Below are 57,671 nucleotides of genomic sequence, written 5' to 3' on the forward strand. Positions count from 1 at the left end.
GAAAAGGCGGCTGATGGCGGCCTCTACCTCTTTCTTGCCACCGTTCCCACCGGTCATTGCATCAATCCGTCCCGCGAATTCAGCCGCACGAGCCGAGAGGTTTTCGCCGATGTAATAAAGGATCTGCGCGCGCAGGTGCGCGGTGGCTTTGGTCCAACCCGTGGCGCCCGTTGCCGCCTCAACCGCGTTGCGAATGTCTTTGCGGTTGGCGATACCCACATGGCCCAAAAGCGCGCCTTTGGGTGACCAGATGGCTTGGGAATATCCGCTGTCGGGCCGGGCTTGTTTGCCGCCCACATAGAATTTTGCGGTACGATCCAGCGCATCCACTTTGGCGTCTTTCGGGGCCACCACAGGCGCGATAGGTTTCAACGTTTTGGATTTTCCGCGCGGTTTGGTGTAGGCCATCAGCCCCTCCCATCCGCCTTCGCGCCCAAAGCCGCTTTCGCGCACGCCACCAAAGCCTGCGGCCGCGTCAAACATATTGGTGCCATTGACCCACACCACACCCGCCACCAGTTTTGGTGCGATGTCCAAAGCGAGGTTCACGTTTTCGGTCCAGAGCGTTGCCGCCAGCCCGTAGCGGGTGTTGTTGGCAACCTCAATCGCCTCAGCCGGGGTGCGGAAGGTGGTGGCGACCAGCACCGGGCCAAAGATTTCTTCCTGCATCAAGGTGGCCGCAGGCGACATATTGGTGATCAGGGTCGGCGGGTAATAACAGCCGTTTTCGGGCATGGCGCAGGGGGCGTGATAGACCACGCCATCATGGCGTCCGGCCTCGACCATTTTGGTCACGGTCGCAAGCTGTGAAGGGTCGATGACCGCACCCACGTCGATGCTTTTGTCCATCGGGTCGCCGATGCGCAAATGGCTCATGCGGGTTTTCAGCTTGGCATAGAATCTGTCCGCGATGCCCTCTTGCACCAACAGGCGCGAGCCTGCGCAACAGACCTGGCCTTGGTTGAACCAGATCGCGTCGACCAAGCCTTCGATTGCTGAATCGATGTCGGCGTCGTCAAAGACGATGTAGGGGGATTTCCCGCCCAGCTCGAGCGTCAGGGATTTGCCGGAGCCCGCAGTCGCGCGGCGAATGAGGCGCCCCACTTCGGTTGATCCGGTAAAGGCGATCTTGTCGATGTCTTCGTGGTTCACAATGGCTTCGCCCACGCGCCCGTCGCCGGTCACGATGTTCACGACACCTTTGGGCAGGCCAGCCTCGTTGCAGATCTGCGCAAAGGCCAGCGCGGTAAGGGATGTGAATTCGGCGGGTTTCAAAACCACCGTATTGCCCATCGCAATCGCAGGGGCAATTTTCCACGCAAGCATCAAAAGCGGAAAGTTCCATGGGATGATCTGACCACAAACGCCAAGGGCTTCGCGGTCCGGCAATTCGGCGTCCTGCAGCTGCGCCATACCCGCGTGGTAATAGAAGTGGCGGGCAACAAGGGGGATGTCGATGTCGCGGCTTTCGCGGATCGGCTTGCCGTTGTCCATGGTTTCCAGAACCGCAAACAAGCGCGCGTGTTTTTGCACCAATCGCGCCAGAGCATAAAGGTATTGTGCCCGTTTGTGGCCGGGCAGGGCGGCCCATTTGGGTTGGGCTTTGCGGGCGGCTGTGACCGCGCGCTCCACGTCATCGGGGCTGGCTTGGGTGACTTGCGCAAGCTCGGTCCCATGGGCGGGATTGTTGGTGGCGAATGTGTCACCCGCTTTGGTCATTTTCCCGTCGATATACAGACCAAAGGGGGCGTTTGCGGCGATCCATGATTGCGCCTCAGTGGCGCTTTCTGGGGCGAGACCATAATCCATGGTTTCAAAAATCTCTTTAATCGTCATGGCTTATCCAATCGGGTGGCGATAGCCGGCGGAATAGTGGCCGGTCAGATGGTGTTCAAGTTGGCGTTCGATGTCGCCCAACAGGGACGAGGCGCCAAAGCGGAAGAGATGCGGGGAAAGCCAGTCGTTGCCCAGCTCTTCTTTGATCAATGCCAGATAGGTGATCGCGTCTTTTGCTTTGGAAAACCCGCCCGCAGGCTTGTAACCCACGCGGTATCCGGTGCGATCGAAATAGTCGCGAATGGCGCGGATCATCACCAAAGACACGGGCAGGGTGGCGTTCACGCTTTCTTTCCCGGTGGAGGTTTTGATGAAATCAGCCCCCGCCATCATGCACACAAGGGATGCGCGCGCGACATTGCGCAAGCTGCCCAATTCGCCGGTGGCAAGGATCGCTTTGACATGGGCATCACCGCAGGCATCGCGAAAGGTGCGCATTTCGTCATAAAGCGCCTGCCAATTGCCGGTCAGAACGTGACGGCGGGAAATCACGATGTCGATCTCGGTCGCACCGGCTTTCACGCTTTCGCGAATCTCTTCCACGCGCAGGTGAAAAGGCGACAGGCCCGCCGGAAACCCGGTGGAGACAGCCGCGATGGGCAGGGTCACGCCAAGCTGATCCATTGTGGCGCGCGCAGGTTCGATCATCTCGTGATACACGCAGACGGCGCCCGTGGTCAGCCCGGTCATTCCCAGCTGATCCAACAGGTCAGGACGCACCGGTTGTGCGGCCTTGGCCACCAATCGACGCACGCGCCCGGCGGTGTCATCGCCCGACAGGGTTGTCAGGTCTATCATACTGATTGCCTTGAGTAACCAGGCGGCCTGATGTGCTTTTTTGACCGAGCGGCGCCCGGGCAAGCTGGCACAACGACGTTCAATGGCGGAGGTGTTGGCTTGGACGCTGCGCACCCAATCCATATCCAACTCCATTCCCGGGTTGCGAGCTTCGGCGATTTGGGGCAGCTGATGAGCCGGCGCCTGACCCTGGGGCGTATGTTGCCCTTGTTTGTTGTCACTAAGCACGGTTGATCCCTTTGCGTGATCTGTCTGTGTGGTTCTTCGGGGTGTTCGGGCGCAAGAATGGCCGAAAACCCCAAGGATGTAAGGGTGCCACGGGGCGGCGCGATTGGCAAGATTTACCGTTTGGTAAAAGACGGCACGCAAGGTTTCGGCGTTATGACGGTAACTTTCGTGATTCTGTTGTGGTTCATGCTGTATCTCGCGCGAAGTGCCTGTGCATTTCAGCGGAGCGCCTATCTCACGGTAATTGGTTGTTTCGGGTCACAATGTGCGCATAGGATGCTCCATCCGTGTGCATCATTGGGGCAGAGGCCCGCATGGTTCGGAAAGGGACAGGATCCCGTTTTGACCCGGCTTTACCCGGCGCGCGCATTAAAAATGATATGGGAGAACATAAATGACATTCACGATCAAAGCTGCCCTGCTGAGCTCAGCATTTGCGCTGGCCAGCCCGGCCCTGGCCGCTGGCACCCACCCGGTGACCGGCGAAAAGCTGGCCGACGACCAGACCTTCACCTACCGCGTTCTGGACGAGCACACATCGGTTGACCCGCAAATCGTAGAAGACGTGTCTGGTTCTGAGATCGTGCGTGACCTTTTTGAAGGCCTGTACAATCAAGACAAAGACGGCAATTTGGTGCCGGGCGTGGCCACGGGCTATACCACCAATGACGACAAAACCGTTTACACATTCACCCTGCGTGACAATGCAAAATGGTCCGATGGCAAACCTGTGACCGCTGGCGATTTTGTATACGCCTGGCAGCGTCTGGCCGATCCGGCGACCGCGTCTGAGTACCAGTGGTACATGGAAGTGATGAACATCAAGAACGCAAGCGCGGTGATGTCAGGTGACGCGCCTGTGACCGACCTTGGCGTAAAAGCGATCGACGACCACACGCTTGAGGTGACACTGGAAGGCTCGCTGCCATATTTCGCGAAAACCACCACGCACACTTCGACCTTCCCGACCCCGAAATGGGCGATTGATGCGTATGGTGCGGATTGGATTAAACCCGAAAATATCGTTGTGAACGGCGCGTATAAGCTGACCGAACATGTGGCCAACGAACGTCTGGTGCGCGAACGCAACGAGATGTATTGGAACAATGACAACACCATCATCGACAAAGTTGTGTCGCTGGTGATCAACGATGAAAACGTGGCGCTGACCCGTTATCAGGCTGGCGAACTTGACCGGACTGAAATTCCGGCGGGTCAGTATCCAGCGTTGAAAGCGTCAAACCCGGACGAAGCCACCGCGTTCCCGCGTTTGTGCTCGTATTATTACACCATCAACGTGTCGGACAATGCGCCTGAGTTTTTGAAAGACGTTCGCGTGCGTCAGGCGTTGTCATACGCCATTGACCGCGACATCATTACGGAAAAAGTGCTGCAGGGTGGCCAAACGCCTGCCTACACCTTTACCCCAGGCGCGACCGCTGGCTTTGAAGTTCCATCGGTGGATTACGCCACCTGGACCCAGGACGAGCGGAACGCCAAAGCGGTTGATCTGATGGCTGAGGCTGGTTACGACAAGTCGAACCCGCTTGAGCTGAGCCTGATCTACAACACGTCCGAGGCGCACAAAAAAGTCGCTATCGCCGTGTCGCAGATGTGGAAACAGAACCTTGGCGTGAAAGTATCGCTTGAAAACCAAGAGTGGAAAACTTTCCTGAACACCCGCGGCGAGCAGAACTATGAAATCGCGCGTGCGGGCTGGTGTGGTGACTATAACGAGGCGTCGACCTTCCTTGATCTGGTTCAATCCGGTTCGGGTTATAACGATGCAAAATACAACAACGCGATGGTTGATGAGCTTCTGGCTGATGCGAAAACCATGGATGATCCGCAAGCCAACTATACAAAGGTTGAGGAAATCATCGCGGCCGATATGCCATTGATCCCAATCTACCACTATGCGGGTAGCTTCATGATCAAATCTAATTTGATTGGCAGCTGGCCGGTGAAAAACGTGGAACAGAACTGGTACTCAAAAGACCTCTATAAGGTTGCTGAGTAATCTCTGACCGAAAGGGGGCATCGCGGTTGCGGTGCCCCATTTTTTGCGGCAGACGCTTGTTTACTGGGCTTGAACCCCTTTCAAGAATCTGACACATGCGCTGGATCCAGTGAGGCAACTGGAGACACGCTCGCACCAATTGGGTGCAAAATACCGCAAATTTCTGGTGGGCAGGACGGGCAAATCGCCCGGTCTCGTTCACATTTGGGAACAGTTTTGGCGGCGCTTGACATTGGTCAAAGTAAAACGCGCGGCCCTGTTACATGGGGACAGGATGTTTAACTTCATCTTAAGACGGGTCGCTGTTGCGATCCCAACACTGATCATTCTGCTGATCGCCAGCTTCTGGTTGATGCAGTCCGCACCGGGTGGCCCGTTCACCTCTGAACGCCCCCTTCCGGCGCAGGTGCTTGCCAATATCGAGGCCAAATATGGCCTGGATCAACCCACATATGTGCAGCTTTGGAACTATGTCGTCGGCATCGTGACCGAATTCGACTTTGGGCCAAGCTATAAATACAAAGACCGCTCGGTGAATGACATCATCGCGCAGGGCTTTCCGGTTACATTGACCTATGGGGTCATCTCGTTTGTTCTGGCGATTGTCGTCGGCGGGGTTTTGGGCATGGCCGCGGCCATTCGCCAAAACAGCTGGCTTGATTATTTCGCCGTGGGCATCACCATCGGCGCGCAGGTTCTGCCGAACTTTGTGATGGCGCCAATCTTGATCCTGATCTTCACGCTATGGCTGGGCTGGTTGCCGGGCGGCGGCTGGAATGGCGGCGAATGGCAGCATTTGATTATGCCAGTGATCGCGTTGTCCACATCCTACATGGCCTCGATTGCGCGCCTGACGCGCTCGTCCATGCTAGAGGTGCTGCGGTCAAACTTTATCCGCACCGCGCGCGCCAAGGGCCTGCCGGACCGCACAATCATTTACCGTCACGCGCTAAAACCAGCGCTGTTGCCGGTGATTTCCTATCTTGGACCAGCCTTTGTGGGCATGGTGACCGGATCGTTCATTATTGACGCGATCTTTGGCACCGGCGGCATTGGCTATTTCTATGTAAACTCGGCCTTTAACCGTGACTATGCGGTGATGATGGGGCTGACCATTCTTCTGGGCTCCATGACAATTATGTTCAATATGGTGGTTGATATCCTCTACGCGTGGATCGACCCCAAGATCCGGTTGTGAGGGTGAGATTATGACAGACAAGCTCGCTCAACCCTTTAGCCAAGCCAAAACCGCCGAAATGGCAGAAAATATGGCCGCCGACGACGTTCAGGGCCGTTCGCCCTGGACCGATGCGCGCCGCCGGTTTATGCGCAACAAAGCGGCCATGACCTCGGTTCTGGTGCTTTCACTGGTGCTTATTTTCTCGCTGTTTGGCGAAACAATCAGCCAGTTTGATAATGAAACCATCGACTGGGACATCCTTGGCAGCGTCAAGGAATTGGGACGCCCGTCGATTGAAAATGGCCACTTCTTTGGCTTTGATGAAAACGGCCGCGACCTTTACAACCGCGTTGTCCAAGGCTCGCGGATCTCGTTGGCGGTGGGCATCGTTGGCGCCTTTGTCGCGGTGATTGTTGGCACCATTTATGGGGCCACCGCAGGCTTTATCGGCGGACGTGTCGACAGCATCATGATGCGCCTCGTCGATATCTTTATGTCGATCCCTTACATGTTTGTGCTGATCCTGCTGCTGGTTGTGGCGGGTCGCTCGATCACCATGATCTTTATCGGCATCGGCCTGACCGCATGGCTGGATATGAGCCGGATTGTGCGCGGTCAAACCCTGTCGATTAAAAACCGAGAGTACGTGGAGGCGGCCGTGGCCATTGGTGTGCCAACATGGCAGATCATTTTCCGACACATCGTACCCAACCTTCTGGGCGTTGTGGTGGTTTATGCGACCCTTTTGGTGCCGCAGATGATCCTGACCGAAAGCTTCATCTCGTTCCTTGGCCTTGGTGTGCAAGAGCCACTGACCTCTTGGGGGGCTTTGATCTCGGAAGGTGTGAAAAGCATGAACTACGGCACGCTGTGGCACCTCGGGTTTCCGCTGTCTTTCTTCATCATCACAATCTTCTGTTTCTTCTTCATCGGCGACGGGTTGCGCGACGCGCTCGATCCAAAAGACCGCTAGGGGGTATGCAAAATGGCACTACTTGAAGTCCGTGACCTGAGCGTCAAATTCGACACCCCTGATGGCACCGTAACGGCGGTGGATGGGATCAGCTTTGACCTTAACGCAGGGGAAACCCTTGGCGTTGTTGGGGAAAGTGGATCGGGGAAATCCCAAACCGTGTTCGCCATGATGGGCCTTTTGGCGCAGAATGGGAATGCGACCGGGTCGGTAAAACTGGATGGTCAGGAAATCCTGAACCTTCCGCTGACCCAGCTGAACAAGATCCGCGCAGAGAAAATTGCGATGATCTTTCAGGATCCGATGACCTGTTTAAACCCTTACCTGAAGGTGTCTGATCAGATGGCCGAGGTGCTGACGCACCACCACGGTCTGTCCAAATCCGACGCCGTCAAACGATCTGTTGATCTGCTCGATGCGGTCCGCATTCCCGAGGCGAAAAAGCGCATCAATATGTACCCGCACGAATTTTCGGGCGGCATGCGTCAGCGCGTGATGATCGCGATGTCGCTGTTGTGCAAACCGGACGTGCTGATCGCGGATGAGCCGACAACCGCGCTTGATGTGACGGTGCAGGCCCAGATCATGGACCTGATGTCGGACCTGCAAAAAGAGTTCAACATGGCGATTGTTCTGATCACCCACGACCTTGGGGTTGTGGCGGGATCCTGCAAGGAAACGCTGGTGATGTATGGCGGGCAGCAGATGGAATATGGCACCACTGAGGGCCTGTTTGAAATGCCGACCCATCCCTACACGATGGGTCTGTTAAAGGCGGTGCCGCGGCTGGATGTGGAAAGCGCAAAGCTTGCCACAATCCCAGGCAGCCCGCCCAATATGATGAACATGCCCAAAGGGTGCCCGTTCGCGCCGCGTTGTGATTTTGCCGACGCGACCTGTTTTGAACGTCGCCCCACTTTGGACGGGGTTGCGGGGCGTAAAGTGCGCCGCCGCGCCTGTCTGAAATCACTGGAGGAGCTGGCATGAACGACCAATCGAAAATCGCCGCACCGCTCTTGTCTGTGCGTGACCTGAAGGTCTGGTTTGGCATTAAGCCCGATGGCGCGATGCCGTGGACGCCAAATGACACGCTTAAGGCTGTCGACGGCGTTGATTTTGACCTGATGCCCGGCGAAACCCTTGGTATCGTTGGGGAAAGTGGTTGCGGCAAGTCTACGCTGGCCCGTGCGATCATGCGTATGGTGCCCGCTGAGGCCGGCACCGTGATGTGGTTGGGGGATGACCTTCTGACCCTGTCAAAGCGCGAGATGAACGTGCACCGCAAAGAGATGCAGATGATCTTTCAGGATCCTTTGGCGTCCCTGAACCCGCGCATGACCATTGGTCAGATCGTGGCGGAACCGCTGAAAACGCATTTCCCGGATCTGTCTGGGTCCGAGGTGAAAGCCCGCGTGCGTGAGGTGCTGGATCGTGTGGGGATCTTGCCCAATATGATCAACCGCTATCCGCATGAGTTTTCGGGCGGTCAATGTCAGCGCATCGGTATTGCGCGCGCCTTGGTGGTGAAACCCAAGATGATCATCTGTGACGAACCCGTGTCGGCGCTTGACGTGTCCATTCAGGCGCAGGTGATTAACCTTTTGATGGAACTGCAGGAAGAAATGGGGCTGAGCCTTATTTTCATCGCGCATGACCTGTCGGTGGTGAAACACATCTCGACCCGCGTGATGGTGCTTTACTTAGGCAATGTGATGGAGATCAGCGAGTCTGATCAGCTTTATCGCGCGCCGGGGCACCCTTATACCGAGGCGTTGATTTCGGCGGTTCCGATCCCGGACCCCAAGGCGGAAGCGTCAAAAGAGGTGATGATATTGGATGCGGATCTTCCGTCGCCACTGAGCCCCCCGTCGGGCTGTGTGTTTCGCACCCGGTGCCCCCATGCCAAAGAGATCTGCGCGCAGGAAAAACCTCTGCTGACAGATCGCGGGAATGGGCAACAGGTGGCCTGCCATTTGCGGTAAATGGAGTGTTGAAAACAAAAAGCCCTTGCCTTTGCGAGGGCTTTTTTATGTGCAGAGGTCGAGCAGGTTTTTTGCCTCCGGCGGGGATATTTTTGGAAAGAGGAAAAGGCGCGGAGCCTTTGGCGCGCGCGGGCTGCCCCTTTTATGTAGCGGTGGCAGGAAATCCAATCTCGTCCAAAACCTCAATCACCTGTTCAGCCTCTAGCCCCGCTACGGTCAGCAGACGATTGTTCATGTCAAAGGCGAGCTCAACGGTGCCATCCTTGGCCATCAACGCATCGGTGATTGACGCTTTGCAATGGCCGCAGCTCATGTCGGGTACGATATAAGTCGTCATCTCAAGATCCTTTGTTTTCCAACTCATGTCGCGACAGTATTGCGCTGTTCAGGCGCGGGCAAGTTCCCTTTGGTTGCGCGGATCGTGCTTGACCTTTTGTCGCAGCGAGCCGTCCAAAGCGCCTGTGGTCTGGGGGGGAACCCGATCTTGCGCGGCGAACGTGGGGCCGCCGCGCACCTGTGGGCAAAATTTGCGCTTTGTCCACGGGTGCGCGCAATTTGTTGATGGATATCAATGTAAAATCGCCTCAAATATCTATGTATCAAGCGAATGTATAACGGTCAGCGGGCGTAGTTTGCCCCGACATAGGAGAGAGCCATGGATGCCCATCCGCTCAACACCCTTTTTAATCCGAAATCAGTGGCGGTGTTTGGTGCCAGTGTGACCAGCAATTCGGTGGGCGCGCTGACCTATGCCAATCTGCTGTCGGGGGGCTATAAGGGCGCGATTTACCCGGTGAACCCCAAACATAAGGGGCTGGGCGAGGTGGCCTGTTTTGCCAAAGCCGCTGACCTGCCTGAAGGGGTAGAGCTGGCCGTGATTGCAACGCCTGCCCGCACGGTGCCCGCGATCTTGCGTGATCTCGGCGAGGTGGGGGTGAAAAACGCCATTGTCCTGTCCGCGGGCTTTGGCGAAGGCGCTGCGAAAGGCAAAACGCTGGAGGCTGAAATTGTCGCCACTGCGCGCCGTCACGGTATTCGGTTTCTGGGGCCAAATTGTGTTGGGTTGACGCGGCCCTGGCTGGGGTTGAACGCGTCCTTTTTGCGCACAGAGGCCCCCAAGGGGCGCTTGGCGTTTGTCTCACAATCCGGCGCGCTTTTGTCGGCGATTGCCGATTGGGCCGGCCCGCATCATTCGGGGTTTTCCGCCATGGTCAGCCTTGGCAACTCCTGCAATATCGATTTTGGTGACGTGGTCGAGTTTCTTGCGATGGATCCAAAAACCGATGCAATCCTGTTGTATGTCGAAGGGGTGCGTGATGCGCCGGGGTTTTTGTCGGCGCTCAAACATGCCGCGCGGATGAAGCCGGTGATTGTGATGAAATCGGGCCGTCACGCCGCCAGCGCCGAGGCCGCCCATACCCACACCGGCGCGTTGATCGGGTCAGATGCGGTGTTTGACGCGGCCATTGAACGGGTGGGTGCTGTGCGCGCGGACACTTTGGGGCAGCTTTTTGCCGCGGCTGAAATCCTTGCCACCACGAAAAAAGCCAGCGGAAAACGCCTGTGTATTGTGACCAATGGCGGTGGCGCTGGGGTCCTGGCGGCGGATCGCGCGGTGGATTTGGGGCTGGAATTGCCCCCCCTGTCTGACAAAACGAAAGCGATCCTCGACCAGATTTTGCCGCCGTACTGGAGCCACGCAAACCCTGTTGATATCCTCGGGGATGCGAGCCCAGACACCTATGGTGCGGTGGTGAAAGCGGCGGTGGATGACCCTGACAATGACGGTGTTCTGGTGATGCTGACACCCCAAGCGATGACCGATGCGACCGCTGCGGCGCGTGCCGTCATCGACGCCCTTCCCAAGCGGCGTAAGAAACCTGTTCTTGCGTGTTGGATGGGCGAAGGCTCGGTGTCCGAGGCGCGGAATTTACTGAGCGAAAACGGTGTTCCGGATTTTCAAACGCCTGAACGTGCGGTCGAAGGGTTCAGCTATCTCGCAAAACATCACCGCAATCGTAAGCTTGCGCTGGAAATGCCCCGTGCGTTGGCCCCCGAAGCGCAGCCCGATTATGATGGTGCCCGGATGATCATCGCGGGCGCACTGTCGGAGGGGCGCAAAATGCTAACAGACATGGAAAGCAAAGCGCTTTTGCGCGCGTTCCATGTGCCGGTGAACATGACGATCGAGGCGCGCGATCCGCGCGAGGCGTTGGTTGCCGCCGAAACCCTTGGCTTTCCGATCGCGATGAAGATTAACTCGCCTGAGGTTGTGCATAAAACCGATGTGGGCGGCGTCAAGATCAACATCGCCCATGCTGCCAGCGTGCAGCGCGCCTTTCATGAAATCACGTCAAATGCCCGTAAAGCCCTGCCAGACGCCAAGATTTTGGGCGTGACGGTTGAACCGATGGCCAAGATTGCCCAAGCGCGCGAGTTGGTGGTGGGTGCCAGCCGCGATCCGGTCTTTGGCCCAACCGTTTTATTTGGTGCGGGCGGCACGATGGTTGAGGTGATGCGCGACAGTGCGGTCGCCCTTCCGCCGCTGAACGCGGTCTTGGCCGAACGGCTGATCCGCCGCACACGGGTGGCCAAAGCCCTGGAAAAGTTCCGCGATTACGCCCCGGCGGACCGCGCAGCCATTGTTGACGTATTAAAGCGTGTTTCCAAAATTGTAAGTGAATTGCCCGAGGTTTTATCCCTTGATATCAACCCCTTGTTGGCCGGCCCCAAAGGCGTGGTGGCAGTGGATGCCCGCATCGAAATTGCCCGTCCCCCGGCCGGTGATGGGGCGTATGACCATATGGCGATCCATCCTTACCCAAGGCATTTGGTGCGCCAAACCTATCTGTCGGATGGCACCCCGCTGTTGATCCGGCCCATTCGGACCGATGATGCCGAGCATGTGCAGGAGTTCACCCGAGACCTGTCAGAAGAAAGCCGCTTTATGCGCTTTATGGGGCAGGTGAATGAGCTGTCGCCAGAAATGCTCGCCCAATTCACCCAGCTCGATTACCGGCGCGAAATGGCACTGGTGGCGATGGCGGAACTTGACGGCGAACAGGTGCAGGTCGGCGTGGCGCGATATGTGATCAACCCGGATGAAAAATCCTGTGAATTTGCCGTGGTGGTGTCGGATCGAATCCAACATCAGGGGCTTGGGACCAAGCTTATGAAGGGGCTGTTTCATGCCGCACAAGAACATGGGCTAGAGGTGATCGAAGGGTCCGTGCTGAAGAAAAACGCGCCCATGTTGCGCCTTATGAAAGAGCTGGGGTTCGCGCAACGGCCAGACCCCGACGACCGGGATCTGTGCATCGTTGAACGCTGGCTGTGACGCCAAACCACATATCGCGACAGGCGACGTGACGCCAGAATTGCGCAAAACATGGCCCGATTTCTTGAGGAGGGGAGCGGGCCATAGAAGGACCAAATGGGAGGACAAGAATGTTATCAATGATTTCACACCCGGATTGTCGGAACCATGACGCGGGCCCCTTGCACCCCGAAACCAAGGCGCGGCTGGATGCGATCAACAACCAGTTGATCATGTCGGGCATGGATTATGTGCTGCAACATCGCGACGCGCCCATTGTGACACGCGAACAGTTGGAGCGGGTGCATGACGCAGATTATCTGGATCGGGTTTATGCGCTGGCTCCGGGCGAGGGGATGCAATCCGTCGAGGTGGATGGCGACACGGTGATGAGCCCCGGAACCCTGCGCGCTGCCGAACGTGCGGCGGGGTCGGGTGTGATGGGCGTTGATCTTATTATGTCCGGCGAGGCCAACCCGATCTTCTGCGCTGTTCGCCCGCCGGGCCACCACGCCGAACGTGGTGTCGCGATGGGATTTTGCCTTTTTAACAACATCGCCGTCGCCGCCGCCCACGCTCTTGAAGCCCATGGATTGTCGCGCGTCGCCATTGTGGATTTCGACGTGCATCACGGCAATGGCACCGAAGATATTTTCAAAGATGAGCCGCGTGTGCTGTTTTGTTCAAGCTTCCAACACCCGTTTTACCCCTTCACCGGCCATGAGAAAGAAACCCAAAATCTGGTCGATATTCCCCTGTCTGCAGGGGCCGGAAGCGTCGAATTCCGCGAGGCCGTCAGCACCCATTGGATCCCGCATTTAAGGGCGTTTAAGCCCGAAATATTACTGATCTCCGCCGGGTTTGATGCTCATACAGCGGATGATATGTCGTCGGTGAACCTGGTGGATGCGGATTACGAATGGGTGACGCGCGAACTAAAGGCTGTGGCGGATGAGTTTTGCGACGGCCGCCTGTTGTCGATGCTTGAAGGCGGGTATGAGCCCGAGGTGCTGGCCCGTTCGGTGGTGAAACATCTGGATGTTTTGTTGGGATAAACCACGCAGGATCAAAAGGTTACGAGAAAAAGCGCGCAGGTGAGAAATCTGCGACGCTCTCGGCGGGCAGCGCGGTCGGGCGCCCGCCGACCACATCGGCCAACAATTGCGAGGCGGCCGGCGAGGTTTGAAACCCGTATCCCCCTTGGCCTGCGCACCAGACAAATGCCTCATCCTGAGGGGCGCGGCCCAAGACCAAATTGCGATCCGGCGCAAAGCTGCGCAGCCCGGCCCAATTTGCAATCATCCGCGTGACAGGTTCGGTCACTTGTGCCTCGTAGCGCGCCAACCCTTCGGCCAACACCATGTCGTCGGCCCAGGCGTCGTGGGGATCCATCGGATCCTCTTCTTCCGGCGAAACAATCAAGGCACCCGCATCAGGTTTGGCATACCAGCTTTCCGCAGCCCCCATGAACATCGGCCAATGGGTCACATCGTGGCCTGCAGGGGCGGGAATGCGCGCAATAGACCGGCGGTAAGGCTGAATGCCGATGGGGGGCAGGCCGGCCAGCTTTGCGACCTCGTCTGCCCAAGCCCCCGCAGCGTTCACCAGGACATGTCCTTCAAAGCGATCTTCGCCACAGCCCACCCGCCAACCGTTTGCGGTGCGTGTGATTTGATCAACCTTTTGGCTGGTCTGAATGGCACCATTTGCGCGAACTTCACGGGCGAAATTTTGCAAGAGCAGATCGGTATCTATATCCCATGCATCCGGATGATATCCCGCGCCGGTCAGCGTGTCTGGGTTCAGGATGGGCACCAGATCCCGGGCTTCTGTTGGTGTGATATTGGGCATGTTCATCGCGGCCAAATCCTGCGCCAAAGCCTCTTCTTGGCCAATCCCTGCCACCAGCATCAAACCACGCGGCGACAAGACACCGCCATTCTCAGTCTCATGATAGGCGCGCGAGGCGCGGTTCAGTTCAATCACGCGCGGGGCGCCATATTGCTCTTCAAACATCGCGGCAGAACGACCAGAGGCGTGATAGGCTAGGGCGGATTCCCGTTCTAATACCAGCACCGACCCCAGTTTTGACAGCCGCGCACCTGCGGAGATCCCAGCGATGCCGCCGCCGATAATGATGAAATCATACATGTTCTTCAATCCTGTCTGTGGCCGGCGGTGGTGTCGGTGTCAGCGCGGTAATACGTCTGTAAAGCTCTGATGTCATGGGGTAATTCACCCCGTCCAGCGAGGGGGCGAGTTGATCCAAAGCGCGCGCCGAGAGGATCGGGGCAGGGCGGGCCGGATGGGCCGCTGCCCATGCCACGGCGAGTGTCGCAGGGTGAGTTCCCAGATCTTGCGCAATCTCGTACAAGCCAGCCGCGGCTGTGTGCATCCAGTCCTGCCCGTATCGCGCTGCATAACGCGGGTCACGGGTCAAACGGCCTGTTTCGCCAGGACCATCTTTCCCAGTGCGATACTTTCCGGTCAAAAGCCCCGAGCCGAGCGGTGAATAGGCTGCCGCCAAGATGTTTTCGGCCGCGCACATCGGCAGCAATTCCACCTCGGCCTGACGTTTCACCAAGGAATACATCGGTTGGATCACATCAATGCGCGTGCCCATGGTTTGTGCGACCGCCTGCGCCTTCATCACTTGCCACGCGGCGAAATTGGACAGCGCCAAATAGCGCACGGCCCCTTCGTCCTGCATGGCGGCCAGCGTGGTGATTTGCGCCTCAATGGAAAGGTTCGGATTGAAACGGTGCAGGTAAAGAATGTCGACCATGTCTTGGTCCAACCGCTTGCGCGACACATCAAACGCGTCGCGCAAGTCGGCCAGATTGTCCGGGCAGCGGTAGCCGATTTTGGTGGCAATCACCAAGCGATCCCGGTGGGGTTTGATCAACCGTCCCAGAATCGTTTCTGATGCCCCATCGGTGTAAAGATGGGCGGTGTCAAAATGGGTTATTCCAGCGTCAAGATTGGCGTTAAACATGGCTGCTGAAGCAGATTCATCTGCCGCGCCACCAAATTGCATAGTGCCAAAGGCAAAGCGACTGATGGGGGTGCCGTCAAGGGAGCAAAGCTGTGTCATGGCCCGACATTTGCACGAGGGACGTAAAAGAAAAACCCCGAAAAAAACTGCCCCCACACCGTGCGGCATGAGGGCATGTTTGTGCGCCAAACAAGCTGCGGGACAGAAACTGAACACCCCATTTTGCGCACGAACCTAATGCGTTTATTTGATGCCTGAAGCAGAGATCAGTTGAAACGGCTGAGAGGAATATGGGGTCAGTTTTGCGGGCAATAACTGTAGCTGACCGGGCGGGTGTCCGGCGCCGATCGGCTGTCATCCATTGCTTTTAGCGGACCGGCGATTGCGATCAACGCGGCGAGAAGCAGGGCTTTTTTCATTTTGTGGCCTCCATGTCTGCTGTGGTCTTGGGGGTAATACGCAGCAGGATTGGGTTTCCGTCACTTTTTTGCTGAAATTTTTTTGTGCAGGCAAAAGAAACGCCCCACCAAAGTGATGGGGCGTCCGTGAAAAACTTGTCTGTGAGGAAAGAGGGGGGGGTTAGCCGCGCCCAAAATCTTCGGGCGTCAGCACGCCATCCCCATTGCGGTCTTGGCGGGTGAACCATGGATCCAGCGCTTGCAGGAATTCCTCGCGGGTGACCTGTCCGTCGCCGTTGAGATCAGCGTTTTGGCGTTCCATAGACATGGCGACCCCATGTTCGCCCATGCCTTGCCCCATGCCTTGTCCGCCGCCTTTCCCTTGACCCATGCCGCCACCCTGACCTTTGCCACCACCCTGGCCTTTGCCCGCATGTTGACCCATGCCGTTCAGCTCCATGTCAGCCTGACGTGTCTCGTCAAACAGCACGTATTCTTCGGCGGTCAAAACACCGTCTTCGTCCTCATCAAACATGTTGAAGATGTCATCGCGCCGCTCGCGCGCCTCAGCCAGTGTGACGATGCCGTCCTCGTCCAGATCCCACATTTCAAAGAAATGCGCACCGGGTTGGTTTTGCGCCATGGCCGGGGCCGACAGGGCAATCATAAGGGCGATCGGGGCGGTGTAGGTTGTGAGGGTTTTCAGCATGGTCTTACTCCGTTTCAATGTCGTCTTATTCATAAAACGGAATGCGTATGTATTTCCGTCGCCGAAAACCAAGAAAAGCACAAAAAAAGGCCCCGCGATGTGCAGGGCCTTTTGGAACGCGTTTTTGGCAGATCAGTTTGACGGAATTTCCGCCTCGATGCCTTCAACATAGAAGTTCATGCCAGCCAGGGTGCCGTCATCTGCGGTCTCACCTTCGGCCAGCCAGACCGAGCCGTCTTGCTTGTTCAAAGGACCAGTGAAGGCGTGGTAAGACCCATCCGACAGGCTGTCGCGCAGGGCTTCTGCTTCGGCTTTTACGTCAGCAGGAACAGCATCGGAAATCTCGCCAATGCCAACCATGCCTGCGCCAATGCCGTCCCAAGTGGAGACGGACGCCCAGCTGCCGTCCATGACCGCCTGGGTGCGCGCCACATAGTATGGGCCCCAGTTGTCGATGATCGAAGACACGCGTGGCGATGGCCCGTATTCGGCCATGTCAGACGCCTGACCAAAGGTGATCACATTGCCCGCTTCTTTTGCCGCCGCTTGGGGGGCGGTGGAATCGGTGTGCTGCAGGATCACGTCCGCGCCCTGTTCGATCAGCGCTTTTGCCGCATCCGCTTCTTTGGTTGGGTCAAACCAAGTGTACGCCCAGATGATTTTGAACTGAACGTCCGGGTTGACCTTTTTGGCGTGGATATAGGCGGCGTTGATGCCACGGATAACTTCCGGGATTGGGAAAGACGCGATGTAACCAACGGTGTTGGTTTTGGTCATCTTGCCCGCAATATGGCCCTGAACCGCACGACCTTCATAGAAACGTGCGGAATAGTTCGATACATTGTCCGAGGTTTTATAACCGGTGGCATGTTCAAATTTCACAGCAGGGAATTTTTCAGCCACTGCCAGCGTCGCGTCCATATATCCAAACGAAGTGGTAAAGATCAGATCGGCACCCGCCAGCGCCATTTGGGTGATCGCGCGTTCCGCATCGGCCCCTTCTGGTACACTTTCTTGATAGATGGTTTCGACTTTATCGCCAAAAGCCTCTTCCACGGCCAAGCGGCCTTGGTTGTGTTCATAGGTCCAGCCGCCGTCGCCGACAGGGCCCACAAAGATAAAGCCAACTTTGGTTTTGTCGTCAGCTTGGGCCGCACCGGCCAGCCCGGCAACAAGTGCCACACCTGTTAGCAGTGATTTCAATGCACGCATTCTATTCTCCCTTGGTGGTTTTAGCAGTCTTAATTTGGGTATCGTTTTCGCGGCCAGACGTGTCCTGACGCGGAATTTCCCGGTCAAAATCAAGGTCCGAGCCGGATTTGGCAAGTTTTTTCTGAATGTTGGTTTCCGATTCCAGAAGGGCGGTGGTGACAATCGCGCTTGGCACCGCAATCACACCAAGGCCCAGAAACAAAACAAAGGTGGTGAAGATCCGCCCACCCGGCGTGATGGGCACCATATCGCCGTAACCCACGGTGGTAAAGCTTGCGACCGCCCACCACAGGCTTTGCGGGATCGAGGTGAACACATCGGGTTGGGCGTCATGTTCAAAGATGTAAATCCCGACCGAGGCGACATACAGCATGAGGCCGGCGATAACGCCAAAAATGGCAAGCTCGCCGCGCACCTCTTGAAACGCATTGACCAACCGCTCCATCGCGTGACTGCCGCGAAACAGTTTGGCCAGCCGCACCAGTCGCAACAGACGAAAGGTGCGCACCACCTGCCATTGTGGTGTCAAAAATGCGATTGCAGGCAGGATGGTCATCAGATCCACCAACCCCCAAAAACTGAACATATAACGCAGCTTTTGGGGCGTGCAGATCACCCGGAGCAGGTATTCGGTGGTGAAAATCGCCAGCACCAGAACCTCAAACTTAAACAACAGCCCGCGCCAAAAGCTGGGCAGGTTCGGTTCGGTTTCCACCGCAATCGCCACCGCGGACAAAAGGATCAACGCATCCATGCCCCGCGCAACCAGCCCGCCAAAGACCGGGTGGCTGCCGTCGAGAATGTCGATGATCTCTTTGCGTGTCACGGTGTTGCGCCCCTAATGTGTCGCGTGGAAAATCTTGCCAAGTGCGCCGGGTGCGCCGTGATTGCCCTTTAGCGAAATAATCACAAGCACAACGATGGTGATCACATAAGGCGACATGGCCAAAACCTCGACCGGAACAGGTACACCCGCCGCCTGAAGGTTCAGCTGAAGCACGGTGATCCCGCCAAAAAGATAGGCCCCCAACAGCACACGCCACGGCCGCCAAGAGGCAAAAACCACAATGGCCAAAGCAATCCAACCGGCGCCCGCCGTCATTCCGTCGACCCACTGCGGCACACGCACAAGCGAGATATAGGCCCCGCCCATCCCCGCACAGGCGCCGCCAAAGGCAATCGCCATCAGACGCACGCGAATGACTTTATACCCAAGCGCATGGGCCGCATCGTGGTTTTCACCCACTCCGCGCAGGATCAGCCCCGCGCGCGTGTGTTTCAACACATACCACGTTCCGGCAATGATCATCAGGCTCACGTAGATCATCGGATCGTGCTTAAAAAGGATCGGGCCAAGCACGGGAATATCGCTCAGAAGAGGGATCTCCATTTTCGCCAGCGTCGTGACCTTCATCCCCTCATAGGGTTTCCCAATGAGCGAGCTAAGCCCAAGCCCAAAAAGCGTCAGCCCCAAGCCCGTTGCCACCTGATTTGACAGCAAATATTGCGTCAAAATGCCAAAGAGCATCGACAGCGCCGCACCGGCAATGGCCGCCCCGACAAAGCCAAGCGCAGGGGCGTCGGTGTTCACCGTGATGGCAAAGCCAACCACAGCCCCGGTGATCATCATGCCCTCAACCCCAAGGTTCAGAACGCCCGCTTTTTCCACCACCGCTTCGCCAATCGCCGCCAGCAAAATGGGCGTTGCCGCCACCATGAGCGAGGCAATCAGAAGGATCGGATTGATTTGTGACAGGTCCATAATAGCTCCTCCTTACGCGTTTTTCAGTGTGAAACGAATGCGGTAATTGGTCAGCATGTCCATCGCCAGAAGGAAAAACATCAGCATCCCCTGAAACATCTGAATGGCCGCGGCAGGCAGACCCAGCATCAATTGTGCAAGCTCGCCCCCAATATACGTCAGCGCCATCAAAAGCCCCGCCAACAGGATTCCGATGGGATGCAACCGGCCCAGAAAGGCCACAATGATCGCGGTAAACCCGTAACCGGAGTTAAAGTCGATGGTGACTTGCCCCGCCGGGCCCGACACCTCAAACATCCCCGCCATCCCAGCAAGCGCGCCAGAAATGCCCAAACAAAAAAGAACCAATCGCGTGGGGTTCACCCCCGCAAACCGCGCCGCCCTCGGCGCTTGGCCCGTCAGGCGGACGTGAAAGCCCAGCATGTGACGGGTCAGCAGAACATAGGCAAAAATCACCGCGATAAAGGCAAAAACAACGCCCCAATGCATGCCCGTGCCCGTGATCAGCTCGGTGTTATAGGCGGCAGGAAAGTCGCGAAAGTTGCGTGACCCGGGAAAGCCCATACCGTCGGGATTTTGCAAAAGCCCCTGACTGACAGAGGCAAGTGCCGCCTCGGCCACATAGACCAACATCAACGAGACCAAGATCTCATTGGTGCCAAATCGGGTTTTTAAAAGACCAGGGATCATCGCCCAGGCCCAACCGCCAAAGGCCCCCGCCAGGATCATCGCCGGAAAGATAAGGATGTTTTCAGTGGGGTAAAAGGCAAGCCCGACAGCCGCGCCGCAAATGGCGCCCATGATGTATTGCCCCTCGGCCCCAATGTTCCAGACGCCCGCGCGAAACCCAAGCGACAAACCAATGGCAATCAGGATCAATGGGGCGGCTTTCACCAACAACTGAGGTCGCGAATAGGGGCCAAATGTCTCGTGAAACAAGGGATCCCAGAAAATGGTGCGAATGCTCTCAATCGGGTCTTTGCCCAAGGCCCAGAACATAATGCCGCCCGCGATCATCGTTGCAATCACGGCCAAAACCGGCGTGGTTGTTGCCCAAAACCGCGATGGCGAGGGGCGCTTTTCAAGTATCAGCGAAGGTCGGATCATTCTGCATCCTCCAAAGCGGGGGCATGCATGCCACCAATCATCAAACCAATTTTTTCAACCGTCAGGCCTCGTGTGGGCACCGGCTCCGCCAACCGCCCCTCATTGAGCGCGGTGAACCGGTCAGAGATTTCCAAAATCTCATCCAGATCCTGCGAAATGACAATGACAGCGGTGCCGCCCGCCGCAAGGTCCAGCAAAGATTGCCGGATGTCCGCCGCGGCTGACGCGTCCACGCCCCAAGTCGGTTGGTTCACCACCAAGACTTCGGGTTTCTGTAACACCTCGCGGCCAATGACAAATTTCTGCAAGTTCCCACCAGACAGCGACCGCGCCGCATTGGCCGGCCCCGGCGTGCGCACGTCAAATTCCTTGATCACCCGCTTGGCGTAATCTTCGGTTTTGCCCCAGCGCAAAAAGCCCCGTTTGGTCAGGCGCTGACGCACAGCGGCGGTCAAAAGCGCGTTTTCCGTCAGGCTCATATCTGGTGCGGCCGAATGGCCCAAGCGTTCTTCGGGGGCTGATAAAACCGCCAAGGCGCGGCGTTCATTTGGCCCCAGTTTGGCAATCGGCACGCCGTTCAAAAGCACCGATCCGCTGGTCAATCGCGCCTCGCCGGACAAGGCGGCCAAAAGTTCGTCCTGACCGTTGCCCGCCACGCCACCGACACCCAGAACCTCGCCCGCGCGCACCTCAAGGCTGACGTCACGCAAATCCGTGCCAAAGGGGCTGGGGGTGTAAAGCGTGACATGATCCATCGCCAGCACAACATCACCGGGTTCAGAGGCATCACGCTCTGGCACATGCAGGGTCGTGCCCACCATCATTTCCGCCAGCTCTTTGGCCGACTTCTCGCGCGGATCACAGGTGTCGACCACCTTGCCCAACCGCAGGATCGTGGCGTGTTCACACAGCGCGCGAATTTCCTCAAGCTTGTGGGAAATATACAGGATCGCGGTGCCTTCTTGCGTTAACTTCCGCAGGGTTTCAAAAAGGATATCAACCTCTTGCGGGGTCAGGACCGAGGTCGGCTCGTCCATAATCAACAGCTTGGGATCTTGCAAAAGACAGCGAATAATCTCGACCCGTTGCCGTTCGCCCGCAGACAATTCGCCAACGATGCGATCTGGATCAAGCGGCAGGCCATAGGCTTCGCTGACCTGCCGGATCCGCGCGGTGAGCTCGCGGGGTTTGGGCGGGTGGTCCATGCCAAGAGAGATGTTTTCGGCAACACTCAGCGCATCAAACAGCGAGAAATGTTGGAACACCATCGCCACACCCGCGGCCCGTGCCGCGGCCGGATTGGCAGGTTGAAACGGCGCATCTTTCAGCGTCATTGTCCCTTGATCCGGCTTCACCAGACCATAGATCATTTTGACCAGCGTGGATTTCCCCGCGCCGTTTTCCCCCAAAAGCGCGTGCACCTCGCCGGGTAAGATCGAAAACGACACATTGTCATTGGCGACCACGCCCGGATAGGCCTTGGTTAACCCCTCAAGTGTCAACAGCGCGTCTTGCGTCCGCGTCTCCTCCATCGGATGGTATCCCCCTGTGGTTTCTCGTTTTTTTTGCCGCGTCTTTAACTAACGCGGTCGCAACGCCAATCGCAATGGCTTGGGGATGTTTCCCCAGTTTCCGGTCGCCGATTGGACAGTTTATTTGGTCAATTTTAGGCAATTCATGCCCCAGCTGGGCCAAACGCGCCCGAAAACGCGCCCATTTGGTGTCAGATCCGATCAGCCCAAGCCCGCCATGCCCATGGGATAGAATCGCGTGGCACAGATCCAGATCCATGACGTGACTATAGGTCAGCACCAGGTGCTGGGCGTCTTGTGGGGCAAGCTGAACAGCATGTGCCGGGGTCGGCGCGGGCAGGATTGTCACTCCGGTCGGGACGTTTTCTGGAAAGCGGCCCGGCCCAGTGTCCACCCATGTGATCACAAATTCAGGAAGCGGGGCCAAGACGCTGATCAACGCCCGTCCAACATGACCCGCGCCATAAATCCAAAGGGGTTTTCGCGCGGGATTGATGGGTTCAATCATCCATCCGTCAATCAATTGCGGCTCAGGTGTCTCGCCGCGATCGCGCGCGCGTTGAAGCGCCCGCTCAACTGTAAACGGGCGTTCACCACCAGCTGACCCGCGTGCAAATACAGCTTTGCGATCAATATCTTGCAGGCGTTTTTCGTCAAACACATCGCTGAACAATGTGACCGATCCACCGCAGCATTGACCAAGTGCCGGCCCCAAAGGATAGCGATCCAAATGCGAGGGCTCACCCTTATCGCTTAGCATCTTTCGGGCCTTCGCGGCGGCCTGCCATTCCAGCTCTCCACCGCCAATTGTGCCTGACTGCCCGGTTGCCCAAACAAGCATTGCAGCCCCCACTTCGCGCGGGGCAGAGCCTTTTACGTCAGCCACAACCACCCGCACAACGCGCCTGTGATCACAAACTTCCTTGCACAAAGAGGTCAAATCCAAACTCATGCGCTGCGCACCCGATCCACCGAAGCCAAAACCTCTTCTGACGTCGCTGGCGCATTCAGATCGTGAAACCCATCCCCGCAGGCCGAAATCGCATCCGCCAGCGCAAGCCACGCGGAAATGCCCAGCATAAAGGGCGGCTCGCCCACCGCTTTGGACCGACCAACAGTGTCTTCGGAATTGGGTTTGTTCCAAAGATCCACATTAAAAATGCGCGGACGATCAGAACTTGCCGGGATTTTATAGGTTGAGGGCGCGTGGGTGCGCAGGCGGCCCGCGTCATCCCACACCAATTCTTCTGTCGTCAGCCAACCGGCCCCTTGCACAAAGGCCCCCTCGACCTGACCAACATCCAGCGCCGGGTTCAAACTGTTCCCGGTGTCGTGGATAATATCCGTGCGCAAAATGCGATTTTCCCCGGTCAATGTGTCGATCACCACCTCGCAAAGCGCGACCCCATGGGCGAAGTAAAGGAATGGTCGCCCACGTCCTTTGATGCGATCCCAAGTGATTTTCGGCGTTTTGTAAAACCCGGTGGATGACAGGCTGATCCGAGCAAAATACGCCTGCCCGGCGGCCTCGGCGAACGAGATCGGGGGGTGCCCCGCCGCTTGCACCTGCCCGCCAGAAAAGACCACGTCGCCCGGTGCCACGCGCCAGCTTTCGGCCAAATGCGTGCTGATCCGCTCGCGGATTGTTTCACACGCCGCTTTCACCGCCATGCCGTTTAAATCCGACCCGGAAGAGGCCGCCGTGGCCGAGGTATTGGGCACTTTTGCGGTGTCGGTTGCGGTGATTTTCACCACGTTCATATCGACGGCAAATACGGATGCGGCCACCTGCGCGACCTTTTGAAACAGGCCCTGGCCCATTTCCGTGCCGCCGTGATTCAGGTGAATGGAGCCGTCCTGATAGACATGCACCAACGCCCCCGCCTGGTTCAAGTGGGTGAGCGTGAAGCTGATGCCAAATTTGACCGGCGAAAACCCAAGCCCCCGTTTCAGGACCGGATTTTCCGCGTTAAAGGCATCCACTTCTGCGCGTCGTTTGCTGAATTCTGCCCGGGTCAAAAGCGCGTCACACATGTCGGGAATGTGGAAGCCTTCGATTTCTTGTCCGTAATGGGTCGTCTGCCCGTCGGCATAGAAATTCACCCGACGCACCTCAATCGGATCAAGGCCGCGATCACGCGCAATATGCTCTAAGATCCGTTCAATCCCAAGCACGCCTTGCGGCCCGCCAAAGCCGCGATAGGCGGTGGCGGATTGGGTGTTGGTCTTTAAGCGATGGCTGGTTATCTCAACGTTTTCAAGGAAATATGCATTATCTGCATGCAGCATGGCACGGTCCGCGACCGGCAGCGACAAATCCTGCGCCCAGCCACAGCGGGCAAATTGCGTGACCTCAAGCCCCAACAGTTTCCCGGCCGCATCCACGCCCGCGCGGTAAGCGATACGGAAATCGTGGCGCTTGCCGGTGATCACCATATCGTCGTCGCGATCATAGCGCATTTTGCACGGTTTTCCGGTCTGGCGCGCGGCAATGGCACAGGCCACGGCAAGCGCATTGCCCTGACTTTCCTTGCCGCCAAAGCCGCCGCCCATCCGCCGGGTTTCGACGCGAACCGCATGCATCGGCAGGCCAATCGCATGGGCCACTTTGTGCTGAATTTCCGACGGGTGCTGGGTTGAAGAATGCACCAACATCTCACCATCTTCGCCGGGCAAGGCCATCGCGGCCTGACCTTCGAGATAGAAGTGTTCCTGCCCGCCCATTTCAAACTGACCTTCGATCAGATGTGGCGCGGAGGTGAGCGCGTCCTTTGCCTTGCCGCGTGACCAGATCACCGGGCCGCCCTCAAACCGGCTGTCCGCCTCCATCGCCTGATCAATGGTCAGAACGGCGGGTTTTTCCGCGATGTCGATCTTGCCCAAACGGGCGGCTTTGCGGGCCGCGAGGTGGCTGGTTGCGACCACCAAAAAGATCGGCTGGCCCACGTAATGAACGCTTCCGGTGGACAGAAGGGGTTCGTCATGGGCGGCGGGCGAGACGTCGTTTTCAAAGGGGACATCTTCGGCCGTCAACACTGTGATCACACCCGGTGCGTTGCGCACGGCGGACAGATCCATCGCCGTGATTTCGCCGTGGGCGACGTCTGATAGACCAAAGGCCAAATGCAACGTGCCGGTCGGGGTCGGGATGTCATCCACATAGCGCGCAGCCCCTGTGACATGCAGGTGGGCGGTGTCGTGGGGAAGGGGTTTTCCGATGCTCATGACGACACCTCCAGCACATTTGTGGCGCTGCCTTGGCTGTCTTCGAACGCACGGATCAGCATGTTTTGCGCGACCTTCAGGCGATATGCGGCACTGGCGCGCATGTCGCTCATGGGGGTGTAATCCGTGGCAAACGCGGGCAGGGTGGCAATGATCGTTTCGCGTGTCCAAGGCTGGCCGGTTAGGGCGGCTTCGACAGATTTCGCGCGCTGCGGGGTGCCTGCCATGCCGCCAAATGCGATGCGGGAATTTGTGATCACACCGTCCGTGACCGCAATGTTAAAGGCCCCCAGCACGGCGGAAATATCCTGATCAAAGCGTTTTGACAGTTTGTAAACGCGCAGCGTGTCTGGCGTATGGGGTGCGCGCGGGACCGTGATGCTTTCGACGAACTCCCCCGCCACACGGTCTTGTTTGCCGTAGGCGATAAAGAAATCCTCAAGCGCGATGGTGCGGCGGGTGTCGCCGTGACGCAGCGTGATGTCCGCCCCAAGCGCAATCAACGGCGGCGGGGCGTCCCCTATGGGGGAGCCATTGGCGATATTGCCGCCCAAAGTGGCCGCGTTGCGCACTTGGGTTGACGCAAACCGACGCAGCATCTCAGCGAAATGCGGGTGCTGGTCTGCCATCAACTTACGGGTGCGTTCAAGGCTGACACCTGCGCCAATGGTGAGGGCGTCATCCGTGATGTCGATGTTTTGCAAGTCCTTGACACCGCTTAGGAAAATCACCGGATTCAGATCGCGCAGCTGCTTGGTCGCCCAAAGGCCCACATCAGTGGCGCCCGCGATCAATGTGGCATCGGGGGTCGCAAGATAAGCTGCGGCCAAAGCGTCAGAGCTCTCGGGGCGCATGGCATCTGCGGTCGGATCTGGGATCGTGACCTTTGGCACGCCAAACCCATCCGGGATCGGCATTTTCCACGCCTTCTCGGCGGCGCGAATGATCGGCGCATAGCCCGTACAGCGGCACAGGTTTCCCGCCAAGATATCGTCGTGATTGCGGTCCCCGGTCAGATGAGATGTGGCCAAAGACATCACGATGCCGGGGGTGCAAAATCCGCATTGTGACCCATGTTCTTCGATCATGGCGGCCTGTACAGGATGAAGCGCCAGCCCGTCGTCCGTCTTGCGCGCCACGCCCTCAACCGTGGTCAGGGATTTGCCATCCAACTGCCCCATGAAAAGGATGCATGCGTTCACCGCGCGCGCACCCGCTTCGTCGGCGATCATCACCGTGCAGGCCCCGCAATCGCCTTCGTTGCAGCCTTCTTTTGTGCCGGTCAGTCCTTGTGTTTCGCGCAGCCAATCCAGTGCCGATTGTGTCGGGTTCACCTCCGACACATGCACGCTCTCTCCGTTCAGAAGAAAGGTGATATCCATGGAAAAATCCTGCCGCGTTACTTTTGTGTGACCCCATTTGGCGCGCCCTCGATGCGACGTAGAAGGCGAGCGGGGAGATTGTTAACAAGCTAAGCCGAGTTGCGCGGATCTGGCAAGGGATTCTTGAAAAACTGCGGAGACATCGGCAGGGATGGCAAATTCTGAGCGCGGCATACCGATCTGACTTTCGCATTTTGGGCGGGGCTTGTAGGGTCGCGGGATGACAGATCAACCTCGATTCATCCACCTTCGCACCCACACGCAATATTCCTTGCTAGAGGGCGCGGTGCCCGTGAAAAAGCTTCCCGGTCTTTGCGCCGATATGGGCATGCCAGCGGTGGCGATGACCGACACCAACAACATGTTCGCCGCGTTGGAGTTTTCTGAAACGGCGGCCGGCGCAGGGGTGCAGCCCATCATCGGCTGTCAGGTGGACATCGCGTTTGAGATTGCCGCCCCCGGCGAAAAACCCCGCAACCCCGCGCCGATGGTGTTTCTGGCACAGAACGAGACCGGGTATGAGAACCTGATGAAGCTGAACTCCTGCCTGTACCTCGACAAGGGCGGCGACACGATTCAGGTGCAATTGGACGAGCTGGAGCAGTATTGCGAGGGGGTGATTTGCCTGACCGGCGGGGCCGAGGGGCCGGTGGGCAAGCTGTTGCAATCGGGCCACCGCGACAAAGCAGAAGCCCTGATGACACGCCTGCACCGTGCCTTTGGCGACCGTCTGTATATTGAACTGCAACGCCATCCGGGCGAAGGCGGCCAACCCACGACAGGCGAACGCGCATCGGAACGCGGCTTTGTCGAAATGGCCTATGCGATGGGCATCCCCTTGGTGGCGACCAACGACGCGTATTTCCCGAAAACCGAGCTTTACGAGGCCCATGACGCGCTCATCTGCATCAAAGAAGGCGCTTATGTGGATCAGGCCGGCGGCCGCCGTCGCCTGACCCCGCAGCACTATTTTAAAAGCCCACAGGAAATGATCACGCTGTTTGCGGACCTTCCAGAAGCGATTGATAATACAGTGGAAATTGCACGCCGTTGTGCGTTCAAGGCCTATAAACGCGACCCGATCCTGCCGAAATTCGCCGATGATGAGGTGGCCGAGCTGCGCCGCCAGGCCAACGAAGGGCTGCAAGCGCGCCTCGCGGTGATCCCTCATGCGGTCAGTGTCGAAGAATACCAAAAACGCTTGGATTTTGAGCTTGATATCATCGAGGGCATGGGGTTTCCCGGTTACTTCCTGATTGTGGCCGACTTTATCCACTGGGGCAAAGAACAGGGCATTCCGGTGGGGCCGGGCCGGGGGTCTGGTGCGGGGTCGCTGGTCGCCTATGCGCTGACCATCACCGACCTTGATCCGTTGCGGTATTCTTTGCTGTTTGAACGGTTCCTCAACCCCGAACGGGTGTCGATGCCCGATTTCGACATCGACTTTTGCATGGATCGCCGGGAAGAGGTGATCCGCTATGTGCAGGCGAAATATGGCCGCGACAAAGTGGGGCAGATCATCACCTTTGGGGCGCTTCTGTCAAAAGCCGCCGTGCGCGATGTGGGGCGAGTTCTTCAGATGCCTTATGGTCAGGTCGACCGTCTGTCGAAACTGATCCCGGTGGAGGGGGTAAAACCCGTATCCATCAAAGAAGCGCTGGATCAGGAACCGCGTCTGCGCGAAGAGGCCCGGTCAGAAGAGGTGGTGGAGCGGCTTTTGAATTACGGCCAACAGGTCGAAGGGCTCTTGCGAAACGCCTCAACCCACGCCGCCGGTGTGGTGATCGGCGACCGCCCCCTTGATGCGCTGGTGCCGCTTTATCAAGACCCGCGATCCGACATGCCCGCCACCCAGTTCAACATGAAATGGGTCGAGCAGGCAGGGCTGGTGAAGTTTGACTTTCTGGGCCTGAAAACCCTTACCGTTATTCAAAACGCAGTGGATCTGATCAAAGGGCAGGGGCGTGACATTCACACCGGCCCCGATGGCACGCATTTGTATGATCCGCCCGAGGGTGCGGTGAATGAGATTAACGCCATTCCGCTGGATGATGAGGCGACTTACAAGCTTTATGCCTCTGCCAAAACGGTTGCGGTGTTTCAGGTGGAAAGCTCGGGCATGATGGACGCGCTTCGGCGCATGAAACCCAACTGTATCGAGGATATCGTGGCGCTGGTGGCGCTGTATCGCCCCGGCCCGATGGAGAATATTCCCACCTATTGCGAGGTCAAAAATGGCCTGAAAGAAATCGAATCCGTTCATCCGCTGATTGATCATATCCTTGAGGAAACTCAAGGGATTATCGTTTACCAAGAACAGGTGATGCAGATCGCTCAGGTGATGGCGGGATACTCATTGGGGGGCGCGGATCTGTTGCGCCGGGCCATGGGTAAAAAGATCAAAGAGGCGATGGACGCCGAGCGGCCCAAGTTTGAAAAGGGGGCTGCCGAAAACGGGGTGCCTGCCAAGAAGGCGTCAGAGGTTTTTGACCTTCTTGAGAAGTTCGCGAACTACGGCTTTAACAAATCCCACGCGGCGGCCTATGCGGTGGTGTCTTACCAAACCGGCTGGCTCAAGGCGAACCATCCGGTGGAGTTTATGGCCGGGGTCATGAACTGCGATATCCACCTGACCGACAAGCTGTCGGTTTACGCCGAAGAGGTGCGCCGCGGGTTGGATATAGAGATCATCCCGCCCTGTGTGAACCGATCACTTGCGACGTTTTCCGTGAAAGACGGCGCGGTGGTCTATGCGCTGGGCGCACTGAAAAACGTGGGCGCCGAGGCGATGCAGCTGGTGGTCGAAGGGCGCAAAGTTGACGGCATCGATAAGCCCTTTGCCACGCTTTATGATTTCGCCCGCCGGGTCGATCTGAAACGGGTTGGCAAACGCCCGATGGAGATGCTGGCGCGCGCCGGTGCCTTTGATCAGCTTGACCCCAACCGCCGCCGTGTCTTTGACGCGCTCGACGGTTTGGTCAGCTATTCCGGCGCGATATTTGAACAGCGCGCCTCAAACCAAGTGTCCCTGTTTGGCGAAGCGGGCGACGACCTGCCCGAACCGAAAATACCCCCGGTAAACGATTGGCTGCCCAACGAACGGCTGGCCGAAGAGCATAAGGCGATTGGGTTTTATCTGTCCGGTCACCCGCTTGATGACTATCTGCCTGCGCTAAAACGCAAGGGCGTGATGACTTTGCAAGAACTGCATGAAAAAGCCGAACGTAACGGGGCCGTTGTGGGCAAAGTGGCGGTGATTGTCGGCGGGTTGCAGCAACGAAAATCCAGCCGTGGCAATCAGTTTTACCGCATGAACATCTCGGACCCCACCGGGCAAGTCTCGGGCATGGCGCTCTTTACCGATGATTTTGACAGTTGCCGCAAGGTGTTTGAAGAAACGCTGCAGGTGGTGATGACGCTGGAAGGGCGCTTTAACGAGGGGCAGTTTGACCCGATCGCGCGCTCGGTCGCGCCCATTGATGCGGTTGTCGCGGATGCGGGCGGCATGGCGCTTAAGATCTACCTCGATGAACCCGGCGTCGTCGGGCTGGTCGCCAACCTCTTGCGCGAAGCGGCCGAGGCGGCCAAAGGCGTGCGCCCGGGCGAAGTGTCCGTCTGTTTGATGGATCCGACCCTGCCCGGCGAGGTGGAGATGACCTTGGGCCAGTCTTATCCGCTCAACCCACAAATCAAAGGCGCGCTAAAGTCATTGGACGGCGTGATTGACGTGGAAGAGGTGTGACGCGCCCTCTTCCTCTTTCTATAAATATCCAAAATCCAACATAACCGCTGGCGAAAGGGTCAATAATGCGGCGGACGCTCGTCGCCGACGATGATCCCGCCCGTACCGCCCGCCTCGCGCTGGGCTTCGCGTTCCATCAGCATCTGAATGCGGTGCTGTGCGGTGGCCAATTCCACGTCCTGACGGGCAATCACATCGGACAATTCCTCGACCACTTTTGACAAGTGTGCGACGGCTTCTTCTAGCTGGGTGATGCGTTCCTGCGACATGTGGCCCTGATAGCCCCTTTGTGATCTATATCATAGCCCCAAAAATTGCTTGTGATGGAATGAACACGAGGAGGAGACTGATATGAAACATCTCACTTTGACGGCACTCATGGTCGTCCTATCCCTTGGGTTTGGAACCGCTGCTCAGGCCTATAGCGGCGAGCAATTTGTGGTCTGTGGCCTGAACCCCAATGGCGATAACTTTCTGGCGCTGCGCAGCTGTGGTTCAAGCAAATGCGCGATGCAGGACAAGCTTGGGCCGGGGACGTTCCTGGTCACAATGAACCCCACCGGCACCAAAGGCTGGCGCGAAGTGATTGTGCAACAGGATATTCAGGATTGGTCGTATGCGGGGCCATCCGGTTGGGTGTATGAAAAATACATCTGTTTGGTGGACCACACGAAGTGACGCAAAACGCTCCTCCGGGGGAACACGTCAGATCTGCCCGGATTTCCAAGGCTTTCCGCATCGTGTGCGGCACCGCTCCCTTGCCCTGACCGCCCCCATCGGCTAGACCGCCCGCGTACGCACATAACGGGATCACACCGATGGCCAAGCAAAAGAAACAGCCCCGCCCCAAGGCACAAACGCCCAAAGGGTTTCGCGATTATTTCGGCGCCGAGGTAAATCGTCGCAAAGAAATGCTGGATCAAATTGCTGGGGTCTATCATCGGTACGGATTTGACGCGCTGGAAAGCTCGGCTGTGGAAACGGTAGAGGCGCTGGGCAAGTTCCTGCCTGACGTGGATCGCCCGAACGAAGGCGTCTTTGCGTGGCAGGAATTTGACGAGAAAGACAATGGCGACTGGATGGCGCTGCGCTATGACCTGACCGCCCCTTTGGCGCGGGTCTATGCCCAGCACCGCAATGATCTGCCGACCCCTTATCGCCGCTATGCGATGGGGCCGGTGTGGCGCAATGAAAAACCCGGCCCGGGACGTTTTCGTCAGTTTTATCAATGTGATGCGGATACGGTTGGCACAGCGTCAATGGCCGCGGACGCCGAGATTTGCGCGATGCTCTCGGACACATTGGAAACCGTCGGCATTCCCCGCGGCGACTATCTGGTGCGCGTGAACAACCGCAAGGTTATGAACGGCGTTTTGGAAGTCATGGGCGTTGAAGAAGGCGCCACCCGCGACGCGGTTCTGCGCACCATCGACAAGTTCGACAAGGTCGGCGAAGCGGGCGTGCGCGAGCTTTTGGGCAAGGGCCGTTTGGACGCCTCTGGTGCTTATATCGACGGTGTTGGGCTGGAGGCTGATCGAGCCGAACCCGTGATCGCCTTCCTCACCTCAAAAGGTGACACCGCCGCCGACACCCTCGCCAATCTGCGCGCCGCCGTGGGCGACAGCGCCGTGGGGGCCGAGGGTGTGAACGAACTTGAGGAAATGGCAACATTGCTCGCGGCACAGGGGTACGGCCCGGACCGCATCGAGATTGACCCCTCTGTCGTGCGCGGCCTTGGCTATTACACCGGCCCGGTTTACGAGGCTGAACTGACCTTTGAAATCCTGGATGAGAAGGGCCGCAAACGCCAGTTCGGATCCGTGGCCGGCGGCGGGCGTTACGATGACCTTGTGAAACGCTTCACCGGCCAAGCGGTGCCCGCGACCGGCGTGTCGATCGGTGTGGATCGCCTGCTTGCCGCGCTCGAGGCCAAAGGCCGCGTCAGCAAGGTTGATGTTGGCCCCGTTGTGGTCACCGTGATGGATAAATCCCATCTTGCGGATTATCAGGCGATGGTCGGCGAATTGCGCCAAGCGGGCATCCGGGCCGAGGTTTATTTGGGCAACCCCAAGAACTTTGGCAACCAATTGAAATACGCCGACAAACGCAACTCTCCCATCGCGATCATCGCCGGGTCGGATGAGTTTGAGGCGGGCAAAATTCAGATCAAAGACCTGGTGCTGGGGGCAAAAATCGCTGAAAACGCCACGCTTGAGGAATGGAAATCCCGGCCGTCACAATTTGAATGTGATCGCGCAGATATGCTCGCCAAAGTACGTGAGATTTTGGACGCTGAGACCGGGGCAGAAAATGACGGATAAATCGCAAATCCGATCCGAGGCCACGCGCCTTTTGTCGTTCTTTCAAGACCAAGGCGCGCAGGTGGTCGAGGCCGATATCCTGCAGCCCGCCGGCACGCTTTTGGACCTTTACGGCGAAGACATCCGCGCGCGCGCTTATGTGACCCAAGACCCGGTGATGGGCGAGGCGATGTTGCGCCCGGATTTCACCGTGCCCGTGGTGCAAATGCACATGGCCGAAGGGGCTGAACCCGCCCGCTACGCCTATATGGGCGAGGTGTTTCGCGCCCAGGAAGAAGCCACCCACCGCGCCTCTGAACAGTTTCAGGTCGGTTACGAGGTCTTTGATCGTGACGCCCCAATTGAGGCGGACGCTGAGGTTTTTTCTTTGGTAAAAGAGGTGCTTGCGCCATTAAACCTGCGCGCCGCCACCGGCGATATGGGGCTTTTGCTGGCCGCTGTGCTGGGGCTGAAAACCACCGACCGGCGCAAAGCCGCCCTTGAGCGTCACATCTGGCGTCCCCGCCGGTTCCGCGCACTTTTAGATCGCTTCTCAGGGCGCGCTCCTTTGCCCGAAGGGCGCGAGGCATTGTTGGCGCAGGACAATCCTATGGACGAGACCGCACCGCACATCGGGTTGCGCAGCCCGGCCGAAATTGCCGCCCGAATTGACGCCCTGCGTGACGACGCCACCGCGGACCCAATCTCTAGCCAGGAAGTGACCCTGCTTGATGACCTCATGGCGCTGCGGGAAACCACCGAAAACGTGCTGGAGCATCTGCGCGATATCGCCGTTGATATGCCCGCCATCGCCCCCGCCGTGGACCGGATTGAGGCCCGTGCCGAGGCGTTGGCCCGCCGGGGTGTGGATGTCAGCCGTCTGGATTTCGAAGGCAGCTATGGGCGCACCTCGATGGAATATTACGATGGGTTTGTGTTTGGATTTTACGCCGAAACCCGCCCAGATTTGCCCCCCGTGGCAACCGGCGGGCGCTATGACGCGCTGACCCGTGTGCTTGGTCATCAAAATGGCGACCACCACGACATTCCAGCCATCGGCGGCGTGATCCGCCCCGAAATCACCCTGATGTTGGGAGCGGCGAAATGACGATCAAACTTGGTGTGCCCTCAAAAGGGCGGTTGATGGAAAAGACCTTTGACTGGTTTGGCGCGCGCGGGATTGAACTGACGCGCACGGGATCAGACCGCGAATATGCGGCGGCCGTAAAGGGCATCGACGGGGTTGAGTTGGTGTTGCTGTCTGCCGGTGAAATCCCACGCGAACTGGCCGCCGGGCGCATCCATTTGGGCGTGACAGGCACCGATCTGGTGCGTGAAAAGCTTGCCAGCTGGCAGGATAAAGTGATCGAACTGGCGCCGATGGGCTTTGGCCATGCGGATCTGATCATCGCCGTGCCGCGCGCTTGGGTGGATGTGAATACGCTGGATGACCTGGATGCTGTGGCCGCCGCCTTTCGCGCACAGCACGGTTTTCGTCTGCGCATCGCCACCAAATACCACCGGCTTATTCGCGATCACATGCGCGATCACGGTGTGGCGGATTATCAGCTTGTCGACAGTCAGGGTGCCACCGAAGGCACGGTGAAAAATGAAACGGCCGAAGCGATTGCCGATATCACTTCAACCGGGGAAACGCTGCGGGCGAACCATCTGAAAATCCTTGGCGGTGGACCTGTGCACAAAAGTCAGGCGACGCTGTTGAAATCCCGCAAAGCACAGTGGAGCGATGAAGATCGTGCGACTTTGGCCGCTTTGAAAACAAAACTCGGGTTGGGCGCCTAAGCCCAGCTTGCGAACCATGAACGCAACCAAAGCCTTTACAATTCCCGGCCAAGCCACGTCCTGAGCGGGTCAAATATCGCAACAGCATCCCTGTCTGTGCGGCGCAGCAGTTCCGCAACGGGTCCAGCGTAAACATCCAGGCCGTCGCTCTGCCTGTATCCTGAAAGCTCATGTGGATACGCGCCCTATAAGGGGTCTTATCTCCGGGGAACCGCAGATCACGGTGAAAACTAAAAATCGTTGTTCGAACCGGCCCGCCGTCTGTCTTGGTGAACATTGGCGCCATGACCTCTGCTCGCCCGTTACGGCCTCTTTCACATGGTGCAGATTGCGCGCCTTATTGGCCCTACACCACGGCCTTGGTTGTGCGCGCGAGGTCTTTTAGAAACGCGACACGGTCCCCTGAAATCATCTTGGCCTCCTGATTTTCCTCGCCAAAGCAAAAGGGCGCAGGAAAACCCCCACGCCCTTTTTTCTTGTTGAAAATATCCCACAGGGGTCTGGGGGTGTGAAACCCCCAGCCTGCCTTTACCGTGAACGCAAAAGCCCGGTGATGTCATAGGCTTGATCCAAAATCGGCTGTGCAATGGCATCGGCGCGATCCGCCCCTTCGCCCAGGATCCGGTCAATTTCTGCTTTGTCCCCCATCAGGCGGGCCATTTCAGTGGAAATTGGCGCAAGCTTCTCGACCGCCAAATCGGCGAGTGCAGGTTTGAACCGCCCCCATCCCGCGCCCGCATATTCCGCAATCACCGCCTCGGGTGTGGCCTCGGACAGGGCGGCGTAGATATCGACCAGATTGCGTGCCTCTGGGCGGCCCTTCAGCCCCTCCAGCGTATCGGGGAGCGCGTCCGGGTCGGTGCGCGCCTTTTTGAACTTTTTGGCGATCGTGTCCGCGTCATCGGTCATATTGATGCGCTCCATGTCACTTTCACCGGATTTCGACATCTTTTTCGACCCATCACGCAGGTTCATCACGCGCGTCGCAGGCCCGTCAATGATCGGCTCTGGCATCGGGAAAAACCCCTCGGCCTTAAAGTCGTGATTGAACTTGGCGGCGATATCGCGCGTCAGCTCTACATGTTGTTTCTGATCTTCACCAACCGGCACATGGGTGGCGTGATACAGCAGAATGTCGGCCGCCATCAGCGATGGATAGGCATACAGCCCCAAAGACACCTTCTCAGCGTTTTTGCCCGCTTTGTCTTTGAACTGGGTCATCCGGTTCATCCAACCCATGCGCGCGACACAATTAAACAACCAGCCCAGTTCGGCATGGGCCGACACCTGACTTTGGTTGAACAAAATGGATTGCGTGGGATCAATACCCGAGGCCAAAAAGCCTGCGGCCACTTCGCGGGTCGCATCCTTCAGCTCTTTTGGGTCTTGCCAGACGGTGATCGCATGCAGGTCAACGACGCAATAAATGGTCTCAAAGCCCTGTCCCTGCATGTCAACAAATCGCTTGATGGCGCCAAGGTAATTGCCCAGCGTCAGGCCGCCTGAGGGCTTGATGCCCGAAAAGACGCGCGGTGTATGTGTGGTCATGAGGATGTCCCGTTTGGATAGTATCTGGATTTTCCGTGCCCTACCGCTTACCCATGCAAGAAAGCCTCGTCAAGCAAGGCGCAATTTCTGGTGAAAGGTTAAGGTTATATGAGCATGTATTCCGACGAGGCCCCGGTAAACCCCTTGCCCCCCGTGGTGATTGCGCTTTGCGTGTTTCTGGTGGGGATCGAATTGGTGTTTCTGGCTGGTGAAAACGGGTTGATTGGTGGGGCAGACGCTGTGGGCTGGCGCATTTCGGCGATTGAGAACTGGGGTTTTCGCGAGCCACTTTTCAGCTGGATGGTGGAAAACGGCCAATTTCGCGTGCTGGATTTGGCCCGCATGGTGACATACCCGTTCCTGCACATCAGCTTTATGCATCTTCTCTTTGTGCTGGTGTTTTTGCTGGCGCTCGGCAAAATGGTTGGCGAAGTTTTTGGCCCGATTGCCTTTCTCACCGTCTATTTTGGCGCGGCCATCGCGGGCGCGCTGACCTATTGGTTGGTGTGGGACACGCCGATTGCGCTTTTTGGCGGCTACCCGGCGGTTTACGGTCTGATCGGCGCCTATACCTTCCTCATCTGGACCAGCTTGGCGCACACTGGCGGCAACCAACTTCAAGCCTTCCGCCTGATCGCGTTTCTGGCGGGCATCCAGCTGGCGTTTGGTCTGCTTTTTGGCGGGGGCATAGATTGGGTCGCCGAGGCCGGAGGTTTCGTCGCCGGATTTGGCCTGTCGTTTCTGGTCAGCCCCGGTGGGTGGGGGCGTGTTGTGGCGCGGTTGCGGCGGCGGTGAGGGTCGGAACTGTGGCATTACGTCATCAACGTGTTGCCCTGTCCAAAGGCACGTTTGAACCCATAAATGGGCATGGTGGAACCATAGGATGATGGCTTGGATGAGACGTACAGCCTTAATCATCTCACTGGGATTGTCGGCAATTCTCTGGCTTGCCTACTACACTCAGTATTTCAAATGGCGGCATTGCTTTAATGAATTGGGGCGATGCTTCGATGAGGAAACGGGTGTCACCTATTTGCAGCAATCAAACTTGTTCTGGCTGCCTCTGGCTGTGCTGTTCTCATGTATATCTGTCGTGCAGCTTTGGCGTTTTCTCCGCTGAAACAGAGCGGTTAGGGGAGAGAAGCCCATTTACGCAAGACGTCAACTTCCCCACATGATCGAAAGACCTGCAGCCGCAAAAAGGAGAAGTTGAATTATCCCTAAACGCCAGTGTTTTCTCCACATATCAAACCCCAGTGGATCTTCGAAATTCAGACGGCGTTTCCACGAGGCTCTATAATCTGGATTGCAAGCTGCGATGACGTTAACCACCAGGAGGCAAAAAAAGATGAAAGGCGTTGCACATCTGAAAAGGCATTCTCCATCTTCCCTCATCCCCCCCGACGCAGCGCCGCCTTCAACTCACCCAAGCGAAACGCGCCGAAAAGCTGACCGAACAGCGCGTAGGACAGCATGCCGCCGCCCACCAAGATCAAGAGCGCGATGAATTTCAGCCCGGCCATGCCAAACATCGGGCCGACCATAATCACGATGCCCCACAGCACAGCACCCATGGACCAGCTTGCGGCAACGATGCGCCAGAACCGGCGCCAGAAGCGCGCGTCAAACCGGGTTTCTTCGCCCATGCGCCACGCGCCGACCCAGGTCAGGATGACCATGCTCCACGCCGCAATCGAGGTGCCGATGGCGGCGGCGATATAGCCCAGATAGATGCTCAGCCCAATGGCAAGTGCCGCGTTCACCACCATGCCAAAGATCGCGAAATAAAACGGGGTCTTGGTGTTTTCGCGGGCGAAATAGACGGATGACAGCACTTTTTGCAGCACAAAGGCGGGCAGGCCCAATCCGTAGATTGCGGTCGCCAAAGCGGTGCGCGCGGTGTCGTCGGCTGAGAAGGCCCCGCGTTGAAACAGCACCTCGATCAGCGGTGTGGGCACCATGATCAGGGCCACGGCGGCGGGCAGGGTCAGGGCCAAAGACAATTCGCCAGCCCTTGAAAACGCCTCGCGTCCACCCTCGGCATCGCCTGCGCGCAGACGGCGGGCCAGTTCAGGCAAAAGCACGATGCCCATGGCAATGCCAACCACGCCCAAAGGCAGTTGATACAGGCGATCGGCGTAATAAAGCCACGCATTTGCGCCCTCAAAATAGCTCGCGACCTGACGCCCGACCACAAGGTTGATCTGTGTCACCCCTCCGGCCATCGCGGCGGGGGCGGCGATGATGGCCAAGCGTTTGAGTTCCGGTGTCATATGCGGCATGCGCGGGATCAAACGGTAGCCTGCACGCGCGGCAGCGACCCAGACCAGCGCAAATTGCGCAACCCCCGCCACCGGAACCGTCCACGCCAGCGCGTCGCCAATCGGCCAGCCCATCGACCACGCCACAGCCATCGCCGTGATAAAGATGATGTTGAGCAACACCGGGGCGGCCGCCGCAGCCACAAAGCGCCCGGTGGCATTCAGCACCCCAGACATCAGCGCCGCCATCGAGATGAACAGGATATAAGGAAACGCCACGCGGCCGAAATAAACGGTCATCGCAAAACGCTCATCCTGTGCAAAGCCGGACGCCAGCGCATAGACCAGTGCGGGCATGAAAATTTGTGCAATTACGGTGAAAATCAGCAGGATAAACATCAGCCCCGATAGGGCATCACGGGCAAATTCCAAGGCCCCCGCAGGCCCCGTTTCTCCACCTTCATGTTTCTTGGCAAACATCGGCACAAAGGCGACATTCAGCGTGCCCTCGGCGAAAAAGCGGCGAAACATATTGGGCAGGGAAAAGGCCATCAGAAACGCCTCTGCCACCGCAGACGACCCCAAAAACGCACCAATCAGGATGTCGCGCACAAAGCCCAGAATGCGGCTGGCCATGGTCCAACCCCCAACGGTCATAAAGCCGCGTGCCAGTTTAGATGCCATTATGCTTTTGCCCTTTTCGCGCCTTGTTCAATGGCGTCGCGGAGTTTGCGCTCCAGCGTGTTTTGCTTGGATTGGGCGTGGAATTTCAGCCCAAACATGTCTTTCACGTAAAACGTATCTACCACCTGCTCGCCAAAGGTCGCGATCACCGCCGAGGCGATGTAAACATTGGCGTCGGCCAGGGTGCGCGTGAGGTCATACAAAAGGCCGGGACGGTCGCGGGTGTCGACCTCGATGATCGTGTAAATCTCCGACCCTTCGTTGTCCAATGTGATGGTGGTGGGCACCTTAAAGGCACGTTCGCGTTTCTTGATTTTGTCGCGGTTCGCCATCGCTTCGCGCGCCACAACCTCGCCCTTCAGGATCTTGTGGATCATCTGGGTCAGGCGCTTTTGTTTGCTGGCGTCATAGGGGTTGCCATCGGCGTCTTGCACCCAGAAACAGGCCGTCGCATAGCCGTCTTTTGACGTATAGGTGCGGGCATCCACAATGTTGGCCCCCACCAGCGTCAACGCGCCCGCAAGACGCGAAAAGATACCCGGATGATCGGCCATCACCACATAGGCGCGGGTCACATCGCGGTCTTCGTCGCGCACAAGTTCAATGCGTACTTCGTCGTCTTCAATACCATGTAGCAAATGGGCAAATGTCATATGCGCGCTGACGTGAAGCCCTTGCCAATAAGCGTCATAATGGCGTTTGGTTTCCGCCTTCAACGCCTTTGCAGACCAATCCGGAAGCGCCCCGCGCAGGGCTTTTTTCGCCTCGGCCCCACGGTACTCACGGTTAAGCTCTTCTGTCCCGTTTTCCAGCACCCTTGCGGTTTGGTTGTAAAGCGTGCGGATCAGGGTGGCTTTCCAATTGTTCCATGTGTCCGGGCCAACGCCGCGAATGTCACAGACCGTCAGAACCGTCAGCAAATCAAGCCGCCGTTGCGAGCGCACAGCCTTGGCAAAATCCCGCACCGTGCGCGGGTCGGCAATGTCGCGTTTCTGCGCCATATCCGACATCAAAAGATGATAACGCACCAGCCATTCTACGGTTTCGCATTCCTTGCTCGTTAGCCCAAGGCGGGGGGCCACTTTGCGGGCAATTTGCGCCCCCAGAATGGAATGATCCTGCGGGCGGCCTTTGCCAATATCATGCAACAGCATCGCCACCATCAACGTCTTGCGGTTGATGCCTTTGTCGAGGATTTCTGAACTTATCGGCAGCTCTACATCCAGTTCGTGGCGTTCAATCTGGGTGAAATTTGAAATCACCTGAATGGTGTGCTCATCGACCGTATAGGCGTGATACATATTGAACTGCATCATCGCCACAATCGGTTCAAATTCAGGGATGAACGCGGCCAAGACGCCAAGTTCATTCATGCGTCTAAGCGCGCGTTCCGGGTTGCCGTGTTTCAGCAAAAGCCCAAGGAAAATCCGTGTCGCTTCTTTGTCGCGCCGCATCGCATCATCAATCAGATGCAGGTTGGCCGAAACCAGCCGCATCGCGTCGGGATGGATCAACATACCCGTGCGCAACCCCTCTTCAAAAACACGCAGAAGATTCAGCTTGTCGGCAAGGAATTTGCCCTCATTGGCGATGGTCAGGCGGCCATGTTTGATGGCAAATCCGGGTTTGACCTTTTTGCGCCGCTTAAACAGCCGGAACAGGGCCGGTTCTTGTTTCAGGTGCTGGGCCTCAAGGGCGGTCAAAAAAATCCGGGTCAGTTCACCCACTTGGGTGGCGTGACGGAAATAGGCCTGCATGAAATGCTCAACCCCGCGCCGGCCGCCTTTGTCGACAAACCCCAGCCGGTCCGCAACCTCGACCTGTAGGTCAAAGGTCAGCTGCTCTGTAGGGCGATTGGTGATCAGGTGCATTTGACAGCGCACCGCCCACAGAAATTCTTCGGCGCGACGGAATGTGTCGAATTCGTCTTTTGTGAAAAGATCCAGCCGGGCCAGATCAGCGGTGCGCAACACCCAATGTTGATATTTTGCCACCCAAAACAGGGTTTGAAGATCGCGCAGCCCGCCCTTGCCCTCTTTCACATTGGGTTCCACCATGTAACGCTGACCGCCTTGTTTTTTATGGCGCGCGTCCCGTTCAGCCAGCTTGGCCTCAATGAATTCGGGCAGGGTGGATTTGAAAAGATCGTGCCACATCCGGTCCACAAGTTCTTCCGCCAGCGCTTCGTCGCCACAAACGGCGCGCTGCTCCAAAAGGGCGGTGCGGATGGTGAAGTCCTCGCGACCCAAGCGCAGGCAATCGTCAATTGTGCGGGCGGAATGGCCCACCTTCAGGCGCAGATCCCACAGCATATAAAGCATGCTTTCGATCACGCTTTCGGCCCAGGGGGTGACTTTGTAAGGCGTCAGAAACAGCAGATCCACGTCAGATTGCGGCGCCATTTCCGCGCGCCCATACCCGCCCACGGCACAGACCGCGATACGCTCGGCTGTGGTGGGGTTGTTGATCGGGTGCAGGATTTTCGTGGCCAGCTGATAGACGGTTTGCACGATGCCGTCGGTTAAATACGCATAGGCCGCAGTGGCGCGGTAGGCGGCAAGCGGTGTTTGGGACAGCGCATCCGCAATGGCCGTACGCCCGGCTTTCATCGCCACGCGCAGGGTCGCAACACAGGCTTTACGCCGCGCCGCATCGTCTTTGGCATCCTCAAGCAAGGGCGCCAGATCAGACCAAACGGCAGCCGCATCAAAGATCGCGGCTGCCGGGCAGATTAAACCATCTACCGGTTCTGGAAATTGAGGGTGCGGATCAGAAGCCAGCACCTGAGAAGCTTCTTGGGGCAGGGTCGATGACAAGGACTTGACCATTCTGAATTTGGGCAACCGCAAGGCCGCGTTCGTTTGTACCATCGCCGCGCAGGCGGAAGATGCCGTTGACGCCCGCAAAACCCTGCGCGCCGGTCAGCGCGTTTGTGCTCAGGGCGTTGCCCGATTTCGCAAGGGCCCCAATCGCGGCAATCCCATCATAGGCAAGACCGGCAATCGGGTGGGGCGGGGCGCCGTAACGGGCCTCATACCGGCTACGGAATTGCGCACTCAGCGCAGGGTCCGGAATGGCGAACCAACCGTTTTGCAAGCCGGGCAGTGACACGGCGTTTGCGGGGATGTCCCAACGCTGTAAGCCGATGAATTGTGTGGTCGCCGGGTCAACGCCGTTTTCAGGCAAAAGACCGGCCAGGAACGGCAAGGCGCCAGAGGTGCCCGAGGTCAGGAACACCGATTGCGCACCAGAGCTTTTGACCTGACCGCTGATCGCCGGGATTGCGTTCACAATGCCGTTTTGCGACAATTCAAACCCGCTGACGCCCGCCAATGTGGCACCCGAGCTTGCGATGGCTTTCTGAATTGCGTCCCGACCCGCAGTTTCCGATCCGTCGTTGCCATGAACAACCATGATCCGGCCTTTGCCTTGGCTCTTGGCATAGCGCACCAGCCGTTTGGCGGTGTTTTCAAAGGTGTTGCCCAGCACAAAGACGTTGCCGCCCGCGATGGTGGTGTTGTTTGAAAAGCTCAGCACATTCACGTTGCGGCTTGCCACCGCAAGCCCGGCCGCATTTGCGTTTTTCGCAAACACCGGCCCAAGAATGATTTTCGCCCCGCCCTGTACCGCCTCAACCGCCATACGAGCGGCTTGGTTTGGGTCGCCCGCGGTGTTGTAAACCTTCAGGTCGATCTTCACGTCAGACAGTTCCGACATGGCCAACCGTGCGGCATTTTCCAGCGATGTCGCCAAAAGCGCGTCAGTGGCAGAGCCTGACCCACCGGGCACCAAAAGCGCCACGGGAATCGGTTTGCCCGGCTTAATGTTTTGCCCAACCGAAGAGGTTTGCGGGTTACAAGCTGATAGAAAAATTAAAGATGCAATTGAAAACACGGCGACCGCTGTCTTGCGGGCGCCCTGGAAAACGGCGAACATGAACCATCCCCTCTCGGATAAAAGGGTGGTAAACCCACCCGACGCAGACTGCGCTATAATAATCAACCACATGAATAGGTCTAGTGTGAAACCCGAAAACTCTCCCCTAGACGCCGGGCTTTATCTGGTGGCGACACCGATTGGCAACGCGCGAGACATTACGCTTAGGGCGTTGGATATTCTTGCATCAGCGGATGTGATTGCGGCTGAAGACACAAGAACCGCCCGGAAACTCATGGATATTCACGGGGTGCCAGTGGCGGGGCGCAAGATGATCGCCTATCACGATCACTCGGGGCAAAATGGCCGTGATGGGATCTGTAAATTGATCGCGGATGGGCGGTCCGTTGCTTACGTGAGCGAGGCGGGAACCCCTTTGGTAGCTGATCCGGGCTATGCTTTGGCGCGCGATGTCTCGGCCATGGGCGAGGTTGTGACCGCCGCCCCCGGCGCCTCTGCAGTGCTGACCGCGCTGAGCCTGTCCTCATTGCCATCCGACCGGTTTATGTTTGCCGGTTTTGCCCCGCCGGGCAAAGGACAGCGTAAAACGTGGCTCGAGGGGATTTTAGCCGTTGATGCAACGCTTGTGCTTTACGAAAGCCCGAAACGCATTAACCGGCTGTTAGCTGAGATATGTTCCCTTAACGCTGGAACACGCCCTGCAGCAATTTGCCGAGAACTGACCAAACGATTCGAAGAAGTCATGCGCGGATCTGTTCAAGAGCTGGCCCAACAGCTGGACGAGCGCAGTGTGAAGGGCGAAATTGTATTGGTGATTGGCTATCAGGCGACCGAAATATCTGAGGACACGATGGACGACGCACTTAGAAAAGCGATGTTGGACATGTCCAAAAAAGATGCGGTGGCTTTTGTGGCTGAAGCTTTGGGTCTGCCGCGCCGAAAGGTGTATCAGGCGGCCTTGGAATTGGAGAAAGACCCATGACGGGACTGACGTCTTACCTTGCAGGCCTTGCGGCGGAAGAGTCTGTTGAGGCAGAGTATCACCGCAATGGGCATGACATTGCCGCGCGCAGGTGGCGTGGCAGCCGGGGTGAGATTGATATCGTTGCCAAAGATGGCGATGGCTTCATTTTTGTTGAGGTCAAGAAATCCCGCAGCTTTGCACGCGCCGCCGAACGGGTGTCACGCCGACAGATGCATCGAATTTTTGGGGCCGCCAGTGAATTTATGGCCAAACAACCCAAGGGTCTTTTGACCCCCGCCCGGTTTGATGTCGCGCTTGTGAACGCCTTGGGAGAACGAAAAATCATCAAGAACGCCTTCGCCCACTGTTAGCCCCATTGCGCTTGGCCCCATCGTGTTCCATGTAAGTAGAAAGGAACAGGAGCCTGCGTAGGAGCGTGCCATGTCGTTGAAAGTCGCCTTTCAAATGGACCCCATCGAACGGGTCGATATTGATGCTGACAGTAGCTTTCGCATTGCGGAAGAAGCCCAGAAACGTGGGCATGAGCTGTTTGTCTATACGCCCGATCATCTGAGTTTTCGCGAGGGCAAAGTGATGGCGCGCGGCAATCGCGTCACCCTGCGTCGGGAATATGGCAATCACGTCACGATGGGCGAGATCGAAGATATCGACTTGGCCGATTGGGATGTTGTCTGGCTGCGCCAGGATCCTCCGTTTGATATGGGCTACATCACCTCGACCCATCTGTTGGACATGGTTCACCCGGACACACTTGTCGTGAATGATCCGTTTTGGGTGCGCAATTACCCTGAAAAACTGCTGGTTCTTAAGTTTGCCGATCTCACGCCTCCAACCATGATTGCCCGTGATTATGAGACGTTAAAAAGCTTCAAAGACACCCACGGTGACATCATTCTGAAACCGCTGTATGGCAATGGCGGTGCTGGTGTGTTCCGGTTGGATGAAGGGGATCGCAACCTTGCTTCGCTGCATGAGCTGTTTGTGGGCATCAACAACGAGCCTCTTATTGCGCAAAAATTCCTGCCGGATGTCTCAAACGGCGACAAGCGGATCATTTTGGTCGATGGCGAACCTGTGGGCGCAATCAACCGTGTGCCCGCCGCCGGTGAAACCCGTTCCAACATGCATGTGGGCGGGCGCCCCGAAAAAATTGGCCTGACCGAACGCGACCTGGAAATCTGCGCCGCAATTGGTCCGCTTTTGCGCGAAAAAGGTCAGATTTTTGTAGGGATCGATGTGATTGGCGATTACCTCACCGAGATTAACGTGACCTCGCCCACCGGCATTCAGGAACTCGAACGCTTTGATGGCACCAACACCGCCGAAAAGATTTGGGAAGCGATTGAGCGCCGGGTCGGGTAACACGTCATGAGCCGTCAATTAAAATGGTTAAACCGCTTGTCTCGCCTTGCGGTGAAACCATTTTTGCGGCGCATGTCAGGACCAAAATGGGCGCGCATCCAGCTCGACTGGGGCGCGCGTCTTTTGTTTCATCCGCCGCCACAAACCGTGGCTGTGTGGAAAGAAACAGGTGGGGTGCCATGCCTGTTTGTCACCAATCGCGCAAAAACACATTCCCCGCGTCCGGGGGCTGTGATGCTTTACATTCATGGCGGTGGGTATGTGGCCGGATCGCCCAAAACGCACAAGCATTTGCTTGCGCGATTGGCGCGGTTGACCCAGCTTGAGGTTTGCGCACCCGACTATCGCAAAGCCCCAGAGCACCCTTTTCCCGCCGCCTTTGAGGATACGCTTGCCGCCTATAAAGGGCTTTTTGTGCATGGGTATCGGCCCGAAAATATCGTGATTGGCGGGGACAGCGCAGGTGGTGGGTTGGCGCTGGCCTTGCTTGCGCATCTCAATACGCAGGGCGTTGTGCCCAAAGCGGTTTTCGCATTTTCACCGTTTACAGATGCAACATTTTCGGGCGCTTCTCTGGTGCGAAATACGGATCTTGACCCAATGCTTCCACCAGAGCGGCAAGACTTGATCACCGATTGGTATCTGGCCGGAAATCCCCCCGCTGACCCCAGAGTTTCGCCGATCTTCGCGCCATGGACATCCCCCTTGCCACCGGTGTTTTTGCAGGCGTCTGAGCATGAGATTTTGACCGACGACAGCGTGCGTATGGCCGAGGTGCTGCGCGCCGCAGGGGGTCACGTCACGCTCGATATTTGGCCGGATGTGCCGCATGTTTGGGTCTTTTTCACGCGGGTCTTACCCGAGGCAAAAGAGGCGCTTGGGCGGGTGGCGAAATTTGTGAACGATCAATTTGTTGAGCCGATCGACAAACGATAACTCGCCGCCTCCGCCACATGGTGGCGGGCGACGTTTTCAGCCCCTTCAAGGTCCGCAATTGTCCGCGCCACGCGCAAAATGCGGTGGTATCCCCGCGCGGACAGGCCAAATTGATCGGCGGCTTTCACCAAAAGCGCGCGGCCTTGGTCGTCTGGGGTGGCCACCTCGGTGAGCAAATCGCCTTCGATATCCGCATTCACCCGGACATTCTCAATGTCTTGGTACCGCTCTGTTTGGCGCGTGCGGGCTTGGGCCACACGGGCGGCAACCTCGGCTGATCCTTCGCTGTCGGGGGGGAGATCCAGATCGCGCATTTCCACGCGCGGGACGTCCACACGCAAATCAAAGCGGTCTAAAAGCGGGCCGGACAAGCGACCTAGATAGCTGTCGCCACATCCCGGCGCGCGCGGGCAGGCCAAATTGGCATCGCCAAGATGCCCACATTTACAAGGGTTTGCGGCGGCGATCAGCAGGAATTTACAGGGATAACTGACATGGGCATTGGCGCGCGCCACCATCACTTCGCCGGTTTCAATCGGTTGGCGCAGGGTTTCCAGCGTTTGGCGATTAAATTCCGGCAGCTCATCCATAAAGAGCACGCCGTTATGGGCAAGGCTCACCTCGCCGGGGCGGGCGTTGCGGCCCCCGCCGACGATGGCGGCCATGGATGCGGTGTGATGCGGTTCACGAAACGGGCGGGTGCGGGAAATGCCGCCTTCTTGCAACACGCCCGCCAGCGATTGCACCATTGAGGTTTCCAACGCTTCGGTGGGGCTAAGCGGCGGCAGGATCGATGGCAGACGAGCGGCCAACATCGATTTCCCCGACCCCGGACTGCCAATCATCAACATGTGATGGCGCCCTGCTGCGGCGATTTCCAAGGCCCGTTTGGCGCGCGCCTGTCCGCGCACATCGCGCAGATCTTTGGCAAATCCCGGCGCGTTGATGGTGCCGGGATCGGCGGGGGGCAGCGGCGATTGGCCAGTGAAATGTTGGATCACAGCAGAAAGCGTGGCGGGGGCCAAAACGCGGGCGGCTTCGACCCAAGCGGCCTCGGGACCACAGGCGCGCGGGCAAATCAGGGCGCGGTCATCATCCGCGGCGGCGATGGCGGCGGGGAGTGCGCCAATGACCGGCAAAAGGGTCCCATCAAGGGAGAGTTCGCCCAAGGAAATCGCCCCGGCCACCTCGTCTTTTGGCAGGATGTCGATGGCCGCCAAAAGTGCGAGTGCGATGGGCAGGTCGAAATGAGAGCCCACTTTGGGCAGGTCAGCGGGCGACAGATTGATGGTGACTTTTTGGGCAGGCAAGGCGATGGACAGGGCCGCGAGGGCGGCGCGCACACGCTCTTTGGCCTCAGAGACGGCCTTGTCGGGCAGGCCAACGATGGAAAAGCCGGGCAGACCGGGGGTCAGCGCGCATTGCACCTCAACGGGCCGGGCGCGGATGCCTTCGAAGGCGACGGTATAGGCGTGGGCCACCATGATCTTCTCCAACCCGATTGGACCCCAACTGGGTCGAAAGGAGGTTAGGGTAATCTTGGTGAAGAAATGGTTAACGCACGATAATGTGGCGAGAGAGACCCGTGAGAGAGCGTGGTGGAGGGGGTGAAAAGGGCGTTGCCCTCTTGGCCCCGGCGGTGCCGGGACCAATTCACCCAGGATATTTTTGGCAAGAAAAAAGCAGGATCAATTGGTTGAGGCGGTGACCATTTTCATAAACGCGGGCCAGGCTTCGGGGTCATTCACGGTTTTGTCGCGGCAGGTTGGGTTGCAAAAGCCCCAGATCTTGCCGTCCATCGCCAGATAATCGGTGACGGGGTCGCCGGAATAGGGGCAGGTGTGGTTGACCGAGGGGCCTTGCGCGGGGTGCGCCGCGCGGGGTGTTGGGCCGGGCCATGGGCCAAGCGGGCGGCCTTCGATGTAAGGCACGGGATCATAGGTGATCGTCAGCCCAAGGGCACGCCAGCGGCGAAAGGCGGGGTCATTCAGCTGCGTGTCGATATAGGCCTGAGTGGTGTCATTCACGTCCAGCCCAAAACCTGCAAGCCGGGCGGCAATCGGCGCGTAAAACACATCGGCAAGCGAGTAGGTGCCAAAGAGCCACGGGCCGTCTGTGCCGTGTTCAGCGCGTGCGCGTGCCCACAGGTCTTCGATCCGGGCCACGTCGGCGAGTACTGCGTCTGAGGGGGTGAAATCCTGAACCACGCCCAAAAGCTGCATCGGGCAATCCCCGCGTAACGCGTTGAAACCAGAGTGCATTTCGGAGGTCATCCAGCGCGCCATCGCGCGTGCGGCGGGGTCTGTGGGCCAGAGGTCCGCCTCTGGGTGGCGTTCGGCCAAAGTCTCGCCCATCGCCAAACTGTCCCCCACGACCACCCCGTCTGGGGTGCGCATCACGGGCACCAAACGTGCCGGGGCCAGCGGGGCCAAATCCTGTGCCATAGTGCCGGAATACAGGCCCACAAGGGTGGTGTTCACTGGGATGTCAAAGTTTACAAACATCAGCCAGCCCCGCAAGGACCAGCTCGAGAATGTGCGATCGCCGATATATAGGTCATAAGTCATAGGGGCATGTTACGGCGCAATTCGGGTCACGCAAATGTTGATTTGTGACGGGGGCCATTATGGCTGGTGATTGATGCAATGGGCCTGCCACGCCCCGTTCCAATCCAGCCGGGTCACGGAGTAATTGTCGATTTTATGCCCAAGCGCTTGATAGGGCGTCATCGGGGCTGCGCGCGCAATTTGGGTGAGGATCACGCCGAAATGCGCCACCACGATGATGTCTTTATATAGCCCATTCAGGCGATCTACGACGCTTGAGACGCGGGTGGACAGTTGGTTCCAGCTTTCGCCCTCGGGGGCGATATGATCGCCCGGCTCCTCCCAAAACTGGCGGGACAATTCCGGGTCGCGGTCCGAAATTTTGCTCCAATGCATGCCGTCCCACGCGCCGAAGTTAAATTCGCGCAGTTGCGGATCATGGGGCAGGCGGGGGCGGCTGTCTTGGATCGCGGTGGCCGTGTCGACGGCGCGGATGAGGTCGGATGAAATCACCACGGCGTCTTTGGGCAAATACGCAGACAAGCGCTTGATTTGCGCCGTGTCGGACAGGTCCGCCGGCAGATCGCGCCAGCCCACCATGTTTTTGGCATGCGTCGGCCCGTGGCGCACCCACCACCAGCGGGTTGTCATATCACGCCCGCAGGCAGCGTGCCTTTTAGCGCCAAAGGCAGTCCCGCCATCACCGTGACCACAAGATCTGCGCGCTGGGCGAGGCGTTGGTTCAGCTCGCCCTGGGCCTGACGGAACCTTCGCGCGAGTTTGTTTTCCGGCACAATGCCCGCGCCGACTTCGTTTGTGACGATCACCACGGGCGCAGCACAGGTGGCGAGGGCCAAAAACAGCGCAGCTTCTGCCGGGGGGAGATCCGCCTCTGCCAGCAATTGATTGGTCAGCCACATGGTCGCACAGTCAAACAGCACCACCTCATCCGGGTTCGCCTCCGCCAAAGCAGGGGCCACATCCATCGGTGCCTCGATCGTACGCCACCCCGCGCCGCGCCTGTCTTGGTGTGTGGCGATCTTTGCGTGCATTTCGCCGTCAAAAGCCTGCGCGGTGGCGATATAGACCATTGGGCGCGAGGCTGCTGCGACAAGATGCTCGGCGTAAGTGGACTTGCCCGAGGCCGCAGCGCCCAATACCAAGGTAAGAGAGGGGAGTGTGATCATCATGCCCCCCAATAGCATCCGTCCGCGCGTGGGGCCAGCCAAGTTGCGACCTGATGTGCGTTTGATACGGCCCGGATATGAGGCGAATTATGCGGTTACTCTTCTCTTTTATCTGTTTGTCTGTCCCCTTGGCTTTGTCTGGGATGGCGATGGCAAATGACCTGCCGGATGCTGCGTTGGCTGCGGATGTTGTTGTGCTGGGCGAGGTGCATGACAACCCGGTGCATCACAGCAATCAGGCGGAGTGGGTGACGGCCCTGACCCCCACCGCCATTGTCGCCGAAATGCTGACGCCTGATCAGGCCGCAGACTTGCAGGCGGATCCAGAAGGCTACCGCGCCACATGGGACGCGTCTGGTTGGCCGGAGTATGACATGTATCTGCCTGTGTTCACCGCCACAGACGCCCCGATCTATGGCGCTGCCGTGCCGCGCGATGTGGCGCGGGTGGTCTATTCCGAAGGGGTGGCGGCGCATTTTGACGGGGACGCGGGGGCCTATGGCCTTGTGGATCCGCTGCCGGGGGATCAAAATGCCGTCCGGTTGGATTTACAGTTTGCCGCCCATTGTGATGCCATGCCGCGCGCCGCTTTGGGCGGTATGATTGAGGTGCAACGCCTGCGCGATGCGACCCTTGCCAAAGCCGCGATCCAAGCGTCTGATGACACCGGCGAAGACAGTGCCGGCCCGGTGGTGGTGATCACCGGAAATGGCCACGCGCGCAAGGATTGGGGGGTGCCGAGTTACATCGCCAGAGTGCGGCCTGATCTGACGGTCTTTAGCATTGGTCAAGGCGAGGATGGCGGCACGCCGGATGGCGGTTTTGACCTTGTGGTGGATGCCCCCGCGGTGGGGCGCCCCGACCCCTGTTTGGAATTTGGCAAACCCTCAGAGTAGCTCGCAAGCATTGCACCCCTGCGCGGGACCGGGTAACTCTTTGACAAGATTGAAAGCCCGAAAGGTGATGCAATGCTGGCTGGCAAACATATCCTTCTGATCATTGGCGGCGGCATCGCTGCGTTTAAATCGCTGGATTTGATCCGGCGGTTGCGAGAGCGCGGCGCGGAGGTCACGCCGGTGATCACCCGCGCGGGGCAGGAGTTTGTGACGCCCTTAAGTGCCTCGGGGCTGGCCGCGCGCAAGGTCTATACCGAGCTTTTCGACCTCACCGAAGAGGCGGAAATGGGCCATATTGAGCTGAGCCGCTCTGCCGATTTGGTTGTGGTCGCGCCCGCGACCGCGGATCTTTTGGGCAAAATGGCGGGGGGGCTGGCAAATGACCTTGCCTCAACCCTTTTGATGGCCACCGACAAACGCGTTTTGGTGGCGCCCGCAATGAATGTGCGCATGTGGGAGCACCCTGCATGCCAGCGCAATGTGGCCACCCTAAAAGACGACGGTGTGCTGTTTGTGGGCCCAAATGAGGGCGCGATGGCCTGTGGTGAATTTGGCCCCGGCCGCATGTCTGAACCGCTCGAGATTGTCGCAGGAATTGAGGCCGCCCTTGCGGATGGCCCCTTAAAGGGCAAGCATATCTTGGTCACTTCCGGCCCGACGCATGAACCCATTGATCCGGTGCGTTACATCGCCAACCGATCGTCGGGCGCGCAAGGCACGGCGATTGCGTCCGCCTTGGCGGGGCTTGGCGCGGATGTGACATTTGTCACCGGGCCTGCTGACGTCGCACCTCCGTCCGGCGTGAATGTGATCCCGGTGCAATCGGCGCAAGACATGCTGGCGGCGGTGAACGCCGCTTTGCCAGCGGATGGCGCCGTGTTCGCCGCCGCCGTGGCCGATTGGCGCGTGGCGTCAGCGTCCGACAGCAAGATCAAGAAAGACACCAAAGGCAGCTTGCCGGTGTTGGAGTTTGCCGAGAACCCCGACATCCTGAAAACCGTCAGCCAGATGGGCAAAACGCGCCCCAAGCTGGTGGTTGGGTTTGCCGCGGAAACCGATGATGTGATCGCCAATGCCACCGCCAAACGGGCGCGCAAGGGGTGTGACTGGATCATCGCCAATGACGTCAGCCCGGAAACCGGCATCATGGGCGGGTCGGAAAACGCGGTGACGTTGATTTCAGACGCAGGCGCTGAAGACTGGCCGCGGATGAGCAAAGACCAAGTGGCACGTCAGTTGGCATTGCGCATTTCGGACGCGTTGAGCTAGATCTTTTGCCTCCGGCGGAGGTATTTTGAGCAAGAAAAAGAGGGCGCGGGAATGGATCATCCGGTGATCAAAGTAATGTTGGAAGATTGGGCGGACCGTGCCTTGGCGCTTCCCTCATATGAAACCTCTGGGGCGGCGGGGGCGGATGTGCGGGCAAACCTGCGCCCGGAAGATCGCGAAGAAGGGTTGGTTTTGGCCCCCATGGCGCGGAGGATTGTGCCGACCGGGCTGCGGGTTGAGATCCCTGAGGGGTATGAGATGCAAATTCGCCCTCGGTCCGGGCTGGCGATCAAACATGGGATTTCCCTGCCCAATACGCCCGGCACCATTGACAGTGATTATCGCGGCCCGCTTGGGGTGATCTTGATCAATTACGGCGATGTGCCGTTTGTGATAGCCCATGGTGACCGCATTGCGCAGGCCGTGATTGCCCCTGTTGTGCAGGGGCAATATGAGGTGGTGGACGCGCTGTCTGACACCTCGCGCGGTGCCGGTGGATATGGCTCTACGGGGCGTAAATGAGCGCGCAAATGAGGGTGCGAATATGAGCTGGGTTTTTCTATGTGCGGCCCTTATTTGGTTGGGCGGGGCCTATGTGGGGCTGTCTGTGGCGCGGCGCTGGGTTTTGACGGCGTTTTTGGGCGCGGTTGTCTTGCTGACCCATGCGATTTTCCCGGCGGATAGCCCGTTGATCATGGCGCTGGGCGGTAGCTTTACCGGCTGGGCTGTGGTCTTTGGCCTTGTTGCGCTTGCGGGGGGTTACAGCCGCGCGGTGGGGTGGATCAAAGCGCGCGCCCCCAAAGCGCCTGTGGCCGAGCAAGACGGGCCATTTTCTGACACGGAAATCGACCGTTACGCGCGCCATATTGTGCTGCGCGAAATTGGCGGGCCGGGACAGGTTGCGCTGAAGAACGCGCGGGTTTTGGTGGTTGGGGCCGGGGGGCTTGGATCACCTGCCTTGATGTATCTGGCGGCGGCCGGCGTGGGCACCATTGGGGTTGTGGATGATGATGAGGTTGATAATTCCAACCTGCAACGCCAAGTGATCCACCGCGATGCTGACATCGGCATGCCAAAGGTCTTTTCAGCCGAGGCGTTTATGCGCGCGCAAAACCCGGCGATCACCGTGCTGCCTTATCACCGTCGCCTGACCGATGAGATCGCGGAAGAGCTGATCGCTGATTTTGATCTGGTTCTGGAAGGCACGGATAATTTTGAAACCCGCTATTTGGTCAACCGCGTGGCGGCCAAGCTGGGCAAACCGGTGATTGGCGGTGCGCTCAGCCAGTGGGAGGGGCAGATTTCAACCTTTGACCCCGCCCATGGCGCGCCCTGTTACCAATGCCTGTTTCCCGAAGCCCCGGCGGCAGGCCTTGCGCCCAATTGTTCAGAAGCCGGCGTGGTTGGGCCTTTGCCCGGCGTGATCGGGTCGATGATGGCGCTTGAGGCGATCAAAGAGTTGACCGGCGCGGGCGAAGGGTTGCGCGGCCGCATGATGATCTATGACGCGATGTACGGCGAGACCCGCATCATCCGCCTGTCAAAACGCGACGGCTGTGAAACCTGTGGGTGAGATCGAATTGGTCCCATTGTCGGTCGATGACGCCCCGGCGCTTTTTGCCTTTGAGGTGAAAAATCGCGCGTGGTTTGAAGGGTGGGTTGGCCCGCGCCCTGACAGCTATTGGGAACTTTCATCATTAGAGAAGATCGTTCAAAATCAGGTAGATGCGGGTGAATGGATGTATCTTGTCAAGTCTGACGGGCGTATTTTGGGGCGCCTCAACCTGACCGATGAAGGCAACGGCGTGGCCCAGTTGGGATACCGGATTGGGCAAGATCATGTGGGGCGCGGGGTGGCCAGCAAAGCGGTGATCCAGATGGTTGGGAAAGCGCCCAGCCTGGGTCTTTGGGCGCTAGAGGCGCGCGTGCTTGCGGGCAACGATGCCTCATACCGGGTGCTGGAAAAGACCAGATTTCGCATCACGGATGAACGCACTTTAGACGGGCGCGCACTTATGATTTTTCGCCGTGATTTAGATATGTGATGTCCTTGGAAAACGGATGCTCTAACACAAAACAACCGGATGTTTTTTAACCGCGGCGCGGCTTTACCACAGCTTGCGCTTGCAAATTGGGCGGGCTTGGCCCAGTCTCACCCAGTCTTTTTCTGAAATGAAATTCGGGGGTCTTCATGAAATTCGTAACACTTGCTGCTTCTGCCATTTTGGCTGTGTTCTCAACCACGGCGCTTGCCAGCGACCTGCCGGATCTGGGTGGGAAATCGGTGGTTGTTGTCACTGAAAACGCCTATCCGCCGCTGCAATTCATTGACCCCGCCACCGGAAACGCCATTGGCTGGGAATATGACGCGATGGCCGAGATCGCCAAACGCATCAACATTGCCGTGGACTATGAAAACATCAGCTGGGACGCGATGATCCCGGCGGTCTCTGAGGCGCAGTTCGACATGGGCATGACCGGCATCACCATTCGCGAAGATCGCGCGGAAAAGGTCGATTTCTCGGCCCCTTATCTGCGGTCCGAAATGATGATGATCGTGCGCGCCGATGAGGCCCGGTTTATGGATGCCAAAGGCTTTGCCGCCGACAAGGATCTGTTGATGGCCGCCCAACCCGGCACCACCCCGTTTTACGTGGGTGTGTATGAGGTGCTGGACGGCGATGAAGCCAACCCGCGCATCAAACTGTTTGAAACCTTCGGCGCCACCGTTCAGGCGCTGCGCACGGGTGACGTTGATCTGGTGCTGTCCGACAGCACCGCGGCAAATGGTTATGTCGAGGCGTCAAATGGCGGTCTGAAAATCATCGGTGATCCCATGGGGTCCGAGGATTTCGGCTTTATCTTCCCCAAAGGGTCCGAGCTTGTGGCGCCCATGAATGCCGCGATCGCCTCGATGCGCGAAGATGGGACCCTGGAGGCGCTGAATACAAAGTGGTTCTTAGAGTATAAAATCGGTCAATAAAGACGGCCACAAAACAGGGCGGGGGCTTCGGTCCCCGTTTTTTTGCGTATGATGCCCAGCCCCAAACAAGACGAAGATTTCCCCTGGTGGCTGGTGGCGGCCGTTGGGCTGGCTGGCCTGTTTTTCTATCGGATCTACGTTGATGACATTTATATGCAGGTGTTTCGCACGCTGGGCAAAGGGGTGGGGATCACCATTTTTGTCACGCTGATCGGCTTTACATCGGCCTGTGTGATCGGCTTGGCGCTGGCCACGGCCACCCTGTCGCGGTTCAAAATCCTGCGCCAATGCGCGCGATTTTACATCGAGATTATTCGTGGCATCCCGATCATTGTTTTGCTGCTCTATGTGGCCTTTGTCTTTGCGCCTGCGCTGGTTGCCGGTTGGAATTGGCTGAGCGATCTTGTTGGGCTGGACCCGATCCGCACCCGTGATTTCTCGCTTTTGTGGCGGGCGGTTCTGGCGCTGACCATCGGCTATTCCGCCTTCATCGCCGAGGTGTTTCGTGCGGGTCTTCAGGCTGTGGATGAAGGCCAGATTGAGGCGGCAAAGGCGCTGGGTCTTAACGGTTGGCAACGGTTTCGCCTGATCGTCTGGCCGCAAGCCTTCCGCATGATCCTGCCGCCTTTGGGCAATGATTTTGTGGCGATGGTCAAAGACAGCTCGCTGGTATCGGTGCTGGGCGTGGCGGATATCACCCAGCTGGGGAAGGTCACGGCGGCGGGCAATTTTCGGTATTTTGAGACCTATAATGTGGTGGCGTTTGTTTACCTTTTGATGACGGTTACCCTGTCATTGGGCCTGCGCCGATTAGAACGTCATTTGCGCCAAAAGGGGGCTGAGGACGCCTAAGGTGGTGTTCGCGGTTTCGCTCTGTAAAAGGGGCTCTGCCCCTCGGCTTGCAGCCTCACCCCGGGATACTTGGGACAAGAAAAAAGGCGAAGATAAGAGATTGGTCCGGCGCCTCTGGTAATTTCTGCGTGCGCTTCATAGCTTACCCGCAAAGGAGTTCCCAATGACCAACCCGTTTTTGACCGACTGGCACACCCCGCATGGCTTGCCGCCGTTTGACCAAATCACCGACGCGGATTTCAAACCCGCGTTTGAGGCCACATTGGCTGAGGCGCGGGCCGCCGTTGTGGCCATCGCCGAGCGTGCGGATGCGCCAAGCTTTGCCAATACGATTGAGGCGTTGGAACGGGCCGAAGCCCCCCTGAGCCGCGTTTTGGGCGTGTTTTATTCGGTTGCGGGCGCTGACAGCAACGAGACGCGCGAGGCGTTGACGCGCGACTTTGGCCCGCAGCTCGCGGGTTTTGGGTCGGAGGTGTCCTCTAACACCGCGCTCTTTGCACGGGTTGAGGCGCTTTGGGAAAAACGCGATGATCTGGGCCTGACGGATGAGCAGATGCGGGTGCTGAAATTGACCCACCGCGGCTTTGTGCGCTCTGGCGCCAAGCTGACCGGTAAGGACGAGGCGCGTCACAAAGAGATCATGCAGCGCCTGTCTGTGTTGGGAACGAAATTCACCCAAAACCTGCTTGCGGCGGAACGTGATTGGGTCATGGAATTGGATGAAAGTGACCTTGAGGGCCTGCCTGATTTTGTCGTCACAGCGGCGCGTGCTGCGGGCAAGGAAAAGGGCACCAAAGGCCCGGCGATCACCACCTCTCGCTCGCTGATCACCCCGTTTTTGATGTTCTCGCCAAAGCGCGATTTACGCGAAAAGGCCTATGAAGCATTTGCCGCGCGGGGCGAAGGGCAGGGCGACGCCGACAACCGTCCGATTGCGGCGGAAATATTGGCGCTTCGCCAAGAACGTGCGGGGTTGCTCGGGTATAAAAGCTTTGCGGATTACAAGCTTGAAACCGAAATGGCCGGCACACCGGATGCCGTGCGCGAGATGTTGATGGCGGTTTGGGAGCCGGCCAAATCGGCGGCTTTGGCGGATGAAGCAATCCTGACCGAGATGCTGCACGCCGACGGGTTTAACGGCGCATTAGAGCCGTGGGATTGGCATTATTACGCGGAGAAGCGGCGCAAGGCAGAACATGATTTGGATGAGGCAGAGCTGAAACCATATTTCCAATTGGACCGTATGATCGAAGCGGCGTTTGATTGCGCCAATCGCCTGTTTGGGCTGGAGTTTTCCGAAATGACCGCCCCGCTTTATCACCCTGATGCCCGCGCGTGGGAGGTCACACGCGACGGCAAACTGATGGCGGTGTTTGTGGCGGATTACTTTGCGCGCGGATCGAAGCGATCTGGCGCGTGGTGTGGCGCGATGCGCAGCCAACAAAAGCTGGCCGGTGACATCCGCCCGATCGTGACCAATGTGTGCAATTTCGCCAAACCCGCGGAAGGCGAACCTGCGCTTCTCTCGTGGGATGACGCGCGCACTTTGTTCCACGAGTTTGGCCACGCGCTGCATCACATGCTGTCGGATGTCACCTATGAAAGCGTATCTGGCACGTCTGTCGCGCGCGATTTTGTCGAACTGCCCAGCCAGCTTTATGAACATTGGCTAGAGGTGCCAGAGGTGCTGGAACGCTTTGCCACCCACGCGGTCACAGGCGAAGTGATCCCGGCCGATATGCTCAAACGTCTGCTGGCCGCCTCC

At 58.1% G+C, this 57,671-nt stretch carries 49 protein-coding genes and 1 pseudogene (2 of these 50 only partly in view); 25 read left to right on the forward strand and 25 right to left on the reverse strand.

The genetic code is table 11. The annotated features are described in order from the left end of the window. Positions 1-1,836 carry the 5' portion of an aldehyde dehydrogenase family protein gene (locus tag KKW20_RS00910; protein WP_214565298.1) on the reverse strand. 507 nt of this gene lie to the left of the window's left edge, so only the first 1,836 of its 2,343 coding nucleotides appear in the window; its start codon is at positions 1,834-1,836; its stop codon lies beyond the left edge, outside the window. Between the two features lie 3 nt (positions 1,837-1,839). Then, positions 1,840-2,802, reverse strand: coding sequence for a deoxyribose-phosphate aldolase (deoC, locus tag KKW20_RS00915; protein ID WP_246534413.1), 963 nt, complete (start codon positions 2,800-2,802; stop codon positions 1,840-1,842). Positions 2,803-3,256: 454 nt separating this feature from the next. Here deoC and KKW20_RS00920 point away from each other — a divergent pair, with 454 nt between their 5' ends. From KKW20_RS00920 to KKW20_RS00940, 5 genes are all read left to right on the forward strand, one after another. Next, the gene (locus KKW20_RS00920) at positions 3,257-4,882 is read left to right on the forward strand and encodes a peptide ABC transporter substrate-binding protein (RefSeq protein WP_214565302.1); all 1,626 of its coding nucleotides are present in this window, start codon (positions 3,257-3,259) and stop codon (positions 4,880-4,882) included. A gap of 274 nt (positions 4,883-5,156) precedes the next feature. Further along, positions 5,157-6,080 (forward strand): oligopeptide ABC transporter permease OppB, encoded by a 924-nt coding sequence (oppB, locus tag KKW20_RS00925; RefSeq protein WP_214565304.1) that lies wholly within the window; start codon positions 5,157-5,159, stop codon positions 6,078-6,080. 58 nt (positions 6,081-6,138) lie between these two features. After that, on the forward strand, positions 6,139-7,035 hold the full coding sequence (locus tag KKW20_RS00930; protein ID WP_214566011.1) for an ABC transporter permease subunit: 897 nt from the start codon (positions 6,139-6,141) through the stop codon (positions 7,033-7,035). A gap of 12 nt (positions 7,036-7,047) precedes the next feature. After that, complete coding sequence (locus KKW20_RS00935; RefSeq protein WP_214565305.1) at positions 7,048-8,022, forward strand: oligopeptide/dipeptide ABC transporter ATP-binding protein; 975 nt, start codon at positions 7,048-7,050, stop codon at positions 8,020-8,022. Beyond that, a complete protein-coding gene (locus KKW20_RS00940) occupies positions 8,019-9,017 on the forward strand; it encodes an oligopeptide/dipeptide ABC transporter ATP-binding protein (RefSeq protein WP_214565307.1) in 999 nt (332 codons plus the stop codon). The genes KKW20_RS00935 and KKW20_RS00940 overlap by 4 nt, the downstream gene beginning before the upstream one ends. A gap of 142 nt (positions 9,018-9,159) precedes the next feature. On the opposite strand, the gene KKW20_RS00945 is transcribed toward KKW20_RS00940, so the two are convergent. After that, positions 9,160-9,381 (reverse strand): heavy-metal-associated domain-containing protein, encoded by a 222-nt coding sequence (locus tag KKW20_RS00945; protein ID WP_246534374.1) that lies wholly within the window; start codon positions 9,379-9,381, stop codon positions 9,160-9,162. A gap of 291 nt (positions 9,382-9,672) precedes the next feature. On the opposite strand from KKW20_RS00945, the gene KKW20_RS00950 reads away from it, so the two are divergent. After that, a complete protein-coding gene (locus KKW20_RS00950; protein ID WP_214565309.1) occupies positions 9,673-12,354 on the forward strand; it encodes a bifunctional acetate--CoA ligase family protein/GNAT family N-acetyltransferase in 2,682 nt (893 codons plus the stop codon). Between the two features lie 110 nt (positions 12,355-12,464). Continuing rightward, complete coding sequence (locus tag KKW20_RS00955; RefSeq protein WP_214565311.1) at positions 12,465-13,388, forward strand: histone deacetylase family protein; 924 nt, start codon at positions 12,465-12,467, stop codon at positions 13,386-13,388. Between the two features lie 19 nt (positions 13,389-13,407). Here the strand turns inward: KKW20_RS00955 and KKW20_RS00960 are convergent, their stop codons facing one another. The 12 genes from KKW20_RS00960 to xdhA all read right to left on the reverse strand — a co-directional run bounded on the left by KKW20_RS00960 (position 13,408) and on the right by xdhA (position 26,655). Next, entirely contained in the window at positions 13,408-14,484 is a 1,077-nt protein-coding gene (locus KKW20_RS00960; protein ID WP_214565313.1) for an NAD(P)/FAD-dependent oxidoreductase, read from the reverse strand. Then, the gene (locus tag KKW20_RS00965) at positions 14,477-15,427 is read right to left on the reverse strand and encodes an aldo/keto reductase (protein ID WP_214565315.1); all 951 of its coding nucleotides are present in this window, start codon (positions 15,425-15,427) and stop codon (positions 14,477-14,479) included. Before KKW20_RS00965 ends, KKW20_RS00960 begins: the two co-directional genes overlap by 8 nt. Before the next feature lie 197 nt (positions 15,428-15,624). Beyond that, positions 15,625-15,747 (reverse strand): hypothetical protein, encoded by a 123-nt coding sequence (locus tag KKW20_RS16610; RefSeq protein WP_281422091.1) that lies wholly within the window; start codon positions 15,745-15,747, stop codon positions 15,625-15,627. 160 nt (positions 15,748-15,907) lie between these two features. Next, on the reverse strand, positions 15,908-16,435 hold the full coding sequence (locus KKW20_RS00970; RefSeq protein ID WP_214565317.1) for an EF-hand domain-containing protein: 528 nt from the start codon (positions 16,433-16,435) through the stop codon (positions 15,908-15,910). A 132-nt stretch (positions 16,436-16,567) separates the two neighbouring features. Beyond that, complete coding sequence (locus tag KKW20_RS00975) at positions 16,568-17,647, reverse strand: BMP family ABC transporter substrate-binding protein (protein WP_214565319.1); 1,080 nt, start codon at positions 17,645-17,647, stop codon at positions 16,568-16,570. Position 17,648: 1 nt separating this feature from the next. Further along, complete coding sequence (locus tag KKW20_RS00980; RefSeq protein WP_214565321.1) at positions 17,649-18,473, reverse strand: ion transporter; 825 nt, start codon at positions 18,471-18,473, stop codon at positions 17,649-17,651. Between the two features lie 12 nt (positions 18,474-18,485). Next, positions 18,486-19,409: an ABC transporter permease gene (locus KKW20_RS00985; RefSeq protein WP_214565323.1), complete on the reverse strand. Its 924-nt coding sequence runs from the start codon at positions 19,407-19,409 to the stop codon at positions 18,486-18,488. A gap of 12 nt (positions 19,410-19,421) precedes the next feature. Further along, positions 19,422-20,516, reverse strand: a complete 1,095-nt coding sequence (locus tag KKW20_RS00990) for an ABC transporter permease (protein ID WP_214565325.1) — start codon at positions 20,514-20,516, stop codon at positions 19,422-19,424. Beyond that, complete coding sequence (locus tag KKW20_RS00995; protein ID WP_214565327.1) at positions 20,513-22,048, reverse strand: ABC transporter ATP-binding protein; 1,536 nt, start codon at positions 22,046-22,048, stop codon at positions 20,513-20,515. The genes KKW20_RS00990 and KKW20_RS00995 overlap by 4 nt, the downstream gene beginning before the upstream one ends. Next, positions 22,008-23,000: a xanthine dehydrogenase accessory protein XdhC gene (gene xdhC, locus KKW20_RS01000; RefSeq protein ID WP_214565329.1), complete on the reverse strand. Its 993-nt coding sequence runs from the start codon at positions 22,998-23,000 to the stop codon at positions 22,008-22,010. The genes KKW20_RS00995 and xdhC overlap by 41 nt, the downstream gene beginning before the upstream one ends. Continuing rightward, complete coding sequence (gene xdhB / locus KKW20_RS01005) at positions 22,997-25,273, reverse strand: xanthine dehydrogenase molybdopterin binding subunit (RefSeq protein ID WP_214565331.1); 2,277 nt, start codon at positions 25,271-25,273, stop codon at positions 22,997-22,999. Before xdhB ends, xdhC begins: the two co-directional genes overlap by 4 nt. Next, on the reverse strand, positions 25,270-26,655 hold the full coding sequence (gene xdhA, locus KKW20_RS01010) for a xanthine dehydrogenase small subunit (RefSeq protein ID WP_214565333.1): 1,386 nt from the start codon (positions 26,653-26,655) through the stop codon (positions 25,270-25,272). Before xdhA ends, xdhB begins: the two co-directional genes overlap by 4 nt. A gap of 220 nt (positions 26,656-26,875) precedes the next feature. Between xdhA and dnaE the strand changes: the two genes are divergently transcribed. Further along, positions 26,876-30,397, forward strand: coding sequence for a DNA polymerase III subunit alpha (gene dnaE / locus KKW20_RS01015; protein WP_214565336.1), 3,522 nt, complete (start codon positions 26,876-26,878; stop codon positions 30,395-30,397). Between the two features lie 59 nt (positions 30,398-30,456). Here the strand turns inward: dnaE and KKW20_RS01020 are convergent, their stop codons facing one another. Continuing rightward, positions 30,457-30,666 carry a SlyX family protein gene (locus tag KKW20_RS01020; RefSeq protein WP_246534375.1) on the reverse strand — a complete coding sequence of 70 codons (210 nt, stop codon included), beginning with the start codon at positions 30,664-30,666 and terminating at the stop codon, positions 30,457-30,459. Positions 30,667-30,748: 82 nt separating this feature from the next. Here KKW20_RS01020 and KKW20_RS01025 point away from each other — a divergent pair, with 82 nt between their 5' ends. From KKW20_RS01025 to hisG, 4 genes are all read left to right on the forward strand, one after another. Continuing rightward, positions 30,749-31,075, forward strand: coding sequence for a hypothetical protein (locus KKW20_RS01025; RefSeq protein WP_214565338.1), 327 nt, complete (start codon positions 30,749-30,751; stop codon positions 31,073-31,075). 140 nt (positions 31,076-31,215) lie between these two features. Continuing rightward, the gene (hisS, locus tag KKW20_RS01030) at positions 31,216-32,718 is read left to right on the forward strand and encodes a histidine--tRNA ligase (protein ID WP_214565340.1); all 1,503 of its coding nucleotides are present in this window, start codon (positions 31,216-31,218) and stop codon (positions 32,716-32,718) included. Further along, positions 32,708-33,805 (forward strand): ATP phosphoribosyltransferase regulatory subunit, encoded by a 1,098-nt coding sequence (locus KKW20_RS01035; RefSeq protein ID WP_214565342.1) that lies wholly within the window; start codon positions 32,708-32,710, stop codon positions 33,803-33,805. The genes hisS and KKW20_RS01035 overlap by 11 nt, the downstream gene beginning before the upstream one ends. Beyond that, positions 33,802-34,500, forward strand: coding sequence for an ATP phosphoribosyltransferase (gene hisG, locus KKW20_RS01040; protein ID WP_214565344.1), 699 nt, complete (start codon positions 33,802-33,804; stop codon positions 34,498-34,500). Before KKW20_RS01035 ends, hisG begins: the two co-directional genes overlap by 4 nt. 154 nt (positions 34,501-34,654) lie before the next feature. Here the strand turns inward: hisG and KKW20_RS16685 are convergent. Both KKW20_RS16685 and trpS read right to left on the reverse strand, forming a co-directional pair. Next, positions 34,655-34,786: pseudogene (locus tag KKW20_RS16685) on the reverse strand (DUF2461 family protein); the annotation flags it as partial. A gap of 242 nt (positions 34,787-35,028) precedes the next feature. Continuing rightward, positions 35,029-36,048 carry a tryptophan--tRNA ligase gene (gene trpS, locus KKW20_RS01045; protein WP_214565346.1) on the reverse strand — a complete coding sequence of 340 codons (1,020 nt, stop codon included), beginning with the start codon at positions 36,046-36,048 and terminating at the stop codon, positions 35,029-35,031. Between the two features lie 108 nt (positions 36,049-36,156). Between trpS and KKW20_RS01050 the strand changes: the two genes are divergently transcribed. Then, positions 36,157-36,843 (forward strand): rhomboid family intramembrane serine protease, encoded by a 687-nt coding sequence (locus KKW20_RS01050; RefSeq protein WP_214565348.1) that lies wholly within the window; start codon positions 36,157-36,159, stop codon positions 36,841-36,843. Between the two features lie 596 nt (positions 36,844-37,439). Here KKW20_RS01050 and murJ read toward each other — a convergent pair. From murJ to KKW20_RS01065, 3 genes are read right to left on the reverse strand one after another with little or no spacing between them, the layout of a single operon-like run. Further along, on the reverse strand, positions 37,440-38,993 hold the full coding sequence (gene murJ / locus KKW20_RS01055) for a murein biosynthesis integral membrane protein MurJ (protein WP_246534376.1): 1,554 nt from the start codon (positions 38,991-38,993) through the stop codon (positions 37,440-37,442). Then, positions 38,993-41,821 (reverse strand): [protein-PII] uridylyltransferase, encoded by a 2,829-nt coding sequence (locus tag KKW20_RS01060; protein WP_214566019.1) that lies wholly within the window; start codon positions 41,819-41,821, stop codon positions 38,993-38,995. The genes murJ and KKW20_RS01060 overlap by 1 nt, the downstream gene beginning before the upstream one ends. Then, a complete protein-coding gene (locus tag KKW20_RS01065) occupies positions 41,763-42,929 on the reverse strand; it encodes a penicillin-binding protein activator (RefSeq protein ID WP_214565350.1) in 1,167 nt (388 codons plus the stop codon). Before KKW20_RS01065 ends, KKW20_RS01060 begins: the two co-directional genes overlap by 59 nt. 70 nt (positions 42,930-42,999) lie before the next feature. Here KKW20_RS01065 and rsmI point away from each other — a divergent pair, with 70 nt between their 5' ends. From rsmI to KKW20_RS01085, 4 genes are all read left to right on the forward strand, one after another. Then, positions 43,000-43,872 carry a 16S rRNA (cytidine(1402)-2'-O)-methyltransferase gene (gene rsmI / locus KKW20_RS01070; protein ID WP_246534378.1) on the forward strand — a complete coding sequence of 291 codons (873 nt, stop codon included), beginning with the start codon at positions 43,000-43,002 and terminating at the stop codon, positions 43,870-43,872. Beyond that, positions 43,869-44,225 (forward strand): YraN family protein, encoded by a 357-nt coding sequence (locus KKW20_RS01075; protein WP_214565352.1) that lies wholly within the window; start codon positions 43,869-43,871, stop codon positions 44,223-44,225. The genes rsmI and KKW20_RS01075 overlap by 4 nt, the downstream gene beginning before the upstream one ends. 70 nt (positions 44,226-44,295) lie before the next feature. Then, a complete protein-coding gene (gene gshB / locus KKW20_RS01080) occupies positions 44,296-45,237 on the forward strand; it encodes a glutathione synthase (protein ID WP_214565353.1) in 942 nt (313 codons plus the stop codon). Positions 45,238-45,243: 6 nt separating this feature from the next. Beyond that, entirely contained in the window at positions 45,244-46,173 is a 930-nt protein-coding gene (locus tag KKW20_RS01085) for an alpha/beta hydrolase (RefSeq protein ID WP_214565354.1), read from the forward strand. On the opposite strand, the gene KKW20_RS01090 is transcribed toward KKW20_RS01085, so the two are convergent. From KKW20_RS01090 to cobU, 4 genes are all read right to left on the reverse strand, one after another. Beyond that, positions 46,143-47,657, reverse strand: coding sequence for a YifB family Mg chelatase-like AAA ATPase (locus tag KKW20_RS01090; RefSeq protein WP_214565355.1), 1,515 nt, complete (start codon positions 47,655-47,657; stop codon positions 46,143-46,145). The genes KKW20_RS01085 and KKW20_RS01090 overlap by 31 nt on opposite strands. A gap of 204 nt (positions 47,658-47,861) precedes the next feature. Continuing rightward, on the reverse strand, positions 47,862-48,740 hold the full coding sequence (locus KKW20_RS01095) for a glutathione S-transferase (protein WP_214565357.1): 879 nt from the start codon (positions 48,738-48,740) through the stop codon (positions 47,862-47,864). Positions 48,741-48,797: 57 nt separating this feature from the next. Then, positions 48,798-49,370, reverse strand: coding sequence for a histidine phosphatase family protein (locus KKW20_RS01100; RefSeq protein ID WP_214565359.1), 573 nt, complete (start codon positions 49,368-49,370; stop codon positions 48,798-48,800). Next, positions 49,367-49,906: a bifunctional adenosylcobinamide kinase/adenosylcobinamide-phosphate guanylyltransferase gene (gene cobU / locus KKW20_RS01105; protein WP_425514250.1), complete on the reverse strand. Its 540-nt coding sequence runs from the start codon at positions 49,904-49,906 to the stop codon at positions 49,367-49,369. The genes KKW20_RS01100 and cobU overlap by 4 nt, the downstream gene beginning before the upstream one ends. An 89-nt stretch (positions 49,907-49,995) precedes the next feature. Here cobU and KKW20_RS01110 point away from each other — a divergent pair, with 89 nt between their 5' ends. The 8 genes from KKW20_RS01110 to KKW20_RS01145 form a co-directional block, all read left to right on the forward strand. Further along, a complete protein-coding gene (locus KKW20_RS01110) occupies positions 49,996-50,802 on the forward strand; it encodes a ChaN family lipoprotein (protein ID WP_246534379.1) in 807 nt (268 codons plus the stop codon). A 72-nt stretch (positions 50,803-50,874) separates the two neighbouring features. Next, positions 50,875-52,071 carry a bifunctional phosphopantothenoylcysteine decarboxylase/phosphopantothenate--cysteine ligase CoaBC gene (gene coaBC, locus KKW20_RS01115; RefSeq protein WP_214565366.1) on the forward strand — a complete coding sequence of 399 codons (1,197 nt, stop codon included), beginning with the start codon at positions 50,875-50,877 and terminating at the stop codon, positions 52,069-52,071. Between the two features lie 51 nt (positions 52,072-52,122). Then, on the forward strand, positions 52,123-52,593 hold the full coding sequence (dut, locus tag KKW20_RS01120) for a dUTP diphosphatase (protein WP_214565368.1): 471 nt from the start codon (positions 52,123-52,125) through the stop codon (positions 52,591-52,593). A 22-nt stretch (positions 52,594-52,615) separates the two neighbouring features. Next, positions 52,616-53,644: a HesA/MoeB/ThiF family protein gene (locus KKW20_RS01125; protein WP_214565370.1), complete on the forward strand. Its 1,029-nt coding sequence runs from the start codon at positions 52,616-52,618 to the stop codon at positions 53,642-53,644. Next, positions 53,628-54,116, forward strand: coding sequence for a GNAT family N-acetyltransferase (locus KKW20_RS01130; protein WP_214565372.1), 489 nt, complete (start codon positions 53,628-53,630; stop codon positions 54,114-54,116). Before KKW20_RS01125 ends, KKW20_RS01130 begins: the two co-directional genes overlap by 17 nt. Positions 54,117-54,262: 146 nt before the next feature. Further along, positions 54,263-55,054, forward strand: a complete 792-nt coding sequence (locus tag KKW20_RS01135) for a transporter substrate-binding domain-containing protein (protein ID WP_214565373.1) — start codon at positions 54,263-54,265, stop codon at positions 55,052-55,054. 51 nt (positions 55,055-55,105) lie between these two features. Further along, on the forward strand, positions 55,106-55,906 hold the full coding sequence (locus tag KKW20_RS01140) for an amino acid ABC transporter permease (RefSeq protein ID WP_214565374.1): 801 nt from the start codon (positions 55,106-55,108) through the stop codon (positions 55,904-55,906). 163 nt (positions 55,907-56,069) lie between these two features. Beyond that, positions 56,070-57,671: the 5' portion of a M3 family metallopeptidase gene (locus KKW20_RS01145; RefSeq protein WP_214565375.1), read on the forward strand. The gene runs 417 nt beyond the window's last position; only the first 1,602 of its 2,019 coding nucleotides appear in the window; the start codon lies at positions 56,070-56,072; its stop codon lies off the right edge, out of view.

The sequence above is a fragment of the Aliiroseovarius lamellibrachiae genome, from assembly GCF_018599245.1.
Classification (GTDB): domain Bacteria; phylum Pseudomonadota; class Alphaproteobacteria; order Rhodobacterales; family Rhodobacteraceae; genus Aliiroseovarius; species Aliiroseovarius lamellibrachiae.

Coding starts and splice junctions, on each gene's coding strand:
- KKW20_RS00920 (WP_214565302.1), top strand. CDS start 3,257: ATGACATTCACGATCAAAGCTGCCCTGCTGAGCTCAGCATTTGCGCTG.
- oppB (WP_214565304.1), top strand. CDS start 5,157: ATGTTTAACTTCATCTTAAGACGGGTCGCTGTTGCGATCCCAACACTG.
- KKW20_RS00930 (WP_214566011.1), top strand. CDS start 6,139: ATGGCAGAAAATATGGCCGCCGACGACGTTCAGGGCCGTTCGCCCTGG.
- KKW20_RS00935 (WP_214565305.1), top strand. CDS start 7,048: ATGGCACTACTTGAAGTCCGTGACCTGAGCGTCAAATTCGACACCCCT.
- KKW20_RS00940 (WP_214565307.1), top strand. CDS start 8,019: ATGAACGACCAATCGAAAATCGCCGCACCGCTCTTGTCTGTGCGTGAC.
- KKW20_RS00945 (WP_246534374.1), bottom strand. CDS start 9,381: ATGAGTTGGAAAACAAAGGATCTTGAGATGACGACTTATATCGTACCC.
- KKW20_RS00950 (WP_214565309.1), top strand. CDS start 9,673: ATGGATGCCCATCCGCTCAACACCCTTTTTAATCCGAAATCAGTGGCG.
- KKW20_RS00955 (WP_214565311.1), top strand. CDS start 12,465: ATGTTATCAATGATTTCACACCCGGATTGTCGGAACCATGACGCGGGC.
- KKW20_RS00960 (WP_214565313.1), bottom strand. CDS start 14,484: ATGTATGATTTCATCATTATCGGCGGCGGCATCGCTGGGATCTCCGCA.
- KKW20_RS00965 (WP_214565315.1), bottom strand. CDS start 15,427: ATGACACAGCTTTGCTCCCTTGACGGCACCCCCATCAGTCGCTTTGCC.
- KKW20_RS16610 (WP_281422091.1), bottom strand. CDS start 15,747: ATGAAAAAAGCCCTGCTTCTCGCCGCGTTGATCGCAATCGCCGGTCCG.
- KKW20_RS00970 (WP_214565317.1), bottom strand. CDS start 16,435: ATGCTGAAAACCCTCACAACCTACACCGCCCCGATCGCCCTTATGATT.
- KKW20_RS00975 (WP_214565319.1), bottom strand. CDS start 17,647: ATGCGTGCATTGAAATCACTGCTAACAGGTGTGGCACTTGTTGCCGGG.
- KKW20_RS00985 (WP_214565323.1), bottom strand. CDS start 19,409: ATGGACCTGTCACAAATCAATCCGATCCTTCTGATTGCCTCGCTCATG.
- KKW20_RS00990 (WP_214565325.1), bottom strand. CDS start 20,516: ATGATCCGACCTTCGCTGATACTTGAAAAGCGCCCCTCGCCATCGCGG.
- KKW20_RS00995 (WP_214565327.1), bottom strand. CDS start 22,048: ATGGAGGAGACGCGGACGCAAGACGCGCTGTTGACACTTGAGGGGTTA.
- xdhC (WP_214565329.1), bottom strand. CDS start 23,000: ATGAGTTTGGATTTGACCTCTTTGTGCAAGGAAGTTTGTGATCACAGG.
- xdhB (WP_214565331.1), bottom strand. CDS start 25,273: ATGAGCATCGGAAAACCCCTTCCCCACGACACCGCCCACCTGCATGTC.
- xdhA (WP_214565333.1), bottom strand. CDS start 26,655: ATGGATATCACCTTTCTTCTGAACGGAGAGAGCGTGCATGTGTCGGAG.
- dnaE (WP_214565336.1), top strand. CDS start 26,876: ATGACAGATCAACCTCGATTCATCCACCTTCGCACCCACACGCAATAT.
- KKW20_RS01020 (WP_246534375.1), bottom strand. CDS start 30,666: ATGTCGCAGGAACGCATCACCCAGCTAGAAGAAGCCGTCGCACACTTG.
- KKW20_RS01025 (WP_214565338.1), top strand. CDS start 30,749: ATGAAACATCTCACTTTGACGGCACTCATGGTCGTCCTATCCCTTGGG.
- hisS (WP_214565340.1), top strand. CDS start 31,216: ATGGCCAAGCAAAAGAAACAGCCCCGCCCCAAGGCACAAACGCCCAAA.
- KKW20_RS01035 (WP_214565342.1), top strand. CDS start 32,708: ATGACGGATAAATCGCAAATCCGATCCGAGGCCACGCGCCTTTTGTCG.
- hisG (WP_214565344.1), top strand. CDS start 33,802: ATGACGATCAAACTTGGTGTGCCCTCAAAAGGGCGGTTGATGGAAAAG.
- trpS (WP_214565346.1), bottom strand. CDS start 36,048: ATGACCACACATACACCGCGCGTCTTTTCGGGCATCAAGCCCTCAGGC.
- KKW20_RS01050 (WP_214565348.1), top strand. CDS start 36,157: ATGAGCATGTATTCCGACGAGGCCCCGGTAAACCCCTTGCCCCCCGTG.
- murJ (WP_246534376.1), bottom strand. CDS start 38,993: ATGGCATCTAAACTGGCACGCGGCTTTATGACCGTTGGGGGTTGGACC.
- KKW20_RS01060 (WP_214566019.1), bottom strand. CDS start 41,821: ATGGTCAAGTCCTTGTCATCGACCCTGCCCCAAGAAGCTTCTCAGGTG.
- KKW20_RS01065 (WP_214565350.1), bottom strand. CDS start 42,929: ATGTTCGCCGTTTTCCAGGGCGCCCGCAAGACAGCGGTCGCCGTGTTT.
- rsmI (WP_246534378.1), top strand. CDS start 43,000: ATGAATAGGTCTAGTGTGAAACCCGAAAACTCTCCCCTAGACGCCGGG.
- KKW20_RS01075 (WP_214565352.1), top strand. CDS start 43,869: ATGACGGGACTGACGTCTTACCTTGCAGGCCTTGCGGCGGAAGAGTCT.
- gshB (WP_214565353.1), top strand. CDS start 44,296: ATGTCGTTGAAAGTCGCCTTTCAAATGGACCCCATCGAACGGGTCGAT.
- KKW20_RS01085 (WP_214565354.1), top strand. CDS start 45,244: ATGAGCCGTCAATTAAAATGGTTAAACCGCTTGTCTCGCCTTGCGGTG.
- KKW20_RS01090 (WP_214565355.1), bottom strand. CDS start 47,657: ATGGTGGCCCACGCCTATACCGTCGCCTTCGAAGGCATCCGCGCCCGG.
- KKW20_RS01095 (WP_214565357.1), bottom strand. CDS start 48,740: ATGACTTATGACCTATATATCGGCGATCGCACATTCTCGAGCTGGTCC.
- KKW20_RS01100 (WP_214565359.1), bottom strand. CDS start 49,370: ATGACAACCCGCTGGTGGTGGGTGCGCCACGGGCCGACGCATGCCAAA.
- cobU (WP_425514250.1), bottom strand. CDS start 49,906: ATGATCACACTCCCCTCTCTTACCTTGGTATTGGGCGCTGCGGCCTCG.
- KKW20_RS01110 (WP_246534379.1), top strand. CDS start 49,996: ATGCGGTTACTCTTCTCTTTTATCTGTTTGTCTGTCCCCTTGGCTTTG.
- coaBC (WP_214565366.1), top strand. CDS start 50,875: ATGCTGGCTGGCAAACATATCCTTCTGATCATTGGCGGCGGCATCGCT.
- dut (WP_214565368.1), top strand. CDS start 52,123: ATGGATCATCCGGTGATCAAAGTAATGTTGGAAGATTGGGCGGACCGT.
- KKW20_RS01125 (WP_214565370.1), top strand. CDS start 52,616: ATGAGCTGGGTTTTTCTATGTGCGGCCCTTATTTGGTTGGGCGGGGCC.
- KKW20_RS01135 (WP_214565373.1), top strand. CDS start 54,263: ATGAAATTCGTAACACTTGCTGCTTCTGCCATTTTGGCTGTGTTCTCA.
- KKW20_RS01140 (WP_214565374.1), top strand. CDS start 55,106: ATGCCCAGCCCCAAACAAGACGAAGATTTCCCCTGGTGGCTGGTGGCG.